Origin of the sequence: Leptospira sarikeiensis (assembly GCF_004769615.1) — a bacterium.
Classification (GTDB): domain Bacteria; phylum Spirochaetota; class Leptospiria; order Leptospirales; family Leptospiraceae; genus Leptospira_B; species Leptospira_B sarikeiensis.
Genome location: NZ_RQGF01000030.1, coordinates 1 through 57,671 on the forward strand (window position 1 = coordinate 1; position 57,671 = coordinate 57,671).

At 40.4% G+C, this 57,671-nt stretch carries 59 protein-coding genes; 4 read left to right on the top strand and 55 right to left on the bottom strand.

Annotated elements, in window-relative coordinates:
• Positions 1–421: 421 nt before the first annotated feature.
• From EHQ64_RS14990 to EHQ64_RS15060, 15 genes are all read right to left on the bottom strand, one after another.
• On the bottom strand, positions 422–1,462 hold the full coding sequence (locus tag EHQ64_RS14990; RefSeq protein WP_135650619.1) for a sulfite exporter TauE/SafE family protein: 1,041 nt from the start codon (positions 1,460–1,462) through the stop codon (positions 422–424).
• A gap of 21 nt (positions 1,463–1,483) precedes the next feature.
• Positions 1,484–2,443, bottom strand: coding sequence for a type II secretion system protein GspN (gene gspN, locus EHQ64_RS14995; RefSeq protein ID WP_135650620.1), 960 nt, complete (start codon positions 2,441–2,443; stop codon positions 1,484–1,486).
• Position 2,444: 1 nt separating this feature from the next.
• Positions 2,445–2,975, bottom strand: a complete 531-nt coding sequence (locus tag EHQ64_RS15000) for a hypothetical protein (RefSeq protein ID WP_135650621.1) — start codon at positions 2,973–2,975, stop codon at positions 2,445–2,447.
• 11 nt (positions 2,976–2,986) lie between these two features.
• Positions 2,987–4,603 carry a cell division FtsA domain-containing protein gene (locus EHQ64_RS15005; RefSeq protein ID WP_135650622.1) on the bottom strand — a complete coding sequence of 539 codons (1,617 nt, stop codon included), beginning with the start codon at positions 4,601–4,603 and terminating at the stop codon, positions 2,987–2,989.
• A complete protein-coding gene (locus EHQ64_RS15010) occupies positions 4,603–5,733 on the bottom strand; it encodes a type II secretion system minor pseudopilin (protein ID WP_135650623.1) in 1,131 nt (376 codons plus the stop codon). The genes EHQ64_RS15005 and EHQ64_RS15010 overlap by 1 nt, the downstream gene beginning before the upstream one ends.
• The gene (locus tag EHQ64_RS15015; RefSeq protein ID WP_135650624.1) at positions 5,730–6,425 is read right to left on the bottom strand and encodes a type II secretion system protein GspJ; all 696 of its coding nucleotides are present in this window, start codon (positions 6,423–6,425) and stop codon (positions 5,730–5,732) included. Before EHQ64_RS15015 ends, EHQ64_RS15010 begins: the two co-directional genes overlap by 4 nt.
• A 2-nt stretch (positions 6,426–6,427) precedes the next feature.
• Entirely contained in the window at positions 6,428–6,976 is a 549-nt protein-coding gene (locus EHQ64_RS15020) for a type II secretion system protein (protein ID WP_135650625.1), read from the bottom strand.
• The gene (locus EHQ64_RS15025; protein WP_135650626.1) at positions 6,957–7,526 is read right to left on the bottom strand and encodes a type II secretion system protein; all 570 of its coding nucleotides are present in this window, start codon (positions 7,524–7,526) and stop codon (positions 6,957–6,959) included. Before EHQ64_RS15025 ends, EHQ64_RS15020 begins: the two co-directional genes overlap by 20 nt.
• Positions 7,527–7,533: 7 nt before the next feature.
• Entirely contained in the window at positions 7,534–8,016 is a 483-nt protein-coding gene (locus tag EHQ64_RS15030; protein ID WP_135650627.1) for a type II secretion system protein GspG, read from the bottom strand.
• Positions 8,017–8,037: 21 nt separating this feature from the next.
• Positions 8,038–9,264 (bottom strand): type II secretion system F family protein, encoded by a 1,227-nt coding sequence (locus tag EHQ64_RS15035; protein ID WP_135650628.1) that lies wholly within the window; start codon positions 9,262–9,264, stop codon positions 8,038–8,040.
• A gap of 11 nt (positions 9,265–9,275) precedes the next feature.
• Complete coding sequence (gspE, locus tag EHQ64_RS15040) at positions 9,276–10,949, bottom strand: type II secretion system ATPase GspE (protein WP_135650629.1); 1,674 nt, start codon at positions 10,947–10,949, stop codon at positions 9,276–9,278.
• 4 nt (positions 10,950–10,953) lie between these two features.
• Positions 10,954–12,744 carry a type II secretion system secretin GspD gene (gspD, locus tag EHQ64_RS15045; protein WP_135650630.1) on the bottom strand — a complete coding sequence of 597 codons (1,791 nt, stop codon included), beginning with the start codon at positions 12,742–12,744 and terminating at the stop codon, positions 10,954–10,956.
• Positions 12,745–12,751: 7 nt separating this feature from the next.
• Positions 12,752–13,645 (bottom strand): general secretion pathway protein GspC, encoded by an 894-nt coding sequence (locus tag EHQ64_RS15050; protein ID WP_135650631.1) that lies wholly within the window; start codon positions 13,643–13,645, stop codon positions 12,752–12,754.
• Between the two features lie 81 nt (positions 13,646–13,726).
• The gene (locus tag EHQ64_RS15055; protein ID WP_425460438.1) at positions 13,727–14,743 is read right to left on the bottom strand and encodes a M23 family metallopeptidase; all 1,017 of its coding nucleotides are present in this window, start codon (positions 14,741–14,743) and stop codon (positions 13,727–13,729) included.
• Complete coding sequence (locus tag EHQ64_RS15060) at positions 14,712–15,077, bottom strand: type II secretion system-associated lipoprotein (RefSeq protein WP_167882417.1); 366 nt, start codon at positions 15,075–15,077, stop codon at positions 14,712–14,714. Before EHQ64_RS15060 ends, EHQ64_RS15055 begins: the two co-directional genes overlap by 32 nt.
• A 91-nt stretch (positions 15,078–15,168) precedes the next feature.
• Here EHQ64_RS15060 and EHQ64_RS15065 point away from each other — a divergent pair, with 91 nt between their 5' ends.
• On the top strand, positions 15,169–16,704 hold the full coding sequence (locus EHQ64_RS15065) for a YifB family Mg chelatase-like AAA ATPase (RefSeq protein WP_135650633.1): 1,536 nt from the start codon (positions 15,169–15,171) through the stop codon (positions 16,702–16,704).
• Between the two features lie 33 nt (positions 16,705–16,737).
• Here EHQ64_RS15065 and EHQ64_RS15070 read toward each other — a convergent pair whose 3' ends face one another.
• The 28 genes from EHQ64_RS15070 to rfaE1 form a co-directional block, all read right to left on the bottom strand.
• Complete coding sequence (locus tag EHQ64_RS15070) at positions 16,738–16,935, bottom strand: hypothetical protein (RefSeq protein WP_008590301.1); 198 nt, start codon at positions 16,933–16,935, stop codon at positions 16,738–16,740.
• Between the two features lie 94 nt (positions 16,936–17,029).
• On the bottom strand, positions 17,030–17,389 hold the full coding sequence (locus EHQ64_RS15075) for a YraN family protein (protein WP_135650634.1): 360 nt from the start codon (positions 17,387–17,389) through the stop codon (positions 17,030–17,032).
• Positions 17,390–17,442: 53 nt separating this feature from the next.
• On the bottom strand, positions 17,443–18,627 hold the full coding sequence (locus tag EHQ64_RS15080; protein ID WP_135650635.1) for an HD-GYP domain-containing protein: 1,185 nt from the start codon (positions 18,625–18,627) through the stop codon (positions 17,443–17,445).
• A 12-nt stretch (positions 18,628–18,639) separates the two neighbouring features.
• Positions 18,640–18,903 (bottom strand): EscU/YscU/HrcU family type III secretion system export apparatus switch protein, encoded by a 264-nt coding sequence (locus EHQ64_RS15085; protein ID WP_210410875.1) that lies wholly within the window; start codon positions 18,901–18,903, stop codon positions 18,640–18,642.
• On the bottom strand, positions 18,891–19,697 hold the full coding sequence (locus EHQ64_RS15090; RefSeq protein WP_135650637.1) for a hypothetical protein: 807 nt from the start codon (positions 19,695–19,697) through the stop codon (positions 18,891–18,893). The genes EHQ64_RS15085 and EHQ64_RS15090 overlap by 13 nt, the downstream gene beginning before the upstream one ends.
• On the bottom strand, positions 19,666–20,358 hold the full coding sequence (locus EHQ64_RS15095) for a ribonuclease HII (RefSeq protein ID WP_135650638.1): 693 nt from the start codon (positions 20,356–20,358) through the stop codon (positions 19,666–19,668). Before EHQ64_RS15095 ends, EHQ64_RS15090 begins: the two co-directional genes overlap by 32 nt.
• Positions 20,359–20,503: 145 nt before the next feature.
• A complete protein-coding gene (gene rplS / locus EHQ64_RS15100; RefSeq protein ID WP_135650639.1) occupies positions 20,504–20,932 on the bottom strand; it encodes a 50S ribosomal protein L19 in 429 nt (142 codons plus the stop codon).
• Entirely contained in the window at positions 20,929–21,597 is a 669-nt protein-coding gene (gene trmD / locus EHQ64_RS15105) for a tRNA (guanosine(37)-N1)-methyltransferase TrmD (protein WP_135650640.1), read from the bottom strand. The genes rplS and trmD overlap by 4 nt, the downstream gene beginning before the upstream one ends.
• Positions 21,587–22,105 (bottom strand): ribosome maturation factor RimM, encoded by a 519-nt coding sequence (gene rimM, locus EHQ64_RS15110; protein ID WP_135650641.1) that lies wholly within the window; start codon positions 22,103–22,105, stop codon positions 21,587–21,589. Before rimM ends, trmD begins: the two co-directional genes overlap by 11 nt.
• The gene (locus EHQ64_RS15115) at positions 22,098–22,328 is read right to left on the bottom strand and encodes a KH domain-containing protein (RefSeq protein WP_100705842.1); all 231 of its coding nucleotides are present in this window, start codon (positions 22,326–22,328) and stop codon (positions 22,098–22,100) included. Before EHQ64_RS15115 ends, rimM begins: the two co-directional genes overlap by 8 nt.
• Positions 22,328–22,594, bottom strand: a complete 267-nt coding sequence (gene rpsP, locus EHQ64_RS15120) for a 30S ribosomal protein S16 (RefSeq protein ID WP_135650642.1) — start codon at positions 22,592–22,594, stop codon at positions 22,328–22,330. The genes EHQ64_RS15115 and rpsP overlap by 1 nt, the downstream gene beginning before the upstream one ends.
• Positions 22,595–22,696: 102 nt before the next feature.
• The gene (rpe, locus tag EHQ64_RS15125) at positions 22,697–23,344 is read right to left on the bottom strand and encodes a ribulose-phosphate 3-epimerase (protein WP_135650643.1); all 648 of its coding nucleotides are present in this window, start codon (positions 23,342–23,344) and stop codon (positions 22,697–22,699) included.
• The gene (locus tag EHQ64_RS15130; RefSeq protein WP_135650644.1) at positions 23,341–24,345 is read right to left on the bottom strand and encodes a PASTA domain-containing protein; all 1,005 of its coding nucleotides are present in this window, start codon (positions 24,343–24,345) and stop codon (positions 23,341–23,343) included. Before EHQ64_RS15130 ends, rpe begins: the two co-directional genes overlap by 4 nt.
• Complete coding sequence (fmt, locus tag EHQ64_RS15135; protein WP_135650645.1) at positions 24,342–25,286, bottom strand: methionyl-tRNA formyltransferase; 945 nt, start codon at positions 25,284–25,286, stop codon at positions 24,342–24,344. Before fmt ends, EHQ64_RS15130 begins: the two co-directional genes overlap by 4 nt.
• Positions 25,286–27,229: a replication restart helicase PriA gene (priA, locus tag EHQ64_RS15140; protein WP_135650646.1), complete on the bottom strand. Its 1,944-nt coding sequence runs from the start codon at positions 27,227–27,229 to the stop codon at positions 25,286–25,288. The genes fmt and priA overlap by 1 nt, the downstream gene beginning before the upstream one ends.
• Complete coding sequence (locus EHQ64_RS15145; protein ID WP_135650647.1) at positions 27,226–28,071, bottom strand: hypothetical protein; 846 nt, start codon at positions 28,069–28,071, stop codon at positions 27,226–27,228. The genes priA and EHQ64_RS15145 overlap by 4 nt, the downstream gene beginning before the upstream one ends.
• Positions 28,064–29,407, bottom strand: a complete 1,344-nt coding sequence (locus EHQ64_RS15150) for a sigma-54-dependent transcriptional regulator (protein ID WP_135650648.1) — start codon at positions 29,405–29,407, stop codon at positions 28,064–28,066. The genes EHQ64_RS15145 and EHQ64_RS15150 overlap by 8 nt, the downstream gene beginning before the upstream one ends.
• A complete protein-coding gene (locus EHQ64_RS15155; RefSeq protein WP_135650649.1) occupies positions 29,408–31,201 on the bottom strand; it encodes an LIC_11548 family sensor histidine kinase in 1,794 nt (597 codons plus the stop codon). It abuts the gene before it with no gap.
• The gene (locus EHQ64_RS15160) at positions 31,198–31,464 is read right to left on the bottom strand and encodes an HPr family phosphocarrier protein (RefSeq protein WP_210410876.1); all 267 of its coding nucleotides are present in this window, start codon (positions 31,462–31,464) and stop codon (positions 31,198–31,200) included. The genes EHQ64_RS15155 and EHQ64_RS15160 overlap by 4 nt, the downstream gene beginning before the upstream one ends.
• A complete protein-coding gene (gene hprK / locus EHQ64_RS15165) occupies positions 31,439–32,401 on the bottom strand; it encodes an HPr(Ser) kinase/phosphatase (protein WP_135650650.1) in 963 nt (320 codons plus the stop codon). Before hprK ends, EHQ64_RS15160 begins: the two co-directional genes overlap by 26 nt.
• 3 nt (positions 32,402–32,404) lie before the next feature.
• Complete coding sequence (gene rpoN / locus EHQ64_RS15170) at positions 32,405–33,841, bottom strand: RNA polymerase factor sigma-54 (RefSeq protein ID WP_135650651.1); 1,437 nt, start codon at positions 33,839–33,841, stop codon at positions 32,405–32,407.
• Positions 33,838–34,563 carry an LPS export ABC transporter ATP-binding protein gene (gene lptB / locus EHQ64_RS15175; RefSeq protein ID WP_135650652.1) on the bottom strand — a complete coding sequence of 242 codons (726 nt, stop codon included), beginning with the start codon at positions 34,561–34,563 and terminating at the stop codon, positions 33,838–33,840. The genes rpoN and lptB overlap by 4 nt, the downstream gene beginning before the upstream one ends.
• Positions 34,564–34,572: 9 nt before the next feature.
• Positions 34,573–35,907, bottom strand: a complete 1,335-nt coding sequence (locus EHQ64_RS15180; RefSeq protein WP_135650653.1) for an LptA/OstA family protein — start codon at positions 35,905–35,907, stop codon at positions 34,573–34,575.
• Entirely contained in the window at positions 35,904–36,512 is a 609-nt protein-coding gene (lptC, locus tag EHQ64_RS15185) for an LPS export ABC transporter periplasmic protein LptC (RefSeq protein WP_425460442.1), read from the bottom strand. The genes EHQ64_RS15180 and lptC overlap by 4 nt, the downstream gene beginning before the upstream one ends.
• A gap of 33 nt (positions 36,513–36,545) precedes the next feature.
• On the bottom strand, positions 36,546–37,397 hold the full coding sequence (gene kdsA, locus EHQ64_RS15190; protein ID WP_135650655.1) for a 3-deoxy-8-phosphooctulonate synthase: 852 nt from the start codon (positions 37,395–37,397) through the stop codon (positions 36,546–36,548).
• Positions 37,398–39,014 (bottom strand): CTP synthase, encoded by a 1,617-nt coding sequence (locus EHQ64_RS15195; RefSeq protein WP_135650656.1) that lies wholly within the window; start codon positions 39,012–39,014, stop codon positions 37,398–37,400.
• Between the two features lie 81 nt (positions 39,015–39,095).
• On the bottom strand, positions 39,096–39,590 hold the full coding sequence (rfaE2, locus tag EHQ64_RS15200; protein ID WP_135650657.1) for a D-glycero-beta-D-manno-heptose 1-phosphate adenylyltransferase: 495 nt from the start codon (positions 39,588–39,590) through the stop codon (positions 39,096–39,098).
• A complete protein-coding gene (gene rfaE1 / locus EHQ64_RS15205) occupies positions 39,587–40,597 on the bottom strand; it encodes a D-glycero-beta-D-manno-heptose-7-phosphate kinase (protein WP_135650658.1) in 1,011 nt (336 codons plus the stop codon). The genes rfaE2 and rfaE1 overlap by 4 nt, the downstream gene beginning before the upstream one ends.
• A 62-nt stretch (positions 40,598–40,659) precedes the next feature.
• Between rfaE1 and EHQ64_RS15210 the strand changes: the two genes are divergently transcribed.
• Entirely contained in the window at positions 40,660–41,274 is a 615-nt protein-coding gene (locus EHQ64_RS15210) for an LON peptidase substrate-binding domain-containing protein (protein WP_135650659.1), read from the top strand.
• Between the two features lie 350 nt (positions 41,275–41,624).
• Here EHQ64_RS15210 and EHQ64_RS15215 read toward each other — a convergent pair whose 3' ends face one another.
• Genes EHQ64_RS15215 through EHQ64_RS15225 form a run of 3 tightly spaced genes read right to left on the bottom strand, consistent with a single transcriptional unit; the run spans position 41,625 to position 44,697 of the window.
• Entirely contained in the window at positions 41,625–42,878 is a 1,254-nt protein-coding gene (locus EHQ64_RS15215; protein WP_135650660.1) for a C40 family peptidase, read from the bottom strand.
• Positions 42,875–44,167, bottom strand: coding sequence for a peptide MFS transporter (locus EHQ64_RS15220; RefSeq protein ID WP_135650661.1), 1,293 nt, complete (start codon positions 44,165–44,167; stop codon positions 42,875–42,877). Before EHQ64_RS15220 ends, EHQ64_RS15215 begins: the two co-directional genes overlap by 4 nt.
• Positions 44,140–44,697 carry a cob(I)yrinic acid a,c-diamide adenosyltransferase gene (locus EHQ64_RS15225; RefSeq protein WP_135650662.1) on the bottom strand — a complete coding sequence of 186 codons (558 nt, stop codon included), beginning with the start codon at positions 44,695–44,697 and terminating at the stop codon, positions 44,140–44,142. Before EHQ64_RS15225 ends, EHQ64_RS15220 begins: the two co-directional genes overlap by 28 nt.
• Positions 44,698–45,006: 309 nt before the next feature.
• Between EHQ64_RS15225 and EHQ64_RS15230 the strand changes: the two genes are divergently transcribed.
• Positions 45,007–45,858: a flagellin N-terminal helical domain-containing protein gene (locus tag EHQ64_RS15230; RefSeq protein ID WP_135650663.1), complete on the top strand. Its 852-nt coding sequence runs from the start codon at positions 45,007–45,009 to the stop codon at positions 45,856–45,858.
• A gap of 81 nt (positions 45,859–45,939) precedes the next feature.
• On the opposite strand, the gene EHQ64_RS15235 is transcribed toward EHQ64_RS15230, so the two are convergent.
• The 8 genes from EHQ64_RS15235 to EHQ64_RS15270 all read right to left on the bottom strand — a co-directional run bounded on the left by EHQ64_RS15235 (position 45,940) and on the right by EHQ64_RS15270 (position 54,595).
• Complete coding sequence (locus tag EHQ64_RS15235; RefSeq protein ID WP_135650664.1) at positions 45,940–46,248, bottom strand: hypothetical protein; 309 nt, start codon at positions 46,246–46,248, stop codon at positions 45,940–45,942.
• 115 nt (positions 46,249–46,363) lie between these two features.
• Positions 46,364–46,630: a BufA2 family periplasmic bufferin-type metallophore gene (gene bufA2, locus EHQ64_RS20410; RefSeq protein WP_476737865.1), complete on the bottom strand. Its 267-nt coding sequence runs from the start codon at positions 46,628–46,630 to the stop codon at positions 46,364–46,366.
• Between the two features lie 15 nt (positions 46,631–46,645).
• Entirely contained in the window at positions 46,646–50,053 is a 3,408-nt protein-coding gene (locus EHQ64_RS15245; RefSeq protein WP_246048797.1) for an efflux RND transporter permease subunit, read from the bottom strand.
• 11 nt (positions 50,054–50,064) lie between these two features.
• Entirely contained in the window at positions 50,065–51,135 is a 1,071-nt protein-coding gene (locus tag EHQ64_RS15250) for a heavy metal-binding domain-containing protein (protein WP_135650665.1), read from the bottom strand.
• A complete protein-coding gene (locus tag EHQ64_RS15255) occupies positions 51,122–51,571 on the bottom strand; it encodes an LIC13259/LIC11441 family protein (RefSeq protein WP_135650666.1) in 450 nt (149 codons plus the stop codon). The genes EHQ64_RS15250 and EHQ64_RS15255 overlap by 14 nt, the downstream gene beginning before the upstream one ends.
• 8 nt (positions 51,572–51,579) lie before the next feature.
• Positions 51,580–52,950, bottom strand: coding sequence for a TolC family protein (locus EHQ64_RS15260; RefSeq protein WP_135650667.1), 1,371 nt, complete (start codon positions 52,948–52,950; stop codon positions 51,580–51,582).
• 35 nt (positions 52,951–52,985) lie between these two features.
• On the bottom strand, positions 52,986–53,405 hold the full coding sequence (locus EHQ64_RS15265; RefSeq protein ID WP_135650668.1) for a hypothetical protein: 420 nt from the start codon (positions 53,403–53,405) through the stop codon (positions 52,986–52,988).
• A gap of 98 nt (positions 53,406–53,503) precedes the next feature.
• Complete coding sequence (locus tag EHQ64_RS15270; RefSeq protein WP_135650669.1) at positions 53,504–54,595, bottom strand: CehA/McbA family metallohydrolase domain-containing protein; 1,092 nt, start codon at positions 54,593–54,595, stop codon at positions 53,504–53,506.
• Positions 54,596–54,770: 175 nt separating this feature from the next.
• Between EHQ64_RS15270 and EHQ64_RS15275 the strand changes: the two genes are divergently transcribed.
• Positions 54,771–55,793: a glycosyltransferase family 2 protein gene (locus EHQ64_RS15275; protein ID WP_135650670.1), complete on the top strand. Its 1,023-nt coding sequence runs from the start codon at positions 54,771–54,773 to the stop codon at positions 55,791–55,793.
• 206 nt (positions 55,794–55,999) lie between these two features.
• Here EHQ64_RS15275 and EHQ64_RS15280 read toward each other — a convergent pair whose 3' ends face one another.
• Positions 56,000–57,631, bottom strand: coding sequence for an ArnT family glycosyltransferase (locus EHQ64_RS15280; RefSeq protein WP_135650671.1), 1,632 nt, complete (start codon positions 57,629–57,631; stop codon positions 56,000–56,002).
• Positions 57,632–57,671 lie beyond the last annotated feature (40 nt).

A 57,671-nucleotide genomic window follows, 5' to 3' on the forward strand; every position in this document is an offset into this window, starting at 1 on the left:
ATCTCTAAATTGAAAATTAGGGAAATAACGAAAAAGAAAATGAAAAATGCCCTGAAGCGTCTCCGAAATAATTTGCCGAATAAGCTGAATGTCATCGAAAAAGGAATAAACCCCAAGGTATAGGCAACAGTGAAAAATATATCTAATCCAGCAAGGAGAACTGACACAGAAATGGAAAAATATTTCTTTTTTGCCGGATTCTGTGAAATATAACGTTCTTATGACAAGTATCACTTTTGGGATATGGAAGTAAGAACGTTAAACGATTATTCCTAAAAGTTTTGCTCCATTGCATCTAAGGAGTTGCACCATTCGGACTTGAGTAGACCGACGGAGTTGCGTTCAAGGAACGGAACGTAAATTCAGGTTTTGGAAAGTTTTTTTTCTCATACATCAGATTCTGTTTTACTAGGAGGCTTTTTTATTCTGAAAATTCGAGCTTTGTTAGGGAAATTCCTTTATAACAATAGAATTCGTAAGAAGTGGGTTTGCGGAATTGAAAAACCTTTTCGATTAGAATTTTATCATATTCCTGGATTAGGAGATCATACTTAGTTCTCAGATGATCCGGTAACTCTATAGGTTGTATAGGCCTTTCAATTTCTAACCCGTCATCTAACTCAAATTCAAGTATAAAACTACTTTCTCTCCAGTTGACTGTGGTTTCAGCTTCTCCCAGTATCCAATTCCTAGAAACATGAATATTATCCTTATCGACTATTTGCAAAAAGGAATTTGAAAGTAAGAAAATCCCCGCAATGATCATAGATCCGTAACCGATCTTTTTGAAAACTAGATCACTAATATAAGGTAATATATACTTTATAGTATACGAGGAAATGAAAGAAGCAAACGCGATGGAGAGCCCGAGATACAGTGCAAATTCAGAATAAAATCCTAAAGAGATATAGACGATTAATTTGAATAAATGTAGAAAAAGTTCATTAGCAGCTCTAGTGGCTATGATCTCTTCTTTGTTTAGTCCGTATTTTAGATAAAATCGATTAAATACCAAACCGATTGCTCCGGTGATCCCGGAGATAAAACCGGAAATAAATCCGAGAGAGGCTAAAACAAAATTCGAATATTCAATTTCCTTTTTGTCTAGATCCGCTTTGGACTTTAAGATCTGTGGAAGATTCGCGATCAGAAAAATAGATATGAATAACTGGAGGTATAAAGGATTTAAAAATTTTATTAGCCAGGCTCCAAGTAAGACCGCGGGTATCGAAAAAGGAACGAACCGATAGAATATCTTCCAATGGATACTTTTTCTAAACACCAGAATTCTTGAAATCGAACTGGCTGCAGTACCAACAGTTAAGGAAAAGGGAACGATCGAGGTCGCTAATAATCCGGATAATATAGGGATCAGTATTAAGCTGGCCCCTCCTCCGCATACGGAGCTTATCCAAAATGCCAAAATTGATCCTAAGAATAAGAGGACTAATGTGGAAATCATCGGAAGCGATTTGTTTAATTATTAAGGAATTACACCACCAGGAGAACCAGGTAAACCGGCAGGCGCATTTAAGCCAGGGATCTTGAATTCAGGTCTTTGAAAAGTACCAGTAATCGGAACACATTTCCCGCCTCCGCTTTTTTCCAAGAGATTCAAAGCTTCCACAATGATCTGATTTTCTGCAGCCGAAGCGAAATTCCTTTCGAGCTCAAAACAAACTCTTAGATTCAATTGAGAATTTGAAAAAGAATCCGATAATCTCAGATTTCCGTGTAAATCCAATCTAGCTACGGAAGTATCTATCACGAATTCTTCAAATTCAATCATTCCTTGATCTATTCTGGAAGTGATCAGGATCTTATTTACGAAGAAGTTTTCTATCTTTCCGATAAAAGGAATTTCGGGTAGATTCGGGAATGAACCAAATTTGCCTTCCGGCATTTTTAGAGAAAATGATCCGCTATATCTACTTGCAGGAACAACAACCGAATCCAATTGTAAATGCCCTTCAAGCGCTCCGATCTCTCCTAGAGTTTTTCCGTCGTATTCGATCTCCATATCCTGGACTTCAAAATCCCCATTCACTTTCTTTCTAAGTAGGGAAAAAAGTCCTGCCTTGATTTGTGCATATTTGGATCTGATCTTAACTGTTTGGCCCATGATTTCCATGGACTGAACGGATACTTTACCGAGTAAAACTGAAACGGATAATTCATTAAAGAAAACGCTACTCGGTTGTCCTGATGAGGAACTCATCATTTGTCGCACTATATTTTCGTACGGGAATAATAAGAGAAGAAAAAGTAAAAAGGAAACTACTCCGCTTCCGATCAGTATCAATAATTGTTTTACGGAAAATCTAGGAATCTCTTCCTCTTCTTCCGCCGGAATTTCCTCCAATTCCATCGTGAGGAATTCTTCTTCCTCGTTGGAGATTAGTTCTTCCTCTTCTTCTACTTCTATTTTTTTTCCACGAGGCATCTTATTTACCAGGAGCGACACTATAAGCCGCGATTTTCATATTCACGTCGTACGTACCTTTATCCTGGTACGGTTTGTTCGTTTGGAAATATTCCACCCGAGCGTTTACTTTATTTCCCTTGTCTATATCGTATAGAACGGACATTACATTTTCCAAAGGGACTCCGCGCAAATTCACTTCGAAAACGATAACTTGGTATTTGTTTTTGTCGATCAGTTTCGCTGGGATCGGTCTCATAGTTGAGATTCTATCCTTCACTCCATTATCTGCGAAAATTCTTTCCAGCTTAGCTGCGAAAGCACTTTGATCGTTTTCTCCTGTATTTACGTTTTCTAAGGATCTAAAAAACAAATAGTCGGAAATGAGCCCATCGATCTGAGCAGCGAGAGCCGGAGTATTATTGACTGTATCTGAAAGTTCCGCTCTAAGTCTATAAACCTTACGGACCACCAAAAATAGGATCAAAACCAGGATTAGTCCGGCTGCGATTAGGAGTAAAAGTTTTTCCCTAGGTTGTAATTTTTGCCACATAGATGTTCCCCTCAGTCGGAATCGCCGGATTTAGAGGTAACCTCCAGTTTGATCACAAATGTGACTTTAAAAGTTTTGAGCCCGAAGTTCGGACGGTTACTATCCAACTTTACATTTTTAAACATAGGAGAACGAGCTAATGAATCTTGGACTTTTCCAATCTCTGAGATCTCGTTGACCGCTCCTTGGATAGAAACGGAACCGTTATCATACGTAATACTTTGGAATAAGAATGCTTGCATGCCAGGATCGGGAAACTTTAAAGAAATCTCATGAAGCACGTCTAACACACTCGGTTTATCTAGATACTTTCTGTATAATTCAGTTTTTCGTTCAGCTCCTTCTTTTAGACTTCTTGCGAATTCCAGAGGATCTCTGGTAGAAGGAACACTCGTTCCAGTGCTAGTTTTTACTTTTTCCGCCAGGATCTTATTAGCAGCCGCTAGTTTTCTTTTATCAGAAATAATCCCTAAAAAGAATACTCCGATCAAAAGTACTAAAGAAACTGAACTTAAGATGATATGGGGTTTAAATACGCTTAGATCGAATATGTTCTTATTCAGTCTTTTAACGTAAGGAGTTTCTAAAAAGTCTACCTTTGCTTTTTTGGATTGGATCAGATGATAAGCCATTCCATAGCAGGTGGCAAATCGATCCGGATCCGAACTTAAGAAATCGTATCTTCTTGCTTGGATACCTAAGTTTTCTCCCAGAAAAGATTCTAGATCTTTGGTCTTACTTCCTTCTCCGGAAAGATAGATCACTTCGGGTCTTTCCGTTTCTTCTAAGGAAAGAAAACTTCTTCTTACCTCTTCACTTAAATCTGCAAAGAACTCTTGTGCGATCGTAAAAGCCTTTTTGATATCCGCTACTTTGAGTTTATATTCTTTCGCGAATAGATTTAAACCGTCTTCCGGAGAATGGAACGGTTCAAACTGAATACTTGTCTTAAGTGCTTCTGCTTTATCTTTAGGGATCTTAAGGGATTTTGAAATTTCTTCCGTTAAATTATCTCCTCCGATGGAGAGGAAACGAGTATGAGCAATCTTTCCGTCCTTGGTTACATTCAGGATGGATTTTTTTCCGCCTATATCTAACTGAGCGATATTCGCAAATTGGATCTCTTTATGGATATGTTTGGATATAACCGAACCTAAACATACTGAATCAACAAAGATCCCTCTGAAAACGAGTTTAGATTCTTGGAATGGAGAAGCAAGAGTGTCGAATTCGGAATGATGAGAAGTATAAGTGATTACGTCCGATTTTTCCTGATCGATCCTCCAGATGGAACCTAAAACTTCCACAGTTTCCATAGGGAAAGGGACCCTACTTTCTATTTCGAACGGAATAACTTCTTTTACCGCTTTTTCGGTCGTAAGAGGGATCTCAATTTCTCTTACGAATAATCTATCTAAAGAAAGAGAAAGAACTATCGCACTCTCGTCCGGGAAATACGTATTTAAAAAACGAAGAACATTCGTTTCGTATTCTTTTTCCTCCATTTTGGAGATTGGCATGGATTCCGCCCTAAGAAGGGTCAGATTTCCGGCGACTCTTTGAAAAAGTGCGCCTTTTACGGAATTCGTTCCGTAATCCAGTGTTAAGAATTTTTCATATAAGAACATTAATCTTCTCTATAGTACAACATCAGGTTATTGGTTAAATCGAAAATCCCGGTAATTCTTCTGACTAATTTCGGGCCTTTCATAACATCGGAACTTTTTTTAGGATTATAGTTCCTTTCCACTTCTCCAACAGCGGTAATCCTGAAAATTTCTCCCTTTGTTTTGATCCTTCCCCCGGAGACATCCGTTCCTTCTCCCGCTAATTCTTTATATAGGGAAAGTCCACCCACGGAAGGAACTTGGAATTCCGGAACCGTTTCCAGATCCTTTATCTCTTTTAGGTAACCGCCCTTTTTGATCTTCATTTTCATGATCTGAAGTACGGTCTGGCGGTTAATAAAATCGGATAGAGACATTAAAACGAAATAAGGCGCGGCGTTCAAGTTGATTCTGTCGTCGTAATTCCTCTGGAATGGAACGAAAGCGGTTAGATTATTTCCGAGCACAAAATCGGACTCACCGATCAGGCTTTTTTCCTCGTCGGACATAAAATCTTTGGAATATTTCTGTTCGTAATCGGGTGGTTTCTGGGATCCATATACGATTTTAGGATCGAAACCTTTTACGGATGTTAATTCGGAAAGAGAATACATGTATGCATTTTTGATCTTTCTAGGCGGGGTCAATTTTTCATAATATGGAAGTTCGAAATTTCCCTGGCTATCATCGTCCAACCAATCTACGACTGGGTTCAGAAGATCTCTCTTCATACCCAGACGCTCTAATAAACGTTGGGCCATTTCCTGATTTCGTAAATTTAATTCTTTTGTGTCCGCGTTAAAGATAGAATTGATATTAATTCTTCCATCTTCCCCTTGGATCTTGTAGTAGATCCAACCTCCACCCATAGGAACTGGAGGTGGATTTAAGCCGATCCCGGATTGGTACAATTGTTCTTCCGGGATTTTACGTAATGCTGCAAGAGCTCCTTGAAAACCTGCTTTGGCAAGAAGTGAAGCCTTGAATCCTGACATTTCACCTTGAGAGATCTTATACTCCGCCATAGATCTTTCCGCAAAATCTAATGTGGTAGTGAGTGCAGCTACACCGATCCCAGCCACAAGAAGCATAACGATCGCTCCTTTTCTTTTGGAGTATCTTCTGGTTTTTAAGCCAAGGCCGGAATTCATTTTAGTAACATCCCCGGAAATGCCAAGGTCTCAAAACGTCTTTCCTTGTTTCCCATATTCGCGATGATCTCTATCCGGATCAAACGAGGGATACTTTTTCTCTGAAGTGAGTCCCATTCTTCTTCCCATTCTTTTCCTGTTTTGGAAAATTTAAAAGAAAGAGCTTTCACATTATCCAACAGCTCGTATTCCTGTCCGCCTGTAAAAGGATATCGATCGACGATCTCATCCTCTCTTTTCATTAGAGTATAATAATCTGTTCCGTCTTTTTGTTTTAAATAAAACTCTACTTCTCTTACTTCTGGAAGTGAAACTTCTTCCGAGTTTGGATGGACTGCGGCAAATACGATAAAATGATCTTTTGTACTTTCTCCTGGATGCCTCGGACCGTCTTCCGATTTGCGGCCTCTTCTACTCACAAAGACCAAGTTTTTTTCCGTCTGGAAATAGAATGCCATAGTTAAAGTACTTCTAATATTCTCTATTACCGAGATCGCTTTTTCACGATCCACACCTTCCGTGCTTGCATTCGGTCTTGTGACTTTTAGTATAGTTGCATAAGTCCCGAATACCATTCCGAGCAAAACTCCGAGTAGCGCGGCTACGATGGTGAGTTCTATCAGGGTAAAACCGGATCTTCTTCCTTTGCGAAGGTTAATAAGAAGTTTAGAATATTGCGAAGGATTTTTCAAAATTAGTTCATCCTCGCCTTATAGGTCTCTATAGTATATTGTTCTTTAACGGGATTTCCCTGGTTGTCCCTTCCACCTGTAGGATATTCTATCGTTACGAAAATATGAAATACTGCGATAAGTCCCCCGGTCGCTGAACCTTGGTTGTTTCCGGTACGTTTGGCTATAAGTTGATTCATACTGGAATTCGTTCCGCCTAAAAGGTCTTCCGGTTTTTTTCCGGATTCTTTTCCTGCCATCTTGAGAAGATCTAAATTTTCCTCTTTTATAATAGTGGTGAATCTCCAATTCTCATAGCCTGGAATATCTCCGGAACTTGTGTCTGCTTGTAGAATTGTAGCAGAATCTATCTGTGCCATTTTGATCTTAGCTAAATGAGTCGCTTCTAATTGTAAGGCTGCGACTTTTTTAAGACGGATCCCTTCTGAAACAACCATCAATACGTACAAGAGCCAACCTGCGGCAATTGCAAATGCCAAGGTCATTTCTAAAATTGTAAATCCTTGGCGTTTACGAAGAGGATTTCTTTTTTTAAAACTTACCCGTACCATACGCGTCGTTTCTTTTGTATTCTTCCAATTTTTCTTTGGAGACTACAACTTCTCCGTCTTCTATTTCAGATTTTCCGCCGTAACGTTTGATGATCAAGGTCCTTGTGATCTCTGGATCCGGTCCTAGGTGAATATAAAAATCTTCGGCCACAGCCATAGGAGAGAATGGGATCCGAACCTTACCGGTTACGTATCTATAACCTCTTCCGTCCATCACGTCCACGATCGCTGAAGAACTAGGAAGTTCCCTGTCCTGAAATACGGGAGATTCTTTTAAACCAGTTTCATCTCTTTCTATATCAAGGATGGAATAAGTTTCGTTATCCACATTTAATTGAAGATAAACTGTTGTTTGATTCAGCTTTGCCCGACGAAAACAGAAATTGACCACATCATGCAAAAGCATTGCTTCTTCTTGAGCACCAGGGGTCATTAAATTGACTAAGGAAGGAAGAACAAGAGCGAACATTGCTCCAATCAGGAATACCACGACTCCTAATTCGATTAATGTAAAGCCGGAACGGATCCGGCTAATCGCGCTTCTGTTCATTTAAAAATTATTTCTTGGAACCTGAAGCAGACGTGAATTGAGCTGGATATTGTTCTTCTTTCGTAATATCGAAGTCCGAGTTCAAACCCTCTCCGCCTTCCGCTTTGTCCTGTCCATACGTAATGATCTGGATTTCTCCCCCTCCGTCATATCTGAGCTTGTAAGGGTTTTTCCAAGGGTCCTTGATGGAATCCTTGCTGCTGATCATAGGGATCCAAGTCTCAGGAACTTCTCCAGTAGTAGGTTTTTCTACTAAAGCGTCCAATCCTTGCTCTTCACTAGGATAAGATCCGAATTTGGATGCATATCTTTCCAAATGAAGTCTAAGTTCTTGTTTATCCTTTTTGATCTTCATCTTCGCAGTTTCGAGACTCACTCCACCGAAATCCACGCTGACGAGAATGATCGTCATTAACGCTCCTAAAATGGCGACGACGATTGCTAGTTCGATAAGAGTGAATCCTTTCTTTCGTTTATTTCTCGTTTTCAAAGTCGATTCTCCTATTTGTATTTATATACCTTGTAAATTCTGGGTCAAGCTGAACATCGGAACGATGATCGCCGCCATAATAATACCGATTGCAAAACCCATAAAGACGAGCATTAACGGCTCGATTGCCTGAGTTGCGTTTTTCAAAGCGGAATCAACCTCTTGGTCGTAAATTTCCGCGAGTTTATTCAACATTTCCGGAACCCTATCTGAGACTTCCCCTGCTGACATCATACCCAATACGAGTTGAGGCAGTATTTCAGACCCAGTGAATGCAGCGGAAAGTTTCTCTCCTTCTCGGATTCTATCGCATGCATTCCGAATTTCTTGTCCAAAAACGGAATGATTTACGATCTGTTCTACGATCTGAAGGGAAATAATAAGAGGTACCCTATTTGTGAGAAGGATCCCTAAATTTCTCGCAAAATTGGAGATAAGCACTTTTTTATTTAAGGTGCGAATGATTGGGATCCTAAGAACGAATTTTTCCCATTTCTCCTTACCTTCCGGAGTGGATTTATAAAAGAAAAATCCAACTACCGCGGCCCCGATCATAGGAAAGATCAAGAACCAATAGCCGGTCAATAATCTGGAACTTCCGATCACGATCCTTGTGATCGTGGGAAGTGTTGCATTAAATTCTACGAATAGATGTTCGATCTGAGGAACAACAGTGGTAAGTAGGAAAATGATCACGATCTGCAATAAGCAGAAAATGATCCCAGGATATACGAGTGCTGTGGTAACTTTTCCTTTGAGCTGTAGGTTTTTTTCCTCCATCTCAGCAAGACGCATAAGTGCAGTCTCGTAGTCTCCCGTTCTTTCCCCCACGGAAACCAAGGAAGGATATTGGTTCGGAAATACATCCGGATGTTTTTTCATCGCGTCTGAAAGAGAACTTCCTTCCGTGATATCCGCTTGCATTGCGACCACTACTTTTCTAAATACTTCATGGTCTGTTTGTTCTATGATACTTGCGAGAGATTTGTCTAAAGGAATTCCAGCACCCAATAATGTTCCAAGTTGTCTGGAGAAAAGTCCTATGATCTTTTTAGGAACACGATAGAGAAGTTTTGCTAAAAAAGGAAAAAGTTCCCTGTCCTTTCTTTCCGCGTCTTCGGAAATCTGACGAACGTAGAACCCTTTACTCTTGAGTTTGGATCTTGCGGATTGGATATTCGGGGCATCTATGATTCCCTTCTCTTCCTTTCCTTTTTTATTAAATGCTATATATGTATAAAGAGCCATCGGGAAAAAACTTAGGTAACCCTGAGAACCTCGTCAGGTGTCGTGACTCCGTCCAATACCTTTCTTATCCCATAATCTCTCATTGTGGTAAATCCGTTTTCCAAAGCGACATCATTGATCTTGTTTGTATCAGAGCCTGCTAAGATCGCGTTTTTAATATGAGTATTGATGATCAGAAGTTCGTATACGCCCGTTCTTCCTTTGAAACCGGTATTCATACAATGAGAGCAACCTTGCCCTTTATAAAGAACTCCACCCTTTAATTCTTTTTTAGAAATTCCGAGAGATTCCAACTCTGCAGGCGTAGGTTTGTAAGAAACTTTACATTCTTTGCATATAGTTCTTACAAGCCTTTGTGCCATGAAGCCTAAAACGGTAGAAGTGATCAAATAAGGTTCAATTCCCATATCCACAAGCCTTGTAGCTGCGGATGCTGCGTCGTTTGTGTGTAATGTAGAAAATACTAAGTGACCCGTAAGAGATGCTTGGATCGCGATCCTTGCAGTTTCTTCGTCCCGGATCTCCCCCACCATGATAACGTCCGGGTCCTGACGGAGGATCGCTCGAAGTCCTGTTGCGAATGTGAGACCGATCTTTTCCTGCATCTGCATTTGGGAAACACCATCGATCTGATATTCCACTGGGTCTTCGCAGGTGATGATATTTCTTTCTTCCGTATTCAATTCTGTAAGAGCGGAATAGAGAGTTGTGGATTTACCGGAACCCGTAGGGCCGGTTACGAGGATAATTCCATGAGGTTCGTAAATAAGAGTTCTAAGAGTTTTGACGAGGTCTGGATAAAATCCCATCGTCTCTAAGGAATATTTCTGATCTGTCTTATTCAAGAGACGCATTACGATCCGTTCTCCGAACTGACAAGGAATGGTCGAAACCCGGATATCCACATCCTTTCCTGCAAGCCTGAGTTTGATCCTACCATCTTGAGGAAGCCTGTTTTCTGCAATGTTCAGATTGGACATGATCTTAATACGGGAAGTGATCCCAGCATGATAAGATTTGGGAGGAGTAAGAACGTTGTGTAAGATCCCATCGATCCTGTAGCGGACCACTAAACTTTTTTCGTACGGTTCTACGTGAATATCCGAAGCTCTTTCGTTTACTGCTTGGGACAGGATCACGTTCACCATTTTGATGATCGGGGCGTCGTCCGAAAGATCGATCGTCTCGTTATCGAAACCTTCTGCGAGTTCCGAAAAACTTCCTTCCATCTCATTCAACATATCTTTCGCAGCAGCGGAAGTGTTGTCGAACTGGGAATGGATGATCCTCATTACTTCCGGTTCCGGAACGAGGATGAATTCTACTTTAAATTCTTTTAATGCGGATCGCACATCGTCCATCGGGTGTAGATCCGACGGATCCGAGATCGCGATCTTTATGGTCTTTTTATTTAATTCGAAAGGAACGAGTCTACTCTTTTGGATGAGCTTTAAAGGGATACGATCGTAAACTTCTTCCATTCCCTTAAATTCCAGTTTTTCCCGGAATTCCATTTTGTATAGGCGGGCCATCGCCTTGAGAACGTCTACTTCTCCCGCGATCCCTTTTTTCTGAAGAATATGTCCTAGGGGTAAATGATTCTTTTTCTGAAGTTTAAGAGAATCTTCCAAATCCTTGGCAGAGATTACCCCGTCTTCTACGAGAATATCGCCTAGAGTTTTCACGATCTTATTCTCCGCGTTCCTTGATAGTGGCTTCCTTATTTAGAACCCTTTCCCTTTCGATTTCGTATCTTTCTTGCTGGAGTTTTTTCTTTACAGTCATCTTATCAGCAAGTTCGCGATTGTCCAAGATATGAGGAGTGATAAAAACCATCAAATTCGTCTTTTTTAATTGTTCCGTGGTCCTACGGAAGATCCAACCAAGATAAGGAATATCTCCTAGTAGAGGGATCTTAATTAGACGTTTTTGTTTATCGTTGGAGATCAAACCCCCGATCACAATAGTTTGTCTGTTATCGATCGTAATCGTAGTTTTTACTTCCCTTCTATTGAATGTAGGGTTACCACCTGCAAGAGCGATGGAGGCAATGTTCTTGATCTCTTGTAAAAGATCCAAAGTGATCCGATTATTCTTATTCACATGAGGAGTGAATTTAAGTTTAATTCCAGTAGGACGATATTCGTAGTTGTCCACGGTAACCGCGTTCGCTCCACCCAGACCTGCGTTACGACTTTGGGTCCTTACCGGAACGTCCTGACCTACGTTGATCTCCGCTTCTTGGTTATCTAATGTCAAAACTTGTGGAGCGGATAATACGTTGAAGTTTTCATTTCCTTGGTTCGCACTTAAGATACCTAGGATCTGTTGAGCTCCAGCTTGTACGAAACCTAAGGAGAAACCGGACAATGTGTTTAAGTTCGGATTGATCCTACCGCTGGAGTTGATGATATTTCCTTCTTTGGCAAGTCCTGAGTTGAACTGGCTATAAGGACCCTGACCTTGGAATCTCCAATCTATACCGAAATCATTTGTGTCTGTGGAAGAAAGTTCCACGATCAAAACTTCTAATAATACTTGTTTTCTTGCAGAATCTAAAACCCGAATGATCTTTCTGATCTCATTCCATTCTGCTTCCGTAGCGGTTACGATCACAGAGTTGGATTCTTTATGAGCGACTGCCTTGATCTTTTCCACCTTCGGTGCTGGCGGAGGCGGCGCTCCAGGTACTCCGCTTGGGGTAGGAAGATCTCCTACATTAGGATTATCTAATTTGATCAGAGTAGCTGCGATCTTCTCCGCTTCACTAAATTCTAATGTATAAATATGGACGTCTCCGGCAGAAGCGACTGCCCCGGGACTAGTTTCGTCCGGTCTTACATCTAACTCGTTTACTAAGGTAAGTAGTTTATTGATGTCTGCAGTGGATCCGGAAAGTACGATCGTATTCGTATTTCTATAAACGATTACGTCCGTATTCGGAGAAGTTAATCTTTTTAAGATCGGTTCCAATTCTTCCGGCTTTACGTTTTCCACCGGAATGATTTGAGTGATGATACGATTGTCTAAAGATTCATTTTCCGGAATTGGGTCTTTACCGACTCGAACATAAGGAGATCTGGCAAGAGCATCCTTTAGTTTTACGATTGTGATCAGATCGGCTTCCTCAACCACAGCGAAACCCATGGATTCCAAAACGGCTTTCATGAAAGGAAATGCATTTTTGACCGGGATTTCCTTTTGGGAAATGATCGTGATCTTCTTTCCTTTTAAACTCTCATCCAATAGAATATTCTTCTTTAGGATCGCGCTCATCCCTTTTAAGAAATCGTTTAGTTCAGTATCTCTCCAGTTGGCAAAGAAGGTCTTTTCTTTGTTGTCTTCCGCAGTTGGAGCGGTTGTACTTCTTTTATTTCCTTTTTTGGCCTGAGACAATAAGCTCTCGTTTACCGAAAGAAGAAGTAAAAACGCGAATGCCGCGTTTCTTAAATATCTGGATCGTAAATCTGTTTTGCGCATCTAATCTTTAATTCCGGATGATGAATTCATAGGACAGTATCTTGCCCATTCTCTCTACGTCTACGGATACTTTATCGGCTGTTTTGAGGGAATTCCATATCTCCATCATTTTGACCGTATCGTTCAAAGGCATTCCGTTGACCCGTCGGACCACGTCCCCGGTTCTTGCTCCTAAAGAGTAAAAAATATGATCACTGCCTATACTATAAATTTTATATCCAGCAATCGTGTTATTTTCCAAATATGGGCCGAACTTTCCCTTATAAAGCTCGGCTACGTTCGCTAATTTCCGATTCACGTCCTGTCTGGACAGGATTTTACGAACTGTGTCCGCCGCAGGAGGGCCACCCGGAACATCCGCTTGTGCCCCTAATTTCGCCCTAGCTTCTCCAGGGGTTTGGCCGATCTCAACTTTTAACGAGGAGCCGCCTTTTTCTAAAACAACATGGTTGAGTAGAATGGATTTTACTTTGTATCCTGCGATCACTTCACCCATTGCGAATTCTTCCGCGTTTTGTTTCCCTTTTTCTAAAATAGTGACCCGTGCAAAACTCCAGTGACCACTTAAGGTTCCTGTAATTCTCATTTCCTCGCCTTCTCCTGTGTCTGGAGGAGCTCCAGGAGTTCCATCAACTCCTGCAGGAACTTCTCCGGGAGGTGGCGCTAAACTTCCCCTGAATAAGGAACCGGTCACCATTTCTTTGGACATATCCAAAGTGATAGGATTTTCAGATACAGGTCGTCTTGGAGCGGCTGTGGAGGAACCTGTTTGAACATTCGGGGTCAGAAAAAGTAGAAGAATACCTCGAAAAAGATATGCCAAGGAAAAGGAAAAGAATATCACAACGGGGATCAGAACATAAAAAGTATGTTTTCTGAATTCGATAAAAATTGCGTTCATTGCCGCCCTTCGGATATTCCCACGGATTCATTCTAAAAAAGCCGGATCCATAGTGGTACCGGCTTTTTATAAAGTAAATGGTTAGATTTTTGCTACTTTGCCTGGATCCAGGTTGGTAACAATTTTTAAGGTTTTCCTGAGCGCCGCTTCTGGATTGATCCTGTTTCCGTTATAGAACACCTCAAAATGAAGGTGGGATCCAGTAGCGGAGCCTGTACGACCTACGGCACCTATGACCGTGCCTGCTTTAACTTTCGTTCCCTCTTCGACGGTAATTTTAGCACAATGCGCATACATCGTTCTGTAACCGTTTGGATGGTCGATAATGACAGAATTCCCGTAACCTCCATTTACACCTGCAAAGCTAACGACTCCGTCAGCTGAAGCAAGGATAGGAGCTCCTTGAGGACCAGCTAGATCGATACCAGTGTGGTAGCCCCCTCCTCCGGTATGGAACGGATCTTTTCTTTTACCGTATCTGGAAGAAAATCTAGCGCCTAGAACAGGAGTGATAAATACTCTTTTGTATTCTATTTTTTGGCGGGAAGCATTTCCTACTTTTACAGGAACGTTAAGGCTTTGTCCTACTTTTAAAGGAGAACCTTTTTTTAGTCCATTCGCCTCTGTAATTTTAGCTGCGGTAGATTTCAGGGTTTTAGCGATCCTGAATAAAGTATCCTTAGGTTTTACGACATAGGATTTAACTATATAGCCGCTTTGATTCACGATTTTAGAAGATATGATCGGATTGATGCTGATAAAAGAAGGAAGTTCTAAATTGGACTTATCTTTATGATAACTTAAAGAAGAATACTTTTCGGTATCTTCCCATTCTTCCGGAGATTGGGAGAATAATTGTTTGATCTTACGCTCTTCCTTATCCGTAAAAAAGGAAGAATCCTTATTCGCGTAATCATTAATCGCGTTTTCGTAATTTTTAAGTGGATCGGCCGATAAAGAAGATGTAAGCATGGCCGAAATAATGGGAAGGCAAAGAATCGTCCGTTTCACATATTTAATATCGGTCGAGTCGGGTTCCCTTCTTGAACCCAAGGGCGAACGACGGCTACTTTTTCTTTTTATATTCCGTGAGCTCATTTTCAACGATCTTATCCAAATCCTCTATACTGATGGTCTTTTTCTCTATGTCGTCGTTTACCTGATAAGCAACCAACCTACCGATTGCATGCTCCCTTTTTTGATCCGCAGGGAAACATTTTATTTTAATCAAGGAAGGAGTCGACTCGATGTAGATTCGGACCAGCATTCCCTTCTTAAAAGTTTCGGTCATGGACACTTTTGTGTCCTTTTTTAGGCTATAGATCTTATCCTGGTAATGAGCGTTGATCTCGGACAACTTTTCCTGCTTAATCAACCTGGCTCCGCATTGAATTGTAAACAGAGTCAGGAAAAAAGCGAAGATTCGCACCATTTCATGCATAAGTTATCTAGGGACCGGATGCGATAAACTAGTTTTTAGAAAAAAAGCGCGCAAGTCTGGAATTTCCGGACCCGTACGCTTTATGGAGACAGTAAAACTTACTAAACTTTTAGGTGCATCCCTGGACGGGATCCAGCCATTTCCGATTTCGGTCGAAATCAATATCAAAAGGGGAATTCCTAGATTTCTGATTACGGGACTTCCAGCTACTACGATCAAAGAATCTTCAGATAGGATCCGGATCGCAATTGAGAACAGCGGATTCGAATATTCTCTTCAGAATATTTTGGTCCATTTGGCCCCTGCGGGACGTAAGAAGGAAGGAACTTATTTGGATCTTCCGATCGCTGCCGGAATTTTACATTTAACCGGCCAATTACCTAATACTGAAAAATTAGAACAGCTTCTTTTACTAGGAGAGCTAGGGCTGGATGGTTCCGTAAAACCTTTGAAAGGGATCCTACCTATCTTAAACGGAATTCCTCACTCTGGATTTAAGGCTGCAGTTGTTCCCTTAGAGAATAAAGAAGAAGCTTCCGTGCTCGGAAAATTTCCGATCTACGCGATCTCTCATTTGAGAGATTTAGTCTCCTTACTTCAAGGAAGATGGAAAGAGGAGAATAAATCCAAGATCAAGATCCGATCGGAAATACTTCCTTGGAAATCTGAGTTCTATAAGAGCCAGTTACCTGCACTTAGGGCGATCCAAATTGCAAGTGCCGGATTCCATCATTGTTTATTGTCCGGGCCTCCCGGTGCAGGAAAAACAATGCTCGCAAAAATGGCCTATGGGTTTTTGCCCAAAGTACATGAATCGGAAGGAATAGAATTATTATCCATTCGTTCAATGAATGAACTTCTCACAGACACAGAAGTAGAAAGGCCGTTTAGGACTCCCCACCATACTGCCTCGGATATTTCCTTAGTCGGAGGTTCCAGACAATTAAGAATGGGAGAAGTCTCCTTAGCGGGGCATGGAATATTATTTTTGGATGAACTTTCTGAATTTCATTCCAGGAATTTACAAGCTCTCAGAGAACCCATGGAAGAAGGAAAGATCACTGTTGCAAGGATTAGTGGATCGGTTACCTACCCCGCTCCTTTTTTATTTATTGGAGCAACGAATCCCTGCCCCTGTGGATATTATCAAAGTTTAATGAAAGTCTGCAATTGTAGTCTTTCATCTATTCGAAATTACCAGGCACCTTTTCAAGGGCCTTTTTTGGATCGGATCGAAGTATTCTACCATATAGGATCTTCGGGGGGATTTGGCCAGGAGAAGGTTTCCGTAAATTTAAAATCCATTCGGGATTCAATACAAAGAGCTGCCGAGATCCAAGCAGATAGATTGTTTCGGCAAACCGGAAAATTATACAATGGTAGATTAAGAGGAGATGAAGTGGAAAGGATGATCCGTTTGACTAGGGAATCTGAATCCTTTTTAAACGAGGCAGCGAATCGTCAAAAATTCAGTATTCGTAAAGTTTCTCAGTTTCGGAAAGTTGCTCGGACGATTGCTGATTTGGAAGGTTCAGAGGAGATTTTATTGAGGAATATGGAGGAGGCCCTTGTTTTCCTGAATTCCGGATGGTCTCCGGAAAACAGGGCCGTAACCTAGTTTTTTGTTCTTTCGACGGTTTTCTTTTTGTGGTTACTTTGACAGGAAATGCGAGAGTTCCATAGCGATCTTATCGATGGCGAAATCAATATAGTTTTCGTCCTCGATCTTCTTCTTATAGTCCTCGAATTTCCGCTTTTTAATCGGAACTCCTCGTTTTCTCAGGATAACTGGATCAGGGCCGAATGGATCCGACCCGGCCAAGTTGCCGAGAATTTGGATGCTTTTCATAGTTACTTCCTTGTAACGATTTAAGGTCCTCATCCTTGAGAACCCGCAGACAATTCGAAAATCGACTGGTTTTTCAAATCGCTTAACGATTGTTTTAGAATAGATTAAGATAATATTTCAGTTCCCTTTTTTCGGTGATTACGGCTAAAGAAAAGGAGACAAAATGATCTTTATAAGAAACGTTCCGACTCAAATAATTTTCAGCAACAGTTCTCATCTTCCTCATTTTAGGGAGTTGAAAGATTTCCAAAGGATGAATGGGAGAAGTTTTGCTCCAATACTTCACTTCTGTAAAATATAGGACGTTTCCTTTCTCGCTGATTATGTCGATTTCTCCGTCTCTAAAACGGAAATTTCTCTCTAAAATTTTATGACCTTCTTCTGAGAGTAGCTGAGCAGCTAAATTTTCTCCGGAAATTCCTTTTTCTATTCTTCTTCTGGATCCAGGTTTCATTTCAGATACCTGTCTCTGGGAAAGAAGTATGCTTGGATTTTTTCTAGAAAAATTTAGCTGTTTGCAGTAGCTTCTTGTAGATCCAAAGCCTTTACGATGAAAAGATGATTTTCTTTTACTAGATCTACTAGGATCAGATTTCGAACAAAGGTCCCGTATTCATCCTTTATGATCCGGATGGACGGCCTAAGAGGTTTATCAGCATTTGCAGCGAGAACGATCCCAACTCTTTTGTCTGAAAGTTCCACACAAGATCCGACTGGATACAAAGACACCTGGTTTAAGAAAGTTCGAACTATCTTAAGATCGAATTTTCCCACATCCATACTGATCATAGATTTGATCGCTTCGTGAGGAAGTACTCTTTGTCTATGAGGGCGGTTTGTGATGAGCGCAGAAAAATTATCCGCGATTGCATAGATCCGAGCATTCTCTTCGATCGCTGTAGCTGCGATCTTTTGAGGATACCCTTTTCCATCAAAACGTTCATGATGCTGTAATGCAACGACTGCTAGGCTATTTTTGATCTTGATCCTTTGGGTTAAGATCTGATAGCCAATGATCGTATGTTTTAAAATAGATTTGTATTCTTCGTCCGTTAACTGATCCGTCTTTTCTGAAATGGTTGCGGGAACCTTTGTCATACCGACGTCAGCAACCAAACAGGAGATCGCAAGATCTACCATTTTGGGACGGGAGAAATCCAGTAATTTTCCAATGATAAGCGCATAGAATGTAGATGTGGTAATCTGGTTATATAAATAATACCCCGGGTTATTCATTCCTAGGATCAGATATGAAAGATTATTATGGGTCCTTACAAAATCCGCAAGGGCCTCTCCTTGGTCTCTTACAGGTCCGAAATCGAAAGTTTTATCGTCTGCGGCTTTGCGGTATACGTCCTGGACGAGTGCGAATGTGTTTTTGTATAAATTCGAGAATTGTACTTTGATCCTATTTAGATTATCGTACATCCCTTTTAAAGGAAGAAGATCCTCGTCTACGATCGTGCTTACTATGAAATCCTCTAGTTGGGTTTCCAATCTTTCGGGATCCACATCGATCACTAATATATCACCATGGGTAAGTACTTCAGTTATTCCAAACCGTTTCAGTCTTTCCAGATCTGAATCCGTGATCGGAGTGTTCGAGGTGATAAACAGATTTTCTTTGTCCAGATAGACTGGTTTTGTGAATCTCATTCCCGGTCTTAGTTCGGACACGTTCAATTTTTTCATTTTCAAATACCCTTAGTTGCTTTCCGCTTTTTGGTTTAGTACGAAAGCAAACACACTCGCTACCGCCCTGTATAAATTTTCCGGAATTTCCTGGCCGATTGGAACAGGAGTAAGCGCTTCCGCTAGGACCCTATCTTCTACAATCGGTACTCCGTGGTTTTTCGCGATACGTTTGATTTTTTCACCTAAAAAACCTTCTCCCTTGGCGAGTACCATTGGGCCTTTGTTCTCGTTCGGTGTAAACTTAAGGGCGATTCCGAGTTTCACGCAGTCCATTCCCTTCTCTGTAAAGAGGGCTTATATTGTATCCTGAGATCCTGGAATCGAACTCCCGATTCTTCCAGGAACTGCATAAATTTTTTCCGATTCCGACCTATATGCAAGTACAATTTAGAACTAGTATAAACGGCGGTTAGAATCAGGTCCGATGCGTCTTCTTTCTTCCAGTGAAATCTGTACAGGCTCGAACCGTAGTCCTTTGTTTCCATAAATAAGACAAAAATCCGATCCGAGTCGTTTCCTCCCAGATAACTTTCAGCATTTCCACCCTCCCACTCCCACTCGAAGTAGGGAGTATCCGATTTCCAATCGAAATGGGGAAAATAGCTCTTGAGGAAGGAAAAAATACCCTCTTCCGAAACCGGACCATCTTCTTTATGTAGTACTTTTTCTAAAATTCCGGTCAGTCCTTTTTCCAAAGGAGTGAGCACTTTGGAGTCGTCTTCTTCTAACGTTAGTTTCCTTTCCTGTATTTTCCATTCAGAAATATCTCCAGAAAAGGTTCGAGATAAAAGTAATTGTTCGCCTGTGAGCAGTTTGGTTTTTGTATCCGCTTCCAGTGTTTGTCCGTTCCAGATAAGTTTTGCTTTTCCATCCTTGGTCCCTTCTTTTACCCAAACCCTGAAGAAGGGAGCTTCTTTAGATTCTCCTTCGAATAATTCAGGATTTTGTAATTTGTTGGAAGAATTGATTAATAGGGAAATTTTATGGGATTCCGGGACCTGATCCGTTTTTCGGATCTGAGGATTTTGGTTCTTATCAATCGGATTGGGAGGTGGGATCGGCAGCATGGAATTTTCTGGTGAAAGATCTTCTGTGGATTCTGGCAAGTCCTAGATTCCGGATGGCCTCTTCATGCCCTGCACTACCATATCCTTTGTGGGCCTCGAAACCGTAGCCCGGAAACTTGGATGCGATACCTTTCATGAATCGATCCCTTTTTACTTTGGCTATGATAGAAGCAGCAGCAATGCTCGCGATCCTTGAATCCCCTTTTTTATAATAATGAGACTGGCGTTTGACCTCTTCCGATTCCTTGTATTTGGAAAAATTATAATTCCCGTCAATAAGTAGCAGGAGTTTTCTTCCGGTATTCTCTATCGGTGTTTCCGAGCCCTTTCTATAACATTTCAGTATACCTTCTAATACTGCACGATTGATCCCGTGGGTATCTATATATCGATGTGATAAAAAAGCATGAGCGATCGTATGCGCGGTTTTGTGGATCTCCTCGAACAAAGAGTCCCGTTTGGATTCGGAAAGTTTTTTAGAATCGTTCAGTCCTTTTAATAGCTCGCCTGAATAGATCTTTTCTAAGACCTCTGGAGTAAAAGAAACGAGCCCAACCGAGAGTGGCCCCGCATAAGGTCCTCTTCCTGCCTCGTCTATTCCGCAAGGCAGATAGTTTTGGAAGAACTTCAACTCTTCCGGTTCGAAATTGGCAGTCGGCAAAAGAGATCCCTAAATAAGATTTAGAAGAGAAGTTAAAAGCGATTCCTTCCTTTTTCAAGGAGAATCTTTTCTGATTGGAATGGATTTGATGTTTAGGAGATAGTTTTTGCGGCGAAGAACTCGCCGCAATTATCTGGGTAGGTTCTTATTCTGCTGCCGGAGCCGCTGCAGCTGCCGCTTTTGCTTCTTCTGCAGTTTGACGTTTTCTGTCTTCTGCAACCAGAGTTTTTCCGCCTTTCAACTCGCGAATACGAGCAGATTTTCCGGAACGTTCTCTTAAGAAGAAGAGTTTAGCACGACGAACTTTACCTTTACGAACGAGTTCGATCTTTGCGATACGTGGAGAATAAAGAGGGAAAACTCTTTCTACACCCACATCGTAGGAGATCCTACGAACGGTGAATGATTTTCCATTTCCGCCGTTGGAGATAGAGATTACGACCCCTTCGTATACCTGAACCCTTTCTTTACCGGATTCTTGGATTTTGTAGTGAACCTTTACAGTATCCCCTACGCTAAAATTTAGGGTACGATTGGCTTCGGTAGGCTGACCGCCTTTCAGAAGTTCTTTCATATATTCCTCGTAATATCAGGGTCGACTTTCTTTCGATTGGCATTGCGCCAAGATTCTATCGCCGCGTGGTTTCCGCCCAAGAGAATTTCAGGAACCTTCCAACCATTATACTCGGAAGGTTTCGTATATTGCGGATATTCTAAGATATCCTTTTCGTTATGAGATTCTTCATTCAGGCTCCCTTGGTCGCCTAAAAAGCCGGGCAAAAGCCTGGACACAGCGTCTGTTATACAAAGGCTGGCCAAATCTCCGGCTGAAATTACATAATTTCCAAGGGACAGTTCTATGTCAACAAGATGCTCTGTTACACGATGATCCACCCCTTCGTAGTATCCTGAAATGAATGTAAGAGGCTTTTCCGATTTGGAAAGTTTCTCCGCGACACTCTGATCGAATGGAATTCCGGATGGTGTAGTAAGAATGACAAGTCCTCTATCTTCTCCGAGGGACTTTAAAGCCAGATCGATTGGCTCAACTTTTAAGAGCATCCCAGGTCCGCCCCCATAAGGAGTGTCGTCTACCTTTAGATGTTTATTATTGGAGAAGTCTCTTAGATGCACTATGTTGACTGAGAACACTCCCTTTTGGATCGCCTTCTCTTGTAAGCCTTCCGAAAAATAGGATTGGATCTTGGAGGGAAATAGAGTAATAAAATTAAATTTCATTCCAATCCTCCGGAGACTTTAGGACGATTTTCCCTTCTTCTAAAAAGACCTTTCCGACATGTTTTTCAACGTATGGGACAAGGACCTCTGAATCGTTTGTTTGAAATACTAAAATAGAATGGGCCGGGTTTTCCAGAATGTCCACCAATTCCCAGCCGAGTTCTTTTCCTTCTTCCGAGAATGCCTTCAATCCTTTGAGTTCGAATAGATAATACTCTTCTCCCTTTGATTTGGGAAAATAAGACCTATCTATATAAAGCTTTCCCCCGGTTAAGGATGAAGCTTCTTCCGGGCTTCCGATCCCTTCTAATTGTAAAAGGATTTTGCCCGATTGAATAGATGACTTTAAGATTGTAACAGGTACAGGTTCTTTGGAAGGAAACTCTAGCGTGGCCTGGATTGGAAATTTGAGCCCTGGGACGGCGCTATCTTCTGCGACCAATCGGATCAAACCCTTCAGTCCGAAGGGTTTTCCTAAATGACCGCTTAGAATACGAGTATTAGTCAATAATTTCTAAGGAGAAATTTTTTCCGGCTTTGATGGAAGCAGCAGTTAAAATCGCTCTTAAGGATTTGGCGATTCTACCGTTTTTGCCGATCACTTTCCCCACATCCTTCGGGGAAACCCGGAGTTCTAGGACGGTTTGTTCGTCGCCCTCGATTTCACGTACTGAAATCTCCTCCGGATGATCTACTAGAGAAGTAACGATATAGCGGATCAGCTCTTCCATTACTTCTTCAGAGATTGTTTATATTCCGCCCAGATTCCCTCATGTTTAATGAGGTTCAGAACGGTTCCGGTAGGTTGAGCGCCTTTTGTGAGCCAACCGAGAATTTTCTCTTTATTCAGAGTCGTCTGACCTTTCACCTCTGCAGGGTGATAATGTCCGAGGATATCAATAAATTTACCGTCTCTAGGGGAACGGCTATCAGCAGCCACTACCCGATAGTGAGGGTTATTTTTGGCTCCGGTTCTTTGTAGTCTGATCTTAACCAAAGTAAAATTCCTTCGTATAAATAAGGATGGCTCACTGCAGTACAGTTTGCCCTAATACGCCATAATTTCGCAGAAAGCCTGCATGTCAAGGTTTAATGGGAACTAGGCCTTTGCTAGACCTTTTAAACGGATCCCGTTCTCACTTGGATCCCCGGTTTTGAATAAACCAGCCCCTACTACGCAAATATCCACGCCTGCCTTTGCAAGTTCCTGGATATTGGTGTCATTGACTCCCCCGTCCACTTCCAGTTCGATCGGGTAATTCGAGATAAGAGATTTTACCTTCTTGATCTTCTCCATTCCCCCATCCACGAACTTCTGACCATAGAATCCAGGTTCAACTGTCATGATAAGCACTAGATCGATATAAGGAAGAAGTGTTTCTAATACCGAAACTGGGGTTCCTGGATTGAGAGAAACTCCTACTTTGATCCCGTTTTTCTTGATCTCTTGCGCCAAACGAATAGCGAAACGAGTGGTTTCCGCATGGAAAGTAATACAGTAAGGGTTGAGTTCGTAGTATTTGTGAACATGATTCTCAGGTTTTTCCACCATGAGATGAACATCCAAAGGGATCTGGGTCATTGCCTTGATCTCTTTATTTACCGCTTCTCCAAAACTGATCTGTGGGACGAAATTTCCGTCCATCACATCCATATGAACTAGATCGATCCCTTCTTTCTTAAAATTTGGGACTGTGTTTGCAAGCGCTGTAAGTTGAGTAGCTAAAATAGAAGCGGAGATTTTCAAAATTCGTTCTCGTAATCTTTGGATTTTACTTTGGATCCGTTCCCGTCCAGAAGAACAAGAGTAACATCTCCACTTCTGTAAAATACGGTTTGGATCTTTTCGCCTTCTTGGTAATTCGTAGGGGCGCTGATCTCGATCTGCTTGGTCTCGTCTTTTTGATCTTTTACGAGTAAAGTATAAGTCCCGTTTTCCGGAGCTTCGTAAACAAAACTTTCGTATCCGCTTTCTACCCTGTCTTCCGGTTTAAAGTAGAATACTTTAAATTTGTATTCGTTCCCGACTTTCTGGACTGATTCGATCTTTCCATTATCCGGACGGAATTTAGTCGGAACTACTTCCGCCTTGGAGGAAATTTTTGCACGAACCAAAGCTCTTTGAGCAAATGCGAAAGAATCTCCCGGTTTAAAATCCAAACCCGCTTGAGGCTCTCCTTCTTTTTTCTTGGTAGAAGGTTTCGTAACGAGTAAGAATACTTTTTCTCCGGCGGTGATATTTTTTCCGGCTTCCGGAATTTGATCCACAACCGTGTCTGGCTGTTCTCCTTCTTTTACTTCGATGTAGGTAATCCCACCCAAGTTTAAGGAAACGTAAGTTTCTCCGGAGAGAACTTTTTCTATGGAATTTTTTGCAGAAACTAGGCTTTGCCCTTTTAGATTCGGCATGTCCAATCTGTCCAAGCCTACGTTTACAGTAACGGAAACTTTGGAACCAGCTTCCACTTCTCTTCCTGGTCGAATGGATTGATAGATGATGATCCCGTCTGTTTTATCAGGATAACGTTTGGATTCTAATCGTACTTTTAACTGTAAACGCATGAGTTCGTTATGAACTTCGTTGTACGGTTTGCCTACTATATCAGGCATTACTACCATGGTAGAGCTTTTAGTACGAACAAATACTACTAAGAATGCGGCTATGAAGAATACTACCAAGCCGAATGCGATGAAAAAAAAGTAACCCCCGACTGGGAGATATTTAGAGCGGAGTTCTTCCTTGGTCACTCGAAACGATCCTCGTCCGAAATACGGAAACCGTTTAAGAAATCCGCCACAGTTATTCTGTTTTTATTTTCCGGTTGTACGGAAAGGATCTCCAGGAAACGGCCATCTCCACACTGGAAAAGAAGGGCCTTTTTGTCCATTCGTTTCAATCTGCCAGGCTCAATCTTACCATCGGAAAAATCGGAAGGTCTTGTTTTCCACAAAACCATCCGTTTTTCTCGGAAACGACAATATCCGCCCAAGTCTGGACTTAAGGCCCTGATCCGATTATGAAGATCGATTGCGGGAAGTTTCAAATCCAAGACTCTGTCTTCTGCCTGGATTTTCGTGCAATATGTTGCTTTGGAATGATCCTGGGGAATTGCTTCGAAAGCTTTTTCCCTATTCCCTTTTAGAAGAGGGATTACACTCTCAATTCCAGCTTGCGTAATCTTTTCCATAAGAGTTCCGGTATCATCTTCCAAATCAATCTCCACTTCTTGGATCTTGATGATATCCCCCTCGTCCATTTTTTCTCCCAAATGTTGGATGCTGATCCCGGATTTAGTATAACCTTTCCAGAGAGAGGTTTGGACTGGAGAAGCACCTCTTAGATCAGGTAGAATGGAACCGTGTAAATTGATAGAACCGAATTTAGGAGAGGAAAAAACTTCTTTCGGCAAAATAGAACCGTAAGCGAACACAACATAGAGTTGCGCATCAAATTTGGAAAACTGTTCTAACGCGTTTTCTTTTTCTTTTTTAATGGATTCGAATTGAAAGACTGGAAGATTTGCAGCGAGTGCAGCTTCTTTGACCGGGCTTGGGACTAGAGTTTTACTTCTTCCCTTAGGACGATCCGGATTTGTGACTACGAATTGGACTTGGATCCCTGACTCTTTTAGTAGAGCTTCTAAAAGTTTGGCAGAAGGTTCCGGGGTTCCGAAAAATGCGATTTTCATCAGACAAGATCCAGTGGATCAAAATCCAATTCTAGGTAAACGTTTTTAGAAAGTTTAAGAGTTCGAATTTCTTTTTTTAAGATCTCTCTCCATTTGTTTTGTACAGTTGTTTTGATCAGAATATGATTTCTGAAATTCGCATCGATTTTATAGAAAGGACAAGGCGCAGGTCCTAGTATAATTGTATTCGGTTCCGGAAGATATTTTTTTAGGACTTGATTAACTGCCTCAATCGTTTGAACGGAAATCGTTTCATCTTTGGATCTGGATAAGATCCGGATCAATCTGGAAAATGGAGGATAAAAGAGTTCTTCTCTTGTTTTGATCTCTGATTCGTAAAAACGAATATAGTCTTGGTCGAGTGCCATACGAATGATCGGATGATCTACTGTGTTTGTTTCGATCAGAACTTCTCCCGCAAGATCGGATCTACCTGCTCTTCCTGCAACCTGAGTAAGAAGTGAAAAGACTCGTTCTCCCGCTCGAAAGTCAGGAAGACCAAGTCCGATCCCCGCATTCAAAACTCCAACTAGAGTGACCCTCGCGGCATCCAATCCTTTGGAGATCATTTGGGTCCCGGTTAAGATATCGATCTCTCCCTCCACAAGTCTTCCGATCACATCGGTTAAAACACTTTTGTCCTGGATGGAATCCTGATCTAATCGTTCTACTTTCGCACCTGGAAAAGTTTCTAGTAGGAACTCCTCTAATTTTTGAGTTCCTGTTCCCATCATGACCAGTTTTTCTCCTAGTTTTGTCTCGAGCCTTTGGAGAGAATCCGAAAATCCACAGAGATGGCAGATGACGGTTCCTTTTTTGTGATAACAAAGATGAGATGTACAATTCGGGCACGGGATATAAGTTTTTTCTTTTTCGGAATATAATAAGGGACTATACCCTCTCCTGTTTAATAGAAGAATGACCTGTTCTTTTTTATCCAGTCTCTGTTTGATCGCAAATGTAAGTTCTGAACCGATGAGTCTCGCGTCTTTTTTATTTTCTTCGATCCGTACTGTAGGAGGTTTTGCAGAACCTGGTCTTTTGGTTAAGACTTGTAGTCCGATCTTTCCGGTTTTTGCAAGATGATATACTTCTAGAGAAGGGGTTGCGGAACCTAAAACCAAAACCGCCTTGTTTTGTCTGCAACGTTGTAATGCAACCTGTCTAGCATGATACCTTGGCGTGGAATGTTCCTTAAAAGAACCGTCATGCTCTTCGTCTATGATCACAAGTCCTAGGTTCGAGACCGGAGCAAACACTGCGGATCTAGTTCCGACCGCGATTCTTTTTTTTCCTTGGAGAAGGTCCGTATACGCTTTAAATCTTTCTGAAACTTTTAATGCGGAATGTAAAAGTGCGATCTGTCCCGGAAAGACTGCTTCCAATTTTCGGATGATATGGTAGGTCAAACCGATCTCTGGAACTAAGAGTAATACACCTTTATTCGAGTTTTGTAGAATGTCTCGGATCAAATGTAGATATACTTCCGTTTTTCCGCTGCCAGTGATCCCGAAAAGTAGATGGATGGAATCTTTTCCAAAATCCGCTTTTATGTTTTGGTAGGCTTTTTTTTGCTCTTCATTTAGTGAAAACGGTTCGGAAGGAATTACATCTTCCGTTAATTTTACTTTGGAATGTCTTCTTCCCGCAGGGATCATTTTATGTATACATTCGCCTAGAGAAGCGAGATACTGATCTTTGACCCAATATGCGAGTTCTATCTGTTCCCCATTTATTACAGGAGTTTTATCTACGACTTTATCTACCTGCAAGACTTCGTAGCTTGGTTCATTATGATGAAGAGATAAAATGATCCCTTCTTCTTTTCTACCTCGAAGTTTCGCCTCAACTCTCATCCCTACTTTTGTATCAGGTGGGACCTCGTAGGTGAATGTATCCTCTAAGATAGGAAGATCGAAGGCTATCTCTGCGTATTGGATCAAATTTTTTCCTTAATCTCCCGATGAAAGATCCCAAGTTGGGATAGGATACTTTCTTTAACTTCGATCTCTTTCTTTTTGGCTTCTTGGAATTCGGGAGAATCGGCCTTGCTTGATTTTCTCTTTTGTTCTGCGGCCAATATCGCTTCCGGAGAACGAAGTACGACCATAGGAACTCCTGGTTGGAACTCCAATGTTTTTCCCATTTGTCCTATAGCTTCGTCTTTTCCGAACAGAAGAGGAGCTGCTGCTCCGAGTAAAATGATGCCTTGGATCTCTTCTTCTTGAACGGTTTCTTGAACTTGGATCCTACAATTATTCGTTCTTCTTTTCCAATCATCTTCCGTGGAACGATCCTGGGAGAATAAACATCCTGGAAATTCTTGGTAATAGAATTCTTTCATAGTGAATCCGAAAACTTTTTGGATCATTCTATCGAATACATCCTCTGCTTCTGAACTTCTGAAAATTTTCAAAGGAGAAGTTTTTACATAAGATTGTTTTCCGGAAACTGTCTCACCGGTGTAATGTAATACTAAGATCTTCTTTCTACCGCGGATGATAAAATGGCGAATCGCACTCAAACGGTCCGGGCATAATTTACAGGAGAAATTTCGATCTTCTTTTTTTGGAGGGATCCTCATTTGGATGCCTGGGATCGGAGCTGTTCCGCTTTCTTTTTGAGATGTAGAAGACCAGGTCCAGGATTCCTTCCATTCTAGATCCAGATCCTCCGGATCTTTTTCTCCTTGTCTTCTTAGGATTGGAAATTCTCCGTTTTGTACTAAAAATTTGAAATCCTGCAGAATTCCTTTTAGCTCTTTGAAAACCCCAGATTTACTCATGGATATCCTCCACTTGGATCCCAAGGGATTTCATTTTTCGATACAAATGAGATCTTTCTATTCCTAATGTTTTAGAGGTTTTGGAAACATTTCCTTCGTTCATCTGTAATGTTTTCAGAATATACTGCTTTTCGAATTCTTCCTTCGCTTTTTTGAAATCACCTTTTTCGACAAGATCATTTGCCTTTACGAAACCGGTCATAGAATCTTTTACGTCTTGTGCTCGAATGATATCACTTACAGTCATGATACAAAGTCTTTCTATTACGTTTTTTAATTCGCGGATATTGCCTGGCCAAAAATGATTTTCTAAAATGGATACTGCTTCTTTCTCAATAATTTTAAGGGGCAGATGGTTTTCTGCAATCGTATGTTTGATATAATGGTCTACGAGCAATGGAATATCCGATTTTCGATCTCTTAACGGAGGAATTACGATCGGGATCACATTCAATCGATAATAAAGATCTTCCCTGAATTTTCCGTCTTTGATCGCCTCTTCTACCGGGATATTGGTAGCTGCAATGATCCGAACATCTACGGAAACCTGATCTGTGCTTCCTAATTTCTCAAACCTTTGCTCTTGTAGAATACGTAAAACTTTTGCCTGAGTTGCCAGGGACATATCGCAGATCTCGTCTAAGAATAGAGTCCCACCATTTGCAGCTTCGAATTTCCCAATTCTAGTATCCGTTGCACCGGTAAATGCACCTTTCACATATCCGAATAGTTCGGATTCTATCAATTCCTCAGGAAGAGCCGCACAGTTGACTTCTACGAATGGTTGTTCTTTTCTTTTTGAGTTTTTGAATATAGTTTTTGCGACTAATTCTTTTCCAGTGCCGTTTTCTCCATAAATGAAAACTCGTGCATTTGTAGCTGCAGCTTGGGCGATGGAAAATTTTACTTTTTGGATTGCAGGAGAATTTCCGAGGATCTCATCATATTCGAGTTTGATCTCTGGAGATTCGAATTTTTCGGAATAAACTAAGGCCTCTTCTACAGCTTCCAATACTTTTTCGATTGAAAGAGGTTTTTCTAGAAAATTTAGAGCACCCTTTTTAGTAGCTTGTACAGCTAGTTCGATAGTTCCGTGCCCAGAGATCATTACTACCGGAACTGTAGGATAAATTTTTTTTACTTCATCTAGAACACTCAGCCCGTCTTCTTTTCCGAGCCAAACATCTAGTAAAACAAGGCTGGGCCTTTCTATCTTTAGATGTTTTAGAAAGTTTTTTCCGGAAGAGAATTGTTCCGCTTCGTAATTCTCATCTTGCAAAATATCCTGTAGGGATTTGCGGATCTCCGGTTCGTCATCAACTATAAAAATTCTCATTTATGCTACCGGGAGTTCTATCCTAAATTTACATCCGCCTAGTTCGGAAGAGTCCACCGAAATATGACCGTTATGATCTATGACCGTTTTTTGCACGATTGCAAGACCGATACCGGATACATGTTCTTCTTTTGTAGAATAGTAAGGCTCGAAAACCTTGGACCTATAATCAGCGGTGATACCGATACCATTATCCTCTACAAAAAGTACGACAGATCTTCTCATGATCCTTTTTTCTAACACGGTCGAAATTCGAACTTTTCCTTGGGTAAAATTAGAGTCAGCTTTTTGTTTTCTCTTTTCGATCGCTTCTACAGCATTTTTGAAAAGATTATTCATGATCCCTAAGAATAGTTTTTTGTCCAAAAAGATTTCCGGTAGGTTTTTCACTAAATTCAACTCGATCTGGATCCCTGGCGTATGTTCGAAAAGTTTTGCACTTTCTAAAAGTACAGGCTCGAGATGTTGATTTATAAGTCTAGGTGCAGGCATTCTTGCAAATTCAGAGAATTCATTCACTAGATGTTCTAAGATCTTTACTTGCCCAACGATCGTCTCACTTCCTTTAGTCACGATCTCTTGGAATTCTGTAGGAACTTCGGAGTTTAATTTCCTTCGGATCCTTTCAGCGGAAAGTTGGATCGGGGTCAGAGGGTTTTTGATCTCATGGGCCATTCTTTGGGCCACTTCTTTCCAAGCGGCGATCCTTTGGGTATGCATGAGCTCTTCGTTTTTGGACTTTAAATCTTTCACCATTTGGTTGAAGGATTCTACTAACGCTCCAATCTCCCCTCCTTCCGTGAGTGGAAGATTAATATCTGTATCTCCTAAAGAAACTTTCTGAGTCGCATTTGCAAGATCTATGATTGGCCTTGAGATTTTACGAGCAAATACCAAAGAGAAGAATATAGAAAGTAAAAATGCAAAAACCGTAAGAAGTGTGATGGTCAGTCTTACTTCATAAGGAAGTTTTTCTTTGGCAAGATCTGCAGTAACGTAGTTCCTCCTTGTATTAATGAATGAATAAGCTCTCGCCTCTTCTCCCGGAAAGACTCGTTTTCCTAAAATTAAAAATTTTCCCGAGTTTATAGAATCTATCTTTAAAAGATAAAATCCTAAATTCTGGTTCAATACTAGATTTTCAGAGATCCCATCCGATTCAATTGGAGTAAAATCTTCCAAAGAAAATACAAGTTTTAAGGCCCTGTTTTCTAAGGCTGCAGTCTTATTATCATACCATCCAACATAATAATTCGGATTTTTGATCAGATCCAGCTCGTTTGCTCGAGTTGTAAGAAGGTTCGGATTTGGATTTTCTTTTTGAACAAGGTTTCGGAAAAATTTAGCTTTCTCTAATAATTCCTTTTTCTCGGGGTCTAATTCCTTTCTTACAAAATAATCCCCGGCCTCTAATGCTTGGGCTATATCCAATCCGTAAAATCCTTCGAATACTTTTCCGATCACGTTGGATGTAAGAAGAAATACCGGAAAAGAAGGAAGCATTGCAATGAACAAAAATGAAAGAGAGAGTCTATAACGAATGGAACTTTTGAGCCTTCCTGTCTCTAAGTTCCTACGATTCCTATAAAAATAGGAGATAATTAAGAATAGAACGACTAAAGGAACAGTATAATAAACATAGATCAGGATCCGATCTACTAGATCTATATTTGCCGAATTTCTAAAATGAATTAACTCAGCTGCGAGTACGGATAAAGAGATTACACCAGAAAGGATGAAAAGATCTCGAAGATAATACCGATTTTCTTCGTTCCGAAAAGGGAACCAGTTCATATCGCAAAATCGCCTTCCACCAATTTTGCTAAGGCTGCAGCTGCCTCTTCTTCTTGGACTCCTTCTGTTTTGATGGAAAATTCCTGGCCGGGTGCGAGTGCGAGCATCATGAGACCCATGATACTTTTTCCGTTTACTTCTACTCCGTCTTTGGAAACTAAAACTTCGCAGGAATATTTCGCTGCGCAATTCACAAATACAGAGGCAGGTCTTGCATGCATTCCAGCACCGTTTTCGTTAATTTTGAGGTGGATTTCTTTCAACTTTTCCTTGCTGCAGATAAATGTTTAATTTTTGGCTGAATTCCGCCGCGGCATTTTTGCCCAGCTTCTTTAATCTTTGGTTCATCGCTGCAGTTTCTACGATGATCGGGATATTTCTACCCGGACGAACAGGCAATTTGATCATAGGGATATTCACTCCCAAAACTTCTTCCGTCCTATTTTCGAGCCCGGTCCGATCGAATTCTTTTTCTTCGGTCCATTCTTCCAAATGGATAATGAGTTCTATTAATTTATGATCTCTTACGGAACCTATTCCGAAGATATCTTTAATATTCAGAATTCCTAATCCTCTTATTTCCATATGATGTCTGAGTAGATCAGAACAAGTCCCGATCAAATAACTTTCGGAAAGTCTTCTGATCTCTACCATATCGTCGGCCACAAGACGATGTCCTCTTTCTATGAGCTCGAGAGCGGTTTCACTTTTTCCGACTCCACTTTTTCCGGATAGAAGGATCCCGATCCCGAATACTTCGATCAAAACTCCATGTCTCATCGTTCTTGGTGCGAGACTTCTATCCAAAATTTGTGAGATCAGAGTGATGAATTTATGAGTAGAAACGTCTGAACCAAGAAGAGGAATATTTAAACGATCACAATATTCCACAAAGATAGGAGGAGGAACATTTCCATGGGTGAATATAATACAATTCAGATGGAAGTGAAAAAACTCAGCAGCGAGTTTTTCTAGATCTTCCCCTTCCTTAGAAGTGATATATGCCCATTCTCCTTTTCCGAAAATTTGGATCCGGTCATGAGCAAAACTTTCATAAAACCCTGTTAAGGACAAACCTGGTCTGTTGATCTCAGAACTATGGATCCGATTTTGGAGACCGTTTTCTCCTGCGATCATTTGAAGACCGAGTTCTGGATGATCTTTTAAAATATTAGAAACATTGATTCCTGGAACGGACATGAGTTACCTTGCTTCCAAAGATTTTACTTTTTTTCTCTGGTTAGAAGGGAGAATTTTCAAGATCTTACGATACTTAGCCACAGTTCTTCTGGCAATCTCAATCCCTTTACTTTCTATTTTTTCCACTATATCCTGATCGGAGAGTGGATTTTCAGGATCTTCTTCTTTTACTAAATTACGAATGATATCATGGATCGTTTTGGAAGATTCCATTCCTCCTTCCGAACTCTTGGATTTTAATCCGGAAGAGAAGAACCATTTTAATTCCAGAATTCCCCAAGAAGTTTGCACATATTTATTGGAAGTGATCCTGGAAACTGTGGATTCGTGAAGATCCAATCTTTCTGCGATATCTTTTAGGGTAAGAGGTTTTAGGAATCGGACCCCTTTTTTGAAAAACTCTGTTTGTAATTCTATGATTGCTGAAACAACTCTATATAAGGTTTGTCTTCTTTGGTTTACGGAACGGATCAGCCATTCTGCAGAATTTAGTTTAGTAGAAATATATTCTTTATCAGAATCCTTAGCTCCCCCGCCTTTTTTGAGCATTCCCTTATACTCTTTATTAATTTTTAATTTAGGAAGCCACTCGTCGTTTAGAAGAATACTAAATTCTCCCTCGATCTCTCGAATGATCACATCCGGAACGATATAATCCGGTTTTTGAGGAGTGTATAGTGTAGCGGGAAACGGTTCTAATTTTTTGATCTCTGCAGCCATGGATTCTATGGCTTCTACAGGGAGTCCCATTTTTTTGGAAATTCCCTTATAATCCAATTTTTCCAGATCTTTTAGATAATTTTGGATCAGATCATGTAAATTCGTATCTTCCGGTTTTAAGATCTTAGCTTGAATATATAATGTTTCTTGGATGCTTCCTGCTCCGATCCCTAAAGGGTCGAGCTGATGGATCTGCTCCAAAACTTTCTTAATTGCCTTTGTAGATACTCCGATCTCTGTCGCAAGTTCCGTCTGTGTCTGAGAAATAAATCCTCTATCATCCAACATGGAGATCAGGATCTCAGCGATCTCCATTTCTTTCCCTTTTAAAGAAGAGATCCTAAGTTGCCAAAGTAAATGTTCAGAGAGGGATTGCGCGTTAGGAGATGATTCGATATATTTTTGATTTCTGTCGGAGGCGTCGGTACCTCTGGATTGAGGTCTATCTAAACTGAATGAATCTTGCCAGCCCGGATCCGAATTTTTGATAAAATCGTTCTTCTCTTTTCTTTTGAGATCATCTACTGAATATAATTCGGGGCTTTTGCTTCTTTCGGAAGATGCCTCCTCTTCCAACATAGGATTTTCCACAAGTTCTGCACTGATACGATCCGCCAGTTCCAGAGTAGACAAAGGCAGAAGTTCGATCGACTGGCGCAGATCCTGCGTCATGACGAGCTTCTGTGTCTGTTTCTGTACTAACTGATGGTTCAGATTCACAGCTTGAAGTCCTCTCCTAAATACATTCGTTTCGCTTCCTTATCGTTCACTAATTCCTTAGGTGAACCTGCGATCAAGATCCTACCACTATGCATGATATAGGCTCTATCGGTAATCTTTAATGTTTCTCGGACATTATGGTCCGTGATTAATATTCCTAGTCCCTTTTGTTTTAAACTATTTATAACAGTTTGAATATCTTTTACAGCTATAGGGTCAACCCCTGCGAACGGTTCGTCAAGAAGGATAAAATCCGGATTTGTGACTAAGGCTCTCGCGATTTCGCATCTTCTTCTTTCTCCACCTGAAAGAGTAAAACCTTTTTGGTTCGCGACTCGCATAATTTGTAATTCTAACAGTAGTTCGTCTCTTCTGCGAATGATTTCCGATCTTGAAATATTTAATGTTTCTAAGATCGCTTCCAAGTTTTCGGCGACTGTTAATTTTCTAAAAATAGAAGCTTCCTGAGCGAGATATCCTACTCCTAGTTTTGCACGAACATGCATAGGAGCTTCTGTGACATCTTGGTCATCAATGAATACATGTCCTGAATCAGGTTTTACGAATCCGACGGACATATAAAAAGAAGTAGTTTTTCCGGCACCATTCGGTCCTAGTAGACCGACTACTTCTCCTTTGCGAACATCGAAACTTACTCCGTCTACAACCTTACGCTTATTGTAAATTTTGATCAAGTTTTGGCATCGGATCCTTTGTCCCATTATGTAAGCCTAATTTCCTAAATGGACTCCTTCTGTCAGAATTGATCTTCCATCTCTTGGATAAAAGACGATTTTTCCCGCTCTTAGTATCTTACCGGCTCGATTGATCCTAGGATTTCCTTCTAAAAGCATCGATTCTTCGTTTTCAAAATAAGTGGCGTATTCTCCTTGGGCTTCAGTAGACCTGGAGTTGATTCGGATATCTCCTCGAATGACAGTTTCCTTCTTATCCATGAAACGTTCGAACTCTTGAGCGGTGATTGTGCTTGTGACCTTGTCCGAATTCTTTTCTAAAAATTCCATTTTTCCGTCTTCCGTAAGATGCATATAGTCTTCGTTCCGAAAAAAATCGAATATGTTACCGGATAACATCAGATTATTTTCTCGATCATGGACTTTAATATTCTTTCTTGCCTTGATGATTCTAGAGTCTTTGCCCACGGATTCGATTGTATCGGATATGATCTTCAGATCTTTTCTGAGAACCGTTGCATTTCCACTGATCGTAACGGTCCGATCGTTTTCTTCATTCGGTTTACTTTCGATCTTATCTCCTTTTAAGGTAGTTAAGATCGTTTCTTTTTTCTCTTCGCCGTTTGTATCTTTCTTAGTTTCTTCTGAAGTTTGGAATAATACTGTGTTTTCTTCCAACAAGATACGACTTTCATTTGTATAAAATGAAAGTTTTTTACCGCTTAAATATCTACTTTTAGAAAGTAAGATCGGATTCGGATCGGTAGTGATCAAATGTTCCGATTCGTTAAATACCGCCTCGGCACAGAAGATCGTGATCTCCGGGTGGTTCACGATCACTCCCCCATGCAGTTTTGTGATCTTGGTATTTAGTTCTCTATCTATTTGTTTTGCAGAAATGACCGTTGTCTTTCCTGTCTTGTCCCTAAATGTGAGTCTCGGTCTTTCTTTGATATAGACCATTTCGGAATATTTATCATATTCTCCTACTCCTGCTCTCATTACGGTCCCGTTTTCCTGGTCTTCTATATGAACTCCGTTCTTTAGAAAAGCCTTATATGCCTCTTTACCGAAGACCTCGATCCGATTCGCTCCTAATTTTACTTTTTTATGTTGGATCCAGGCTCCGCCTTCTAAGCTGAAGATAGTGACTTTCAGACCTTGGACTTCTCTATCTTCTTGTGTGAGCGCATTCGCTCCCCAATACGTTGGAAAACTTTCCTTCCGTTTCGGGTCAGCTTCTCCAATCCCTTGAAAAGATTTCGGGTCCAATGTTTCTGCTGAAAATAATAAGGGAGGTCTAGAATGTGTATCCACGACTTGAAATGGAAATAATAGAAATAGAATGAGTACAGATCGTATATGTTTCATTTATTTTTAGGAGAAGAAGAATTTAGAGGATTTGCTCCTCCTTGTGTAATTGCGCTTGGCCTTAAGATAGTGAATTTATTCAGATCCTTATCTGCTCTTAAGCCTATTCCTCTGATATGAGTTCCATTAGCGTCAATGACCACTTCTTCGTTGGAACTTAATTCTTTTGTTTCGTCATTATAATCCAAGGACTTGGCTCTCAGGGTCCTATGCTCTTCCGTTTTGAGAAGAATATTCCCTGTTAGTTTCATTAATTTTTTGGATTGGTTGATCTCTCCCTTTTCTCCGGTGAGTTTGGATTTAAATTTTCCATCCTCGTATTGGTCGAAGTCGATCCCGTACAAAACATATCTTTTTTCGTCAGCGTAAAGATATGCTTCTTGCGCTTTTAATTTCCATAATACGGTCCCATTTCCGTCGTACTGATCTTTTTGAAAATTTTTAAAAGAGACCGTAGATCCTTTCTCTTTTTCTTCTTCTACACGAGTATATTTAGCGTCCGATTTTCCTCCTGAATAAAAGAAGAAGATCAGAATTAAGATACCGATGCCCACTCCTAGACCCGGTCCGTATTTCTGAACGGTTTCCGGATCTAGTTTTAGCAGCTGAAGAATGCGTAAATACAAGTTCCTAATCGATTAGCGGTTTAGAATTTCCTGTTTTACGTAACGATCTAAACCTACCAATTCCTTTAATAGAGATTTGATTTCGGATAATGGATACTGAGTGGTAGCATCTGAAAGTGCCTTTGAAGGATCAGGATGCACTTCCATAAAAATACCTTCTATCCCGAGTGCAACTGCACTTCTGGTCATACTCGGAATATATTCTCTTTGTCCACCTGTGATATTTCCTGCAGCACCCGGCAATTGTGCGGAGTGAGTCGCGTCGAAAACGACTGGAATATCATAACTATGTAATATAGGGACAGTTCTTCCATCGAATACAAGATTTCCGTAACCGAATGTAGTCCCTCTTTCAGTTACCATGTATTTTTCGGAACCGGATTCTTGGATCTTAGTTTTGATATGTCTACAATCGGAAGGAGCTAAAAATTGACCTTTTTTAACGTTCACCCATTTTCCGGTTTTAGCGGATTCTGCGATCAGATCGGTTTGTCTGCTTAAGAATGCAGGGATTTGGTACATATCGATCACGTCTTTGAGCGGGCCAACTTGAGAAGTCTCATGAATATCGGTTAAAACAGGAACATTATATTTTTGTTTAATGAACTCCAGGTTTTTTACACCTTCTACAATTCCAGGGCCACGATAAGAAGTGACGGAGGAACGGTTTGCTTTATCGAAACTACTTTTGAAAACATATGGGATCCCAAGCTCTGTTGTGATTTCCACCATTTCAGCGCAAACTCTATCTAGTAGATCCCTGTTTTCCATTACACAAGGACCTGCGATGAGGAAGAATGGATTCTTTCCTCCGATCTTCTTACCGCTTAAAAAATCCCTTTCTTGGGCAGTTTTATCGCTCACTTAAGCCTTCCTAGAAAATTTGACCGCTGCTCGGATGAAACCGGCGAATAATGGATGCGGTTTAGTTGGTTTTCCGGTAAATTCCGGATGGAATTGCACTCCGATAAACCAAGGATGTTCAGGAATTTCCACGATTTCAATCAGGTTTTCGTCAGGAGAGATCCCTGAAAGAACCATCCCTTTCTCTTCGAATTTAGGTTTGTATTTGTTTGTGAATTCGAATCTATGTCTATGTCTTTCGTAGATGAGTTCTTGTTTGTATTCGTTGAACGCTAATGTATTCTTTTTGATCTTACAAGGATAAGATCCTAGGCGCATTGTTCCGCCCATTTGATCTATGTCCATTTGCTCTTCGATCAAAGAAATTACAGGATCCGGAGAATCAGGTCTGAACTCCGTAGAATTCGCATCCTTCATTCCTAAAACGTTTCTTGCGTATTCGATCACAGCACATTGCATCCCGAGACAGATCCCGAAAAATGGGATCCCTTTTGTTCTCGCATATTGGATCGCTGCGATCTTACCTTCGATCCCTCTATCTCCGAAACCTCCCGGAACTAAAACACCATGAGCGGATTTTAAAACATCCTTCACATTTGTTTTATCCAGTTTTTCAGGATCTACTTTGATAAATTCCACATTGGCTTCGTTTGCAATTCCACCATGGGATAAACTTTCATAAACGGATCTATATGCGTCGTGAAGGGAAATATACTTTCCTACAACAGCGATCTGGACGGTTTGTTTTGCGGATTGAAGACTTTTTATGATCTTCTCCCATTCCGTAAAATTGGATTTTCCAAGTTCTAGTCCTAGAGTTTTTAGAACGACCTGATCCAATTTTTCTTCCTTATACATTTTTGGAATTTCGTAAATGGAAGTGCTGATATCGGAAGCGGAGATCACGTTTTCTTCTTTCACGTTACAGAAGGAGGAGATTTTTCCTTTCATCTCTTTCGGCATCGGTTGATTGACCCTACAGATCAGGATATCCGGTTGGATCCCGAGTGCTAAAAGTTCTTTTACGGAGTGCTGAGTAGGTTTTGTTTTCGCTTCTCCGGCTACAGTGATTGTAGGAACTAAGGTAACATGAATGAATAACACTTGAGAAGGGCCATGCTCGTATCTCATCTGACGGATCGCTTCCAAAAACGGAATGGATTCGATGTCACCTACAGTCCCACCAATCTCAACGATCACGAAGTCAGTTGCATTCTCTCTTGCTAATGTATAAATTCTATTCCGGATCTCATTCGTGATATGAGGAACTACTTGGACAGTTCGTCCTAGATAATCCCCTTTTCTTTCTCTTTGGATAACAGTATTATAAATTTGTCCTGTTGAGACCGAATTTTTGCGAGTGAACTTGGATTTAGTAAATCTTTCGTAATATCCTAAGTCCAGATCCGTTTCTGCTCCGTCCTCGGTTACATAAACCTCACCATGTTGGTAAGGGCTCATAGTTCCCGGATCGATATTGATGTACGGATCCATTTTTTGAAGGGAAACGGTATAACCCCTACTTTCTAAAAGGCATCCCAGGGCTGCTGCGGACACTCCCTTTCCCAAGGAGGAACAAACTCCTCCGGTCACGAAAATAAATTTAGTTTTGGACAAACCGATCTCCTACCTTGCTGAACAGAGTTTTCTTCAGTCTCGGAAAATCCAACTCGGAATTTCGGAGAAATGAGTCGGCTTTTATGGTTTTTGACGAATTCTCCGGATGAGATCTGTGCTGGAAAATCCTGGAACAAATGGCAGGATTCGAACTTCTCCACCTAATTTACGAACGAGTGGAGTCTCAGGAAGAGCTTCTAGATCGTAATCTCCCCCTTTTACGTGAATATGAGGCGCAACACGAGAGATGAGCTCTAAAGGAGTGTCTTCTGTAAACACACTGATATAATCTACAAAGGAAAGACAGGAAAGAAGAAGAGCCCGATCCTCTTCCGGATTTACCGGACGCTCAGGGCCTTTCAGTCTTTTTACGGAAGAATCCGAATTGATCCCGATCCAAAGACAATCTCCCAGATCTCTTGCCTGAGAAAGATAAGTCAAATGTCCTTTATGAATTAGGTCGAATACACCGTTCGTAAAAACGATCTTCTTTTGTTTGCGGATCTGTTCTGAAATTTTTGCCGCTTCGTGAAACGGAATAATTTTCTCCACACAGGCATCGAAGGATGGATTCACTTAAAAACTGCCTTCTTTTCCAATGCTTCTAAAAGTTCTTCTAAGGAAACTGTCTCTGCTCCAAGTTTTCCTACTACAACTCCTGCTGCTGCATTCGAAACGATTGCAGATTCTAATTCTCCTAAACCTGCCGCCAAGAAGGAAGTATAAACTGAAATTACAGTGTCACCCGCTCCAGTAACATCGAATACTTCTTTTGCAACGGTTGGAATATGGAATGTTTTGGATTCGGAGGAAATGTATAAGCTCATTCCCTTTTCTCCACGAGTGATCATCATGGAAGGAGAATGAAGATCACCGGCGATCTTCTTTGCCGCCTCTTCCACCTCTGAATCCGTTTCTAATTTTTTACCGAGAGCCTTTCCCGCCTCGTGATGGTTCGGGGTCATTACGGTAGCTTTTTCATATTGGAAAAAATGTGAAACCTGAGGATCCACTGTTACGATCTTTTTATGTTGTACGGCAATATCGATTGTCTTTCGGATAAGGCTCGCTGTCAAAGTTCCCTTATCATAATCTGAAAGTACGACCGCGTCTGCCTCCTGTATGATCTTAGAAAAACTTTCCAATAATTCTTGTTCTTCTGCATCCGAAAGAGGAAAGGTCTCTTCTCTATCGATACGACAAACTTGCTGATGACCGGCGATCACTCTGGTTTTCAGAATGGTAGGAACTTTTTCGGAACGGATAATTGTGTTTTTAGAAGAGCTCGTGTTTTCGGTAGAAAGAAGATCGTCTAGAGTTTTTGCAGCAGGATCGTTTCCGGCTCTTCCGAGAACAAAGGACTGAACACCTAAACGAGATAAATTTTTTACTACGTTTCCAGCTCCGCCCAAAGTGGTTTTTTCATTTCGTACCCATACTACCGGAACAGGTGCCTCTGGAGAAATTCGGTTTACTTCTCCGATCAAATACTCATCTAAGATGAGATCTCCGATGACTATAATTTTAGTAGTTTTTAATTTGGAGGCAGCTTCTAAATATCGCTTTTTATCTAAGTAGTACAATTTTAAACCGGTCTTACTATTTTATTTGCGTTTTCCCTTCAAAAGGTTAGGATAAATCTTAGGTGTCAAGAACTACAATTCCGATCTTTCCTCTTCCTGAGGTCATTCTATTTCCTGGGACTTTTCTTCCTCTTCATATTTTCGAACCGAGATATAGGATGATGTTAGATTATTGTTCCGAGTCCGGAGAGGAAATGGCGATCGCTCCTATCAAAATGGAGCCGAATAATCTAAAAAACCCTCATCCGGAAATTGAGACGGTTTTCGGTTGGGGAAGTATTGTGCGAAGAGATCCTCTGCCTGACGGAAGATCGAATATTCTTTTGGAAGGGAAAGGGATCGCAAAATTAGAATCTTATGATGCGATGGAACCTTTTCGGATCGGGATCGTTGAGAAGATAGAACCGGATTCCAAATATATGGAAGACAAACTTTTTGTAGAAACATTCGATCGTATCTTATATCTCACCAAAAGGATCCTACTTTCAGAAGGCGCAAAAGAAGAACTCATTCTTAGAATGAACGATCTATGGTCTCATCCATTTCCGGTAGACTTTATCTCTTCTATCCTCAATTTCAACTTTCAGAAAAAACAGGAAATCCTTTCCAGCCGAGACCAAGTCCTCAAAGCTCAGCTACTCGTCGGCATCGTAGAAGAAATGAATTTAGGAGAATAGATCTATTTTTCTTAGAGTTTTCACGCAGAGGCGCAAAGCCGCGAAGTCAAGAAGGGTTTTATTGAAATTCTTTTAGAAAAACTCTGTGTCCTCTGTGCTCTCAGCGTGAAACAAAAAAATGATTTCGCACAGAGTTCACGGAGATCACAGAGAATTTTTAGGAAAAACAGTAGTTTGTCCCTGAGTGATTCGAACGAAGTGAGAATCGTATCGAAGGAACAGAATACAGAAATTTTTTACTAGTACGACCTAACTTCGTGACGCTTTGCGTGCGATACATTTTGCTTCGCAAAACACTCTAGCGACCAGTCCCTTCTCAGTGATCTCTGTGTGCTCCGTGCGAACCAATATTAATTCACAACTTTTTTAAATACTCTGCGGGATAATACGAATCGGTCCAGCCACCATTTCATTCGGATCTTGTCTATGACAACGCCTCTAGTGGAAGATGCATGAGCGAATTCTTCTCCATTTAAGACCATTCCTACATGAGTGACTTTGGATTGGTTTGGAGATGCTGAGAAGAAGATCAGATCTCCTGATCTCATTTCATTATGATTCACTCCGGTTCCCATCTTAGTCTGAGCACTCGAAGCACGAGACACCATTTTTTCCGGAACGCCGATACGACCGTCCGTTAAAACTCTAAATGTAAAACCTGAACAATCAGTTCCGGTTTTTGCGGCATTGGCCCATTTATAAGGAGTTCCTACCCATTCCTTTGCTACTTTTTGAAGAACGGTGGAAGATAATGTTTCCCAACCTTCTTTTTTAGAAGGTTCCGGTTCAATTGTTTCTCCCGGCTCGGGAAGATTTGGGACTAAGGGAGGATCCGGCAAAGGTTCAATTCTAGGACGATCTCCAATCACGATCCCACCTACTTCTTCCAAAGAGGTTTCGACCGCTCGAGCGGATGCGAATTTTTGTGAAGAACTGACCTTCTCCCCTTCATGCAGTTTTTTTAAATTAGAAAGAAGAATCGCCGAGGCACCATCCATTTTGGAATCTAAAACGGATTTAAATGCTGTTTCCGTCTTCGCAAAAGGAATACTTCTACCTTTTGTTGGGAATTGAGAAAGAATTTTGGAAGCGAGACGATTCTCCGGAAAGTCGACTAACTTTCCTGCAACAAGAGCTCTTCCTCCTGCAAGTACAGAAAAACCATCCCATTTTTTTTCCATGGCAGCTTCCACAAAACGGTTTCGGACTTCTTCTCTGATCCCTGCTTTTTTGGTTTCTTTAAAATATAAACCGATATAGCTGAAGTCTTCCTTGGACAGTTCACGTTTGGAGCTAACAGGAATTGCGTCTTCCGCCTCTTCGAAAGTCAGGCCTTCCTTTACCGCAAAGTCCAGATTGACAATGAGTTCTGCAGTTTTTTCCGGACTAGAACCTTCCAAAATTGCCCAAGGGATCACATTTTTAGTGATCTTTAAAACTTCCTTACTTTCTGCTCTTTTTCCCAATTTTTGAAAAACAGTATTTTTGATGAGTAAGGTCTGCCCCCTGTCCCAATCCGATTTTAATAAGTCTTCGAAAGGATCTGCAAATATAGAAAAGTTGAATAAAAGAAGAAGGTTAACTACTAAGATCCGAACTCTCATTTTACACCATGCATCCAAGATTCTAATTTATTACGGAACAGAAAAAGACAGGCTGCTGTAATTGTAGGAAGAAAGAAGAAGATCAAAAAAAATCCGGATAAGGATTCTCTTCCTCCCATGAACTGCGTCAATTCTCCTGCTAAAATATGTGCGAAAAAGTTCGCTAAGAACCAAAATCCCATCATCATGGATGCGACTTTTACGGGAGCAAGCTTTGTTACTAAGGATAGACCTACTGGAGATAAAAATAATTCTCCGATAGTTAAGAGTAAAATAGAGAGAATGATCCAAATAGAAGAGAATTTTTCTGCAGATCCGAAAGTTACTATGGAAAGAAGAAGATAACCTAATCCTAAAATGATCAGTCCTAAACAGAACTTAGTTACTGTGGAAATATGTTTCCCCGACTCTTCGAATTTTTTCCAGATCCAAGAAACCACGAGTGCAAGACTTACCACAAAGAGTGGATTGAGAGATTGGTAATTCGCAGCAGGAATTTCCCAGCCTAAAATATTTCTGTCTACGTACCTATCTATGATCAAACTTAAGGAAGAACCGATCTGCTCGTAAGAAGCCCAGAATGTAATCGTAACCGCTGAGAAAACAAGGATCGCAAAAATTCTTTCTCTATTTTGTTTCGGGTCTTCTACTTCCGATCCGGAATTAGATTCATTTCCTTTCGCTAAGAATGCTTGAGAATTTACTCTTCTTCCCAAAAATCCAAAGATGATAAGACCGATGAGCATTCCAACTGCCGCAATTCCGAATCCATAATGCCAGCCCTTATATTCTGCAAGATTTGCACAGGCCCAGGTGCCTAAGATCGCTCCTAAGTTAATCCCAAAGTAGAATATAGTAAAACCTGAATCTTTTAGCTCAGGTTTACCTTCCAATTCGTAAATTCTTCCTACAACTGTGGAAATGCAAGGTTTGAAAAAACCGTTTCCTGCGATTAGAAGTCCGAGCCCCAAATAAAAAGCTTCAAGCCCATTAAATGCCAAAGAAAGATGCCCGAACATCATTAGAGTCCCGCCCAGAAAAATGGAACGTTTATAACCTAAAAACTTATCGGCTAAAAGACCGCCGATGATCGGGGTCAAATATACGAATCCATTATAAAAACCGTATATTCTCCCTGCTTTTGCATCCGGCATTAAAAGTTCTTTCGTTAAGAATAGAACAAGAAGTGCTCTCATTCCATAAAAAGAAAATCTCTCCCACATTTCTACGAAGAAGAGAACGTATAGACCTTTTGGGTGACTTATTGACCTTTGGCTCTGGATTTCCATTCTGGTTCCGGAATATTAGATTCAAAATTTGCGTATCTGGCAGCTACGAATAGATGATCGGACAACCTGTTTAAGAAACGAAGATTTTCCGCAAAGACTTCATGCCCTTCTTCCTTATAACGAACAAGATCTCTTTCCAGTCTTCTGGCCTGAGTTCTTGCAACATGTAGAAAAGAAGAAGAGGAAGATCCTCCAGGTAATATGAAATTTTTCAAAGGAAGAAGTGATTCCTGCCAAAGATCGATCTCTTTTTCTAATTCTGAAATATCTTCTTCTAGGATACAGGATGAATCATCTTTCTTCTTATAACCTGCAAGCTCCGAACCAAGTTCGAAGAGTAAGTTTTGGATCCTTTCTAATGATTTTTTTAATTTTGAAGTTTCACTTAGAAAAGAAATTGCGACTCCAATGCTGGAGTTGAGTTCATCTGCCGTTCCATACAGTTCAACTCTCTTGTCGGATTTGGAGACTCTTCCTCCGGAAGCCAAAGACGTGCTTCCGCCGTCTCCTTTTTTGGTATAAATTTTCATAAATAGCCTGAATTTAGGGGACAGAATTCGAAAAACTTCCGAATTTTCCTTCCAGAAAAGCGATTTTCAGGGAAAAAAAGTTGCGAAATGGCTAAAGTAAATGGTAGAATGAGGACAGATTTTCCCCCTTTTGGATTATCGTCGACCTCGGCTTTAGTCTTTAGGAAAAATCATAAAAAAAATCTCCCCATCAAAAAAAGGGAGTGAAATTCGCAGTGGAAATCCGGGTTGCCCGGGAGGTTCTCCCCTCCTAAAAGCCCGGCCTTATAGTTCGGACGGATCCGAACTCTAGCTACAGGGAGGTTGTTGATGATTATCAATCACAACATCAGCGCTCTTCGTGCAAATAATGTACTGAAGACAGTTAACCACGAGCTGGACAAAACTACCGAAAAATTATCAACCGGAATGAGGATCAATCGAGCCGGTGATGATGCTTTGGGTTTCGCAGTTTCTGAAAGGATGCGTACTCAAATTCGTGGTCTTGCCCAAGCAGAAAGAAACGTAATGGATGGAGTTTCCTTTATCCAGGTGACCGAAGGGAATCTGGAACAGGTGAATAATATTCTCCAAAGATTAAGAGAACTCTCCATCCAAACTTCCAACGGGATTTACTCGGACGATGATCGTAAACTCGTTCAACTGGAAGTAGATCAGCTCATCGAAGAAGTGGACAGATTGGGTAAATCCGCCGAGTTCAATAAAATTCGTCCATTGAGCGGAGCCTATTCTAAGGATTCTAAAAATCCGATCCAGTTGCATGTTGGACCGAATCAGAACGAGAAGCTGGAAATTTTCGTAGATGCTATGAATGCAGGCGCTCTTCAGTTAGAAACGAATGGGAAAAAGCAGACTTTGTCTACTCCCGCTTCTTCTAATGCGATGATCGGTATTCTGGATAACGCGATCCAAAAGGTGAATAAACAAAGATCCGATTTAGGAGCTTATTATAACCGTTTGGAAATTACAGCAGAAGGTCTGCAGTCAAACTATATCAATATGGTTTCTGCAGAAAGCCGAGTAAGGGACGCGGATATGGCAGAACATATCGTGGACTATACAAAAAATCAGATTTTAACGAAAAGTGGGGTTGCAATGCTTGCACAAGCAAACATGAGACCTGAGCAGGTAGTTAAACTTTTGAATGAAAGATTCGGTTAATCTAAAAAAACCTTTTTAGGATCCGATAGAACCCGTCCGAGAGGACGGGTTTTTTATTAGAGTCGAACAAGCTTCGTTTTTTTAGTATTTTTCAGCCTGTGCTTTGTAAGCGGCAGCTTCCTTTTCTGCATGGTCTGCTAATTTTTTGTATTTTTCTTTTTCAGCAGCATCGCTAGTCGCCTTACCACCATGAGATTGAGATGCTAAGGACTTATATTTCTCAGCCAATTCTTTATGATCTTTGGCTTTTTTCCCGAAATAGTCTTTTGCAATCTTTTTAAGATCTGGTGTAGTTGCTTCCGCGATCAATAGATTATCCAGCTCGGTAAATGCGGAAACATTTCCTGCTAGGATTAGGGAGAAGAGGATTGTTGCTAAAGTTTTTTTCATACGTACTCCTATTTTGGCCCGTTATTCTACGGTGCTCTTTAAAATTAGTCAATATTAAATTTCTGGAATTATTTTAACATTTTATAAAATGCGAAATGATTTTAATCAGGCTTCTTTAGGACTTTTTAAAGGTTCCTTTTTTTGCATCGCATTCTTTTTTCGTTAAGGAGATCCACCCCTTCCCTTTGCAGGAGTTCTGGCCTGAGCAAGAGTTTCCTTGGGTGTGGCAGTCACTTTTTCCTTTGCAGGAATTGATCCCGTGGCATTCCCCTTTTGTGTTTTCTGCGGAAGTGTCCTGCTTTTCGGAAAATACTTCTCCAGATAAAAACAATCCGGACAGTGCAGCGCCAATGATTATTTTTTTAGTAGTGTTGTTCATCATTCAATCCTTATAATATTATTTTGATTTCGATCTTTTCTTCTTCTGGGAAGTTTTTGGATCCGGATCCTGGAATTCTATGATCATCTCTCTGGAACCGGAATATAAAGTTATATTTCCTGAATTTCCAAGGAAAGGTTTTTCTTCAGAGAAAACTCGTTTTTGGATACTTTCTAGAAATTTCGTAACAATCCCGAAATTTCCTTCTTTCCAGAGCATGTAAATAGGAGGATATACTAAAAGTTCCAGAATAAAACTGGTCAATAATCCTCCTACCATCGGAGCTGCGATCCGTTTCATTACATCTGAACCGGTCCCACTGGACCACATGATCGGGAGAAGTCCCATCATTGCAGCTAAGACAGTCATAATTTTAGGACGAACTCTATGCACAGCGCCATGGATGATCGCTTCTATTAATTCTTCCTTTGTCTTGAGCCTTCCCTTTTTTGCAGCATCTGCATAGGAAAGATCCAGATAGAGAAGCATGAATACTCCAGTTTCCGCATCGAGTCCCATAAGAGCGATCATTCCGACCCAAACTGCGACTGAGATCTGATAGTCTAGAATATAAAGTAAACCGATCGCTCCAACGAGTGAAAAAGGAACTGCGAGTAAAACGATCAGAGTTTTAGCGTAGGATTTGGTATTAAAATAGAGTAACAGGAAAATGATGAATACGGTCAAAGGTAGAATATAGGCCATTCTTTCTCTAACTCGGATCATATTTTCATACTGCCCGCTCCAAACGATCGAATATCCTGGAGGAAGTTGTATATTCTCGGAAACTTTCTTCTTTGCATGATCCACAAAACCTCCAATATCGGAAGTAGAAGGATCCACATAAACATAACCTGCCAGAAACCCGTTCTCATCCCTGATCATGGAAGGTCCGGTTTTTGTTCCTATATCCGCGATCTCTGAAATTGGAATATGTCCGAATTCCTTTGTAGGAACTAAGATCGTTTTTATTTTCTCTAATGAATCTCTAAGTTCTCTCGGATAACGTAGATTAACGGAGAATCTTTCCCTACCCTCTATCGTTTGTGTAATCGGTTCCCCACCTATTGCGGCTACTATGATCTGTTCTGCGGTTTCGACGGAGATATTGTATCTAGCTAGTTTTTCCCTTCTTAAATTAAGATCTAAAAAATATCCCCCAGCAGTTCTTTCTGCAAAAACGCTGCGTACATTTTTTTCAGTCTTTAGAAGCGTTTCAATCTTGATCCCGATGGATTCTATTTCCTCTAAAGAAGAACCTAGGATCTTTATCCCGATCGGTGTTCTCATTCCCGTGCTTAACATATCGATCCTAGTCTTGATCGGCATGGTCCAAGCGTTGGTCGCTCCGGGAAATTGCATCTGTTCGTTCATTTTTTGGATCAATTCATCTTTAGTCACCCGCTCAGATATAAAAGGTAGAAAAGGGTATTGAAAGATCCTGGGCCAATTGGAATAAAATCTGTCTGCCTTTCTCCATTCATCCTGTGGTTTTAGTAATATCACAGTTTCCATCATGGAGAATGGAGCGGAATCAGTTGCAGTATCCGAACGTCCCGCTTTTCCGAAAACTCTCTTCACTTCCGGAAATGATTTGAGCCTTTTATCCATAGAGATCATGAGTTTTTCAGCTTCTGCGACTGAGATCCCGGGTAAGGTCGTAGGCATATACAAAAAGGATTCCTCATATAATTGGGGCATAAATTCAGAACCGAGGCTGAAATACACAGGGATCGTAAGAGCAACCAATACGAATGCGGAAGTTATTATCGTTTTAGGTTTGTGTAATACGTAACGACATGCCGGTTCATATAATTTGAATAATATCTTACTTACAGGATGTTTTTCTTCCGGGTAATATTTTCCTACAAGTAATGTGGTGGCCAGTTTAGATAGGGTCACATTTTTAAAACGGAAAGGTTCCATTCTTGTGAATAACATCCTTACTGCCGGATCCAGACTAATTGCTAAAAATGCCGCCACAGCCATCGCAATATTTTTAGAATATGCTAGAGGACGGAAGAGTCTTCCTTCTTGATCTACCAAAGTGAAAATCGGAAAGAATGCGACAGCGATCACTATAAGAGAAAAGAATACGGAAGGGCCCACTTCCAATAATGCTTCTAATCTTACTGAATGGTAGTCTCCGATCCTTCCTCCTGCTTCCCATTCTTCTAATTTTTTATATGCATTTTCAACTTCTACTATTGCCCCATCTACTAACACTCCGATGGAGATCGCCATACCTGCTAAGGACATGATATTCGCGTTGATATCCAGTAAGTTCATCGGAATGAAAGCCATGATCACGGAAATTGGGATCGTCAATATTGGGATGATCGCGGATGGAAAATGCCAGAGAAATATGAGTATCACGATAGATACGATGATCATTTCTTCGATCAGTTTGAATTTTAGATTGCTGATCGCATGTTCTATAAGTTCAGATCTATCATAGGTCGTGATGAGTTCGGCTCCGTTCGGAAGATTTTTTTTGATCTCTTCCAGCTTTGTTTTTACACGGTCTATTACTGTGAGTGCATTTTCTCCGTGCCTCATCACGACGGTGCCTGCTACAATATCCCCTTCACCATCTAAATCTGCGATCCCTCGTCTTATATCCGGTCCGAATTGAACGGATGCTACGTTTTTCAAAAGGATCGGAGTTCCGTTCGTGTCCGTTGACAAAGGAATATTCTCTATATCCGCTAAAGAGGAAAGATATCCTCTTCCTCTCACCATATATTCGGCTCCGGAGATCTCTAATAGTCTTCCACCGGTTTCTTGGTTACTTTCTCTGACCCTTTGGATCACTGTTTCGAAATCGACATTGTAGGATCTTAATGCATTTGGATGGATCGTGATTTGATATTGTTTTTTAAAACCTCCGATCCCAGCAATTTCGGACACACCAGGAACCGCATTGAGTAAGTACCTTAAGTGAAAATCTTGATAAGTCCTAAGATCCGAAAGTGAATTGTTTCCGGAAGTATCTATAAGCGCATATTGATAAACCCAACCCACGGCACTCGCGTCCGGTCCCAATTCCGTTTTTACACCAGTTGGAAGCGATGATTGGATCCTAGAAAGATATTCCAGAACTCTGGATCTTGCCCAATAGATATCAGTTCCGTCTTGGAAGATCACATATACATAGGAAAATCCGAAATCTGAAAAACCTCGGACCACCTTAATTTTAGGTGCGCCCAAAAGAGAAGTGATGATCGGATAGGTCACCTGGTCTTCCATAATGTCCGGGCTTCTATCCCATCGAGAATAAATGATCACTTGTGTGTCAGAAAGATCTGGGATTGCATCCAATGGGATCGTTTTCATAGAAACATATGAGGCGATCAGAATGCAAAAAGTGATCAGAAGGACTAAAAATTTATTCTCAGCCGAAAAACGTATGATCTTTTCTATCATATAATCTTTCCTTAATGTGGGTGAGAATTGGACCCAAAACGGATCTTGGCTTCAGAGTCGATGAGAAAGGTCGATTCAGTGACTACTCTTTCTTCTTCTTTTAGTCCGGACAAAATTTCCGTCCATGAATCTATATTTCTTCCCGTTTGAATGGAGACTGCTTTGAACTTATCTGGAGCAGTCTGTACATACGCGATCTTTTGTTTCCCTGTGTCTAATATTGCTGAATTAGGAATTGCCAAAGTATTCGGAAGAGAAACTTCTAAAATCGCGTCTCCGAACATTTGGGGTTTTAATAGTTGTTTCGGATCTGATACTTCGCTTCTCAGTCTTAAGGTTCTATTATTCTTATCCAGTATCACATCAATACTTTTGATTTTTCCCACAAATTCCTTATCAGGATACGCATCCGTTTTGAATCGGATCGGAAGTCCAACTTTTGCGGAAGTAAAATCGGATTCATAAATTTGGGAATAGATATGTGCCCTTCCTGATTTGCCTCCCAATACTAATTCGGAAGGATCTCTTGCACCCGAGGTCCAAACTCGGATCTGCTCCGGACTAAGTCCTAATTGTCTTAATCTTAATTGAAGATTATTTAAAACGGAAGCTGAGAAAAATTCAGAGGTTCGGACGGCTTCTTTATATTCACTTAGAGCACTATATAACTCTGGGTCATAGGCAACACTTGAGTAAGCGCTTATTTTTTTGATCAAATTTTTTCTTTCAACAAGTTCCGTTTTGATCCCGATCGACTGTTGTTTTTCAAAAGATACAGAGAGTTCTTTATCATCTCGATCATCCATTTTCTCTGACGAATGTTCGGAATGATCTTCTTTTTGAATGTTCGGGGCTTTTATATTAGAGGAGTTATGATCCGGATGGTTTTCCCTTTTAACTAGATCCATATTGCAGATCGGACAGGTGCCGGGACGATCCGACGTATAAGTCGGATGCATCGGGCAATAGTATATGTCTTTTTTAGAAGAGCAGTTTGAAATATATCCGATCAGAAATAAGAGGACTAAAAGTTTCGAAATTCTTTTGAAAAGATCTTTGGGAGATAGATCACTTGGCTTCATAACGGATCTCCCCGCAATCTTTCATCTTAGGATCATATGGATTCCGGATATTCTTTCCAAATGCCAACCATTTCTTTTTTAACATTGGGCAATAGAATAAAGAAACTCCGGATTTGTCATGGTGGCCGAGAATAGGTTCAAGTTGATTGCTTAGAGCTTCGAATAATTCTCGCTTCTTTGCTAGGTCATTGGTTTTTCCAAGTTCTTCCGCAATTGGTAATGCTTTCTTAAAGTATTCGGTATTCTTTTTATGATCTGCTTCTGATCTCAAGTTCGCTATCAAAGATTTTGTATCTAGTATGCCAGACTTCTCTTCAAATATGGAAAGATGGATCTTTGCTACTTCTTTCAATACATACGTTTCCTTTCCTTCATGCGCTTGGATTTCAAGTGTGAAAGCGAAAAGAATAATAAAGATAGAATAGATATATTTCATGTTGTTCCTCAATTATGTTTATCGTGTCTTGGAGTTTCCGGATCCTTATAAATTGTACTCAAAAGTTTCAATGCATTGAGTATGGATTCGTTTTTACGTTCTTTTAGATCTTCCAAACGGATTTTTGTGTTTAAGATCTCCGCTTGAGCAAGAAGTGTGTCTTGCACATTTGTTTTTCCGGAAGCATATTGAAATGAACTTGCTCTTGCAGCTTTTTCCAATTCGGGGATCAGTCTTTTTTCCACTAGTTTGATTTGATTGGAAACACCTTTTATATAAGATAGATTTCGATTCAATTCGGAGAGCATTTGGATCCTTGTTTTTTCTGAAGAATCCTTCCCTACTTCTGCTAAATGTTCCTTCTCGCCAGTGATCGAATCCCATTTCAGTGCCGACCAGACTGGAACTCTCATATTCATTCCAAAACTGAACAGATCTCCTCTATATTCCGTTGTATCCATAAGTCCATAGTTCAATGGGCCTTGATCTAATGCGAAAGTCTGGGATCTTCGTTTCATGTAGGAGAAAAACACTTCTGTTTGAGGAGCAAGAGAATACTTAGTAAGTTTCGCTTCTTCTTTTAAGCGCTTTTCTTCTTCTTTTTGGATCTTATATTCTGGAGAATCTTCCACGATAGATGGTTGAGTAGAGACAAGACTTTCTAACTCTTCGCTCTTTTTGTCCAAGAATGAATCCAGATCGACTGAATATAGATCAGAGAATGAAATTTTATCTCCGATTTGATAGTATTCCAATTGAGCTTTTAGATCTTTCAATTGAGTATTGTATTCGGTTTCTTTTTCGATCGCTTCTGTTTTTGCTACTGTAGCCTTTAAAATCCCAGATAAAGTATTCTCTCCGAACGAGTAGGAGTTTTCGCTGATCGATTTTTGTGCACCCAGAATAGTTAAAACTCTTTCGTTGATCGTTTTCTTTTTCTCAGAAGATTTATATTTGTTTAATTTTGAGAAAAAGTCTGCAAGGATCCGGTTCACTCCAGAAACATAGGCAAAGTTCGCTTCTGTTTGCATAAGTTTTGAGATCCTCTTCTCCGTACTTAATTTTCCTGGAAAAGGAAATTCTTGGGAAACGGATAATTCTATCCCAGTCATTGTAGGTGTATCTAGGGCTCGGTCCGAAGTAGAGTAACCTCCCCTGGTGGGATAATTTCGAAATGCGAATCCTATTTTAGGATCCGGAAGGATACCGGTTCCTTCTGAATGTGATTTATGCGCCTGGGATAATCCAGCCAAAGATTTGGATTCTGGATGTTCTTTTACTAGAACGTCTAAAACTTCTTCTAGACTTTTCTTTTCTGCGTATGCAGCTGTTGTGATATAGCTATAAATAAATGCTAAGAGTATAAGTTTCCTACTCATATTTCCTCCGAAATTTTAAAGAGAAAATAGAAAACTTAGATCAGGAATACTTGTAGTGTGCTTAAGCTAAAAGATTGGTCGGAAGGTAAAATTATGTAAGAGGAATTCAGGATCACATTTTCTGAAACGATTTCCGGAGAACTGAATTCTGTAATTAAAAGAGAAAGAAAGACTTTTTGCAAAAGGATCCTTTCCCAATCTAGGATTTTAGTAAGATCTACGGATGCTACACTTTTATCCTTGGGGCAACATTCGTTAGAAGAGGATTCTTTTTCTTTGCTGGAATTTTGGGTCTTATGACAAGGAGGAAGATTTTCTTTCTTCTCTTGGTTTTCAGAATAAGACATCTTAACAGGACAATTTCCTGTCAGGCTATATACAGAAACACATAGGATTTGAAGGATAAATCCAAATGCGAGGACTGCGCCGATCGTCTTTTTAGAACCAGAACCCATGTATTACTCTATCTGACTGGAGAAATTCTATAAAAGTCAAGAAAAAAAGGAAGTTCAGTCTGAGGGATTCACTGTAGGAGTTCCTAGAGCTTGCCTACTCAAGGTTTTTGGAAGAAAGGATTACTTAAGACAATTGCAGTTGGAAAAACTGCCTGCACTCTTATATACGCATCCGTGGGACGAAGTTGATAAGTCCCTTTTTTCTGATAGGAAGTATGGGATAAAATTTCAGAATTCGGACCTATAAAATCCACAGTGATCGGAGTATCCTCAAAATCGAAATAAACTTGATTTTCAGAATTCAGGCCGATTGGTCCAAGTTTAGGTTCTTCTAAACTTCTTTCCATTTTACGAACACAAAGATAATTTCCTTCCTGTAAGGACCTGAGTATTTCCGATTCGTCTAAACTGTCTGTATTTACGAGAAGATATCTCATTAAAGATTCCCCCTCTTGCTTATAGATCTCGGAACTTAGATCTCTCCAATTTGGAATTCCGGAAGTTCTAACCCTTAAATATTCTTCTCTCGGAAGATAATGTAAGTCATCTGCTGCCATACAGAAAGACGGTTTTTTCTTACTCAAAAGTTTATCCCAAAACTTCGGAATATCTCCGAATGGGCTCAATACTTCTACTGCATTATAATCTTTTAATTCTGATAATAATTCCAACGGAAATGAATCGTTTAGTAGAGGATGATTTACGATTACAAATCCGCTCTTAGATCTAATTCTATTGATGACCCACTGTAAATTTTTAGGATCCGCATACAAAGGGAAAAAATCGTATGAGGCTTCTTCCAGACCTAAAACACTAAGATGTCTTTTTCTTAGATTTGTTCCCCACTCAAATCCTTTGACTTGCGCAAGTTTGGGGGAATTTGGGCTGGTAATTCTTTCATAATCGGTAAATCCCAAAATTTTATAACCGTTCGATGCATATACGGTTTCTATTTCTTCCGGAGTGTTTCTTCCTGGAGTGAACCAAGTTCGATTTGTATGTAAATGGATACCGGTTTTTTGAAGTGTAAGTTTCGTGTTTCTTTTATACGGATTCGAATATTTTTCCCAATCGATCTCCGCGGCTTTGAAGGAAGTTTCCTCGCGAAGAAATGCCCAGGTGATCAGATTCCCTAGGGCGAGAATTCCAAAAGCTGCCAAGGCTAAGAAGAATATACGCTTCCGTTTCATACTAATCGCTAGTACAAAAACCTGGCGCACAGGGAAAACTAGAATTCCAGAAATGGATTGTTACAACTTGTATACGATTTCCGATTTCATCCCCTCAAGGATTCATGGATATGTAACAGAACAAATCAGAATTCGGAATGATTCTTAAGGGTTCTTCTTAGTGAATTCCAATTAGATGAAAACATATCCTCTTGCCCTCATTCTTCCCGCTTATAATGAAGAATTGACTATTGAAAAAACGATCTTGGAGTTCTATAAAGAGATCCCCCATGCGTTTTTCGTAATCGTAGATAATAATTCCAAAGATAATACATCTCAGATTTCCAAAAATACTCTGTTGGAACATTCAATTCGAGGAGAGGTTATTTTCGAACCAAGACAAGGAAAGGCAAACGCGATTCGAACTGCATTTTCGAAAATAGATGCGGAAATTTATATCATGTGCGACGCGGATCTCACCTATCCAGCTTCTCAAATCCATTCTCTATTACATGAGTTAAAGGAGAAGGACTTGGATATGTTAGTAGGAGATAGATTGAGTGAAGGAGATTATGGAAGAGAGAATAAAAGAAGATTCCATTCCACCGGGAATAAGCTCGTACTTACATTAATCAATTTTCTTTTCGCAAGTAAGCTAAAGGATCCGATGAGCGGATACAGAATATTTTCCAGAAGGTTTGTAAAAAATTATCCCGTACTTTCTTCCGGTTTCGAATTGGAGATAGAGATGACTCTCCACGCCCTCGATAAAAGATTTAGGCTCGGAGAAGTTTCCGTTCCATATAAGGACAGACCTGCAGGAAGTTTTTCCAAATTAAATACCATCAAAGATGGCTTTAAAGTGGTTCAAAACATATTATGGATCTTTAAAGATTATAAACCGATGCATTTTTTCGGATTTTTCTCTTTGATTTCCGGAATTCTTTCTTTGGTAGCCGGTTGTTTTCCTGTTTCGGATTATATTTTGTATAAATATGTATACCATGTGCCTTTAGCTGTTCTCGCAGTAGGCCTTATGCTTTTTTCTTGGATCCAGATTGCGATCGGACTTGTGCTACATACTGTTTCCAAGATCCAAAGAACGAATTTTGAACTGAGTTTAATTCGATATGGAATAGAAGCTTCGTCTCAAAGACAAAAGATCTCAGCCACCTCTTCTTCTCAGAGGTTCATTGAAAGCGAGATCGCACTTAAGTAAAAAGCACAGTGATCCATATCCTGAAAGATTGCGGATAAAACGTTAATCGAGTATATTTTCGAAAAAACCCCCGCCCAAGTTCGGGTGGTGGGGAGTGGCCCGTGGGCGAGCGCTTACACGCTTAAATCACAGAATCCCAATTTCAACAACCCAAATCTTCGACTTGGAGTGACGGAATGTGGATTCTGAATTCCGCAACATAACTTTTACTTCGGAGCAGATTCCAAAAGTAAGATCCCGCTTTCTACAGAAACTTCTTTAAATTCTCTTTTGGGATAAGTCAAAATTAACTCTAACACGCTATTGCGATTGCAAATAATAGAGAGTTTTTCATCGGAATCAAAAAGTCCTGATTCATCCTGGAATTTATAACTTCCGATAATATGGATCTTCTTCTCTCTATAAAACATAGGATAAAACGAAAGATATTTATAGAATACGATATTAGTTCCGGACTTCTCCGCTCTATCATACAGGCGAAGATTCCCGTCTTGCAGATAAGAAATGATCTTAGGGGTAACTGTAGAAGATAGAGTTCCTACAAAAATAAGCAAGGTTGCCCATATGGCGATTAGAAACGAATTCCTCGTCTCTTCCTTCTTTTCTTTTAGAAAACGTAATCCTAAAAATCCGGTAAAAATTCCTATGACTAATAGAATCCCAGATAAGCGATCCGAAAAAGTGAACGAAGGCAGAACTTCTTCCGCAACTCCCATTGAGGAAGCTGAGGATCTGATAATCTCCGGTAAAAATATAAATATAAGACCGACGATCACACCCAAGAACAGAAAAGAAAACGAGAATAGATCCGATCTTAAAATTTCACCCTTCTCTAAGATCAAATAAGATGCAAAAAAAGACAAAGGAATATAGATCGATGAAGAATAATGAGGAAGTTTTGTCTGAACAACAGAGAAGATCAGAAGAACTGTTCCAAGCCAAATTAGAAAATACTTAGTGATCTTGAAAATTTTTGGATCGGTAAATATTCTCCAATTCTTAAAACCTGGGAACAAAAGAACGGTCCAAGGAAAAAATCCAATAAACATTACTATAAAATGATAGAACCAGGGCCCTGTATGGGATTCCAAAGACTTTGTCAAAAGTTTCTTCTGGAAATCAAAGAACTGAGTGATAAATTCATTTCCATATAAAAGAAAATTTGTTAGATAATAAAAACTTAAGACCGCAAGAGCGACTATCCCGAAAATAGTAAAATCCGGAATTCGGACCTTAAAGTTTTTCTCCAGGACTCGATTTGAAATAAAAATAAAACCTGGGATTGCAAGACCCAAAGGACCCTTAGTCAAAACAGCAATCCCTCCAAAAAGCGCCGCAGAGACTAACCAAAGAATTCTGGTCTTAAAATCTTCCTTCTCCTTTGTTTCATAAAAATATAAGGAAACAACACAGATCAGAATGAACGTATTAAACAAATGATCTATATAAGCGGTCCTGGAAAGAAGCAAAGGTAAAAGAGAGGAAGAATACAACCCCGCCCAAACAAAACCAAAAGTCCTGCCATGTAATAAAGTTCCGACTCGAACTAAAACGAAGAAGGAAAGAATCCCGCTTAAAACGGAAGGAAGCCTTGTAGAGAATTCGGATAATCCGAAAATTTTATAAAAAAGATTTGCGAGCCAAAAATAGAAAGGAGGTTTTTCGCTGAAAGCTTGTCCATTGACTTGGATCCGGAAATATTCTCCTGTTTCCAGCATAGACTTAGAAGCGGCCCCATAGATATTCTCATCCCAATCGATAAGAGAAAAACTTCCTAAGCCAAAAAGTAATAAGCCCAGATAAACTAGAATAGTTAGAGGTAAAAACCAATTTCGCATCAACAAACAAAATCTTCCTTGGAAAGGATCACTTCCCCAT

Coding starts and splice junctions, on each gene's coding strand:
- EHQ64_RS14990 (WP_135650619.1), bottom strand. CDS start 1,462: ATGATTTCCACATTAGTCCTCTTATTCTTAGGATCAATTTTGGCATTT.
- gspN (WP_135650620.1), bottom strand. CDS start 2,443: ATGCCTCGTGGAAAAAAAATAGAAGTAGAAGAAGAGGAAGAACTAATC.
- EHQ64_RS15000 (WP_135650621.1), bottom strand. CDS start 2,975: ATGTGGCAAAAATTACAACCTAGGGAAAAACTTTTACTCCTAATCGCA.
- EHQ64_RS15005 (WP_135650622.1), bottom strand. CDS start 4,603: ATGTTCTTATATGAAAAATTCTTAACACTGGATTACGGAACGAATTCC.
- EHQ64_RS15010 (WP_135650623.1), bottom strand. CDS start 5,733: ATGAATTCCGGCCTTGGCTTAAAAACCAGAAGATACTCCAAAAGAAAA.
- EHQ64_RS15020 (WP_135650625.1), bottom strand. CDS start 6,976: ATGGTACGGGTAAGTTTTAAAAAAAGAAATCCTCTTCGTAAACGCCAA.
- EHQ64_RS15025 (WP_135650626.1), bottom strand. CDS start 7,526: ATGAACAGAAGCGCGATTAGCCGGATCCGTTCCGGCTTTACATTAATC.
- EHQ64_RS15035 (WP_135650628.1), bottom strand. CDS start 9,264: ATGGCTCTTTATACATATATAGCATTTAATAAAAAAGGAAAGGAAGAG.
- gspD (WP_135650630.1), bottom strand. CDS start 12,744: ATGCGCAAAACAGATTTACGATCCAGATATTTAAGAAACGCGGCATTC.
- EHQ64_RS15050 (WP_135650631.1), bottom strand. CDS start 13,645: ATGAACGCAATTTTTATCGAATTCAGAAAACATACTTTTTATGTTCTG.
- EHQ64_RS15055 (WP_425460438.1), bottom strand. CDS start 14,743: ATGAGCTCACGGAATATAAAAAGAAAAAGTAGCCGTCGTTCGCCCTTG.
- EHQ64_RS15060 (WP_167882417.1), bottom strand. CDS start 15,077: ATGGTGCGAATCTTCGCTTTTTTCCTGACTCTGTTTACAATTCAATGC.
- EHQ64_RS15065 (WP_135650633.1), top strand. CDS start 15,169: ATGGAGACAGTAAAACTTACTAAACTTTTAGGTGCATCCCTGGACGGG.
- EHQ64_RS15070 (WP_008590301.1), bottom strand. CDS start 16,935: ATGAAAAGCATCCAAATTCTCGGCAACTTGGCCGGGTCGGATCCATTC.
- EHQ64_RS15075 (WP_135650634.1), bottom strand. CDS start 17,389: ATGAAACCTGGATCCAGAAGAAGAATAGAAAAAGGAATTTCCGGAGAA.
- EHQ64_RS15080 (WP_135650635.1), bottom strand. CDS start 18,627: ATGAAAAAATTGAACGTGTCCGAACTAAGACCGGGAATGAGATTCACA.
- EHQ64_RS15085 (WP_210410875.1), bottom strand. CDS start 18,903: ATGGACTGCGTGAAACTCGGAATCGCCCTTAAGTTTACACCGAACGAG.
- EHQ64_RS15090 (WP_135650637.1), bottom strand. CDS start 19,697: ATGCTGCCGATCCCACCTCCCAATCCGATTGATAAGAACCAAAATCCT.
- rplS (WP_135650639.1), bottom strand. CDS start 20,932: ATGAAAGAACTTCTGAAAGGCGGTCAGCCTACCGAAGCCAATCGTACC.
- trmD (WP_135650640.1), bottom strand. CDS start 21,597: ATGAAATTTAATTTTATTACTCTATTTCCCTCCAAGATCCAATCCTAT.
- EHQ64_RS15115 (WP_100705842.1), bottom strand. CDS start 22,328: ATGGAAGAGCTGATCCGCTATATCGTTACTTCTCTAGTAGATCATCCG.
- fmt (WP_135650645.1), bottom strand. CDS start 25,286: ATGAAAATCGCATTTTTCGGAACCCCGGAACCTTCTGCCAAACTTTTA.
- EHQ64_RS15145 (WP_135650647.1), bottom strand. CDS start 28,071: ATGAGTAAATCTGGGGTTTTCAAAGAGCTAAAAGGAATTCTGCAGGAT.
- EHQ64_RS15150 (WP_135650648.1), bottom strand. CDS start 29,407: ATGAGAATTTTTATAGTTGATGACGAACCGGAGATCCGCAAATCCCTA.
- EHQ64_RS15155 (WP_135650649.1), bottom strand. CDS start 31,201: ATGAACTGGTTCCCTTTTCGGAACGAAGAAAATCGGTATTATCTTCGA.
- hprK (WP_135650650.1), bottom strand. CDS start 32,401: ATGTCCGTTCCAGGAATCAATGTTTCTAATATTTTAAAAGATCATCCA.
- lptB (WP_135650652.1), bottom strand. CDS start 34,563: ATGGGACAAAGGATCCGATGCCAAAACTTGATCAAAATTTACAATAAG.
- EHQ64_RS15180 (WP_135650653.1), bottom strand. CDS start 35,907: ATGAAACATATACGATCTGTACTCATTCTATTTCTATTATTTCCATTT.
- EHQ64_RS15215 (WP_135650660.1), bottom strand. CDS start 42,878: ATGAGAGTTCGGATCTTAGTAGTTAACCTTCTTCTTTTATTCAACTTT.
- EHQ64_RS15220 (WP_135650661.1), bottom strand. CDS start 44,167: ATGGAAATCCAGAGCCAAAGGTCAATAAGTCACCCAAAAGGTCTATAC.
- EHQ64_RS15225 (WP_135650662.1), bottom strand. CDS start 44,697: ATGAAAATTTATACCAAAAAAGGAGACGGCGGAAGCACGTCTTTGGCT.
- EHQ64_RS15230 (WP_135650663.1), top strand. CDS start 45,007: ATGATTATCAATCACAACATCAGCGCTCTTCGTGCAAATAATGTACTG.
- EHQ64_RS15235 (WP_135650664.1), bottom strand. CDS start 46,248: ATGAAAAAAACTTTAGCAACAATCCTCTTCTCCCTAATCCTAGCAGGA.
- bufA2 (WP_476737865.1), bottom strand. CDS start 46,630: ATGATGAACAACACTACTAAAAAAATAATCATTGGCGCTGCACTGTCC.
- EHQ64_RS15245 (WP_246048797.1), bottom strand. CDS start 50,053: ATGATAGAAAAGATCATACGTTTTTCGGCTGAGAATAAATTTTTAGTC.
- EHQ64_RS15250 (WP_135650665.1), bottom strand. CDS start 51,135: ATGAAGCCAAGTGATCTATCTCCCAAAGATCTTTTCAAAAGAATTTCG.
- EHQ64_RS15255 (WP_135650666.1), bottom strand. CDS start 51,571: ATGAAATATATCTATTCTATCTTTATTATTCTTTTCGCTTTCACACTT.
- EHQ64_RS15260 (WP_135650667.1), bottom strand. CDS start 52,950: ATGAGTAGGAAACTTATACTCTTAGCATTTATTTATAGCTATATCACA.
- EHQ64_RS15265 (WP_135650668.1), bottom strand. CDS start 53,405: ATGGGTTCTGGTTCTAAAAAGACGATCGGCGCAGTCCTCGCATTTGGA.
- EHQ64_RS15270 (WP_135650669.1), bottom strand. CDS start 54,595: ATGAAACGGAAGCGTATATTCTTCTTAGCCTTGGCAGCTTTTGGAATT.
- EHQ64_RS15275 (WP_135650670.1), top strand. CDS start 54,771: ATGAAAACATATCCTCTTGCCCTCATTCTTCCCGCTTATAATGAAGAA.
- EHQ64_RS15280 (WP_135650671.1), bottom strand. CDS start 57,631: ATGCGAAATTGGTTTTTACCTCTAACTATTCTAGTTTATCTGGGCTTA.